Genomic DNA, 57,671 nt, shown 5'->3' with positions numbered 1-57,671 from the left:
AAAGTCAAGAATAATTATATTAAAAAACAATAAAAAATATTTCTGATACCTTTGCTTTATGATAAAGAAATATATATGAGCTAGATTTAGTTATAGATTCAACCCCTCACAGAATCAATTCTATGCCAGAAATCCTTATATATAGACTTAAATTCTGGACGGAAACCATCTACCCTAACAACTTTACCCTTAAAGCATTTGCATTGAAATTTGATGGTTATTTCATTAATATATTGTAAAGAAATGAGTATAACACGACTGCTGCTGTGATGATATTTATATCTGCTTTGTCAGAATCAAAAAACAGGTTGCTGAACAGACATGATCTATATTATAATGTACATATAACCAAACTCACTTGGAGGTGATAATATGCCATTACTTAAAGAGGAATATAGAAAAGAAGAGAAAATTAATGGTGTAATCTATAATATGTCACCATCACCGAATTATCAGCATGGAATTGTTGACGGTAATATTTATTCCATCATAAAGGCAGGATTAAAAGGCAGCTTGTGTTTACCCTTTATGGAGAATCTGGATTATAAATATCATCCACAAGAGAATAATGATTATGTAATCCCTGATGTAATGATCGTTTGTGATCGCAAGCATTTGAAAGGTGGTTCTTATACTGGAACACCTAGATTCATCGTGGAAACTCTTAGTCCTGCAACTGCATTAAGGGATATGACCGTAAAAAAAGAAATTTATCAAAATGCAGGTATATCAGAATATTGGATTGTTTCGCCAAAAGAAAGAGCCGTACAGATTTACTATCTCGAAGATGGCAAATATGAGTTAAAGGATAGCTGTATTCTCCAAGATGATCCAGATGAAGACCACTACAATGCTGATACAGTGATAACACTAAGAGATTTCCCAAATATTTCTATGACATTGGCAGAAATGTTTGAGAACGTAGAATAAAGATTAAATAATAGACGATTTTACAAAAGAGGATTTTCATATACAAATAGTAGTATAGAAAATTCTCTTTTTTTATAAAAGGAGCTGTCAAATAATGAGTATTATAAATTTTTTTGTAGAATTTACACCGTGGTTAAAAGAATTTGTTTTTGATCAAATACTTACAGAGATAATTAATGTGCAAATTATGCTTAAACGGAATGCCAGTTCCGCTACTGCGGAACTGCTATTCCATTTTTAACGGTACGAAGTACCGCTAGATGATATCATTCTGTTTCACGCATATTTATACCGTTCATCTCCAGACGATATGTATGATGTTTATCTGTGATTCGTGTAAGGCACGCATCAGCGTAGGTATTATCAGCAAACATATCAAACCATGTACTGACTGGAAACTGTGAGATGACTACAGTTGATTTTCTTCCATCCCTGGTGTCAAGGACTTCAAAAAGATCCCGGCATTTATCAAGATCGAGATCTATAAGGCCGAAATCATCGATCACAAGCAGATCCAGCTTGGTCAGTTTATTCAGGTAATCCAGATTTGTGGATTTGATGCGTGCCTGTTCCATTTCACTCATAAGTGTGTTCGCTTTTATATACTTTACACTCTTGGACTGCTTCATTGCAGTTATGCAAAAAGCATTGATCAGATACGTTTTTCCACTGGCAGAAGAACCTGTTACAATGAGATTTTTTCCTTCTTCTATCCAATGGCAGGTACTCAGACGTTCTATTGTCTGGGTATCAAGCTGACGTTCTGGACGGTAAATGGTTTCATCAAGATCTGCCGCCGGGTATCGCAGATGTGCTTTTTTCATCAGACGATTAAAGCGTTTATCTGCCCGTGCCTGCCACTCTGCATCAACCATTGCTGTCATGCGTTCCATAAACGTGTTCAGATCTGCATTGGGATCTTTCATCTGTTCTTCCAGGATATGTGCCATTTCCGGAACGCGGAAACTCTTCAGACGCATGATCAGAGCTTGTTCCTGGGGTGTTAATGTAATGTCATGGGATGAACTCATTTGTATGCCTCCTTTCCACGGATGTTTGTATGGGAAGGAAGTTTTCCGTTTATACCGCTGCTGGAATGATTATTCTGGACCATGCCAAGCACTTTCTTGAAATAAGAATACTTGCAGGCATTAGCTTCTACGCATTTCTCAGCAGCCTCCCGAACCAGTCGGTGAGGAACATCCTTACAGGAATGGAGTACACCGGCACAGCTGTTGTATGCCTGTTCCTCGTGTTTGGAACTGCGGAGTATCCTGTCAATAAGAGTTACCATAGATTCTCCATAGACAGATGCCCACCGTCTGTAATAAGCTCCGTCATGTGCATTCACTTCTTTGTAATACAGGTGTTCTGGTGGCATATGACTGTCATCTGTAATGTAAAGAGGAAAATCACGATAAGATCTCGGATGTCGGCAGATCAGCCGGTTATACTCGTCGCAGATCCGTATCTCCGTCATGGTAGCCTTAAGAATTGCAGACTTCCCCTTATAGGTATACAATACAGAATAGTAGTGGGCATCATACTCAAGGTGGTAATTATCTGGAACTTTAAGAAAGTATTTATAATCACAAAGTGTATAACTTTCGCCTGGAAGCTGGTTCATACGCGGTTTGTCATACTTTTCAAATCCATTCATGCGGGATTTCCGAATGTCAGATTTTTTCTGGAAAGGACGCTGGTTGATGTCCGCTACGATCTTTTTGACCGCAGCATTCAGGGCTTCCAGAGAGGTATAAGTGTTTTTCTTTAATTCTTCTACCAGATGCGTTTCTAAGAAACGCACATGATTTTCAACGGTCGGTTTGCCTTTCGGTTTCCTTGGCGGCGGAGGCAGAATGACCGTATCATAGAAGGTCTCCAGATCTGAAAAGGCTGACTGCAGCACAAGTTCATCTTTGCTATGCATGGTAACAGCTGTTTTCAGATTGTCCGGGACAAGATATTTAGGAACTGCCCCATAATAAGACAGTGCGTGTACTGTGCCGGCAATAAAATGTGGAAGTTTTTCATCCAGAAAGATTTCTGCATAAACAAGGCTGCTAAAACCAAGTGTAGTCGTAAAAATGTGAACTTTCCGAAGTTCGCCAGTTGCTGTGTCCAGTAGCAGTTCCGGCTGGTCGCCTACCCAGTCAATATACATCTTTTCACCAGGGATCCGTTCCACAGGCATAGATGTTTTTGAAGTACCATAAGTATCTACCATAAAATCACGATACAGCTTATAAAACTGGGCAAGCTGGTAACCATTGGGATGCTCTTTTTTATAATCGATCCATAGAAAGCTCAAGTCGGCATGCTTTCCCATTTGGATCATTTGCTCATGTATTTTTTCAAAATCAGGTAGTGGAATGTCCTTATGTCGAAGGTTTTCTTTTGGATAGATGAGATCAACAACCTTTGCGGGTGGCATTTGCCGAAGATCATCCAGTGATAATCCTGAATCATTATAGCGGTTCATGATCAATGCAATCCCGCTCCGTCCAATCCGGTAACGTTTTTGTACGGCGTCATAACTGACTTTACTGAGTCGAAGTTCTATGACTCCAAGAATAGTATTGTAGTCGTGCATAATAGTTCCTCCTTTGCACAGTGATGAATAATAGTTACATCACAATAATAAAGGAAAAACGTACCGCTTTGAGCAGAAAACGCATACCGCTAAATCAGAATGGATGTACCGGTAATTTCAGAATAGGCGTACCGTTCGAGCAGAATTTGCATAATTAATGCAACTAAAAATAGACTTTTTAATGGTCATTTAAAGAAAATTGAAAAAGGAAAATTTGAGATTGCATATACTACTGTTGGGTATAAATATTGGGAGAAAGATATTCCATGTAATGGGGATTATCTTTTAGATGAAACTGGATTACCAATTCGAAATATGGGACAAACTGGCGTAGATATTTTACATATGGATGTTTTTGTAAATGGAAATCAAACAAGAAATATAACTTACAAGGAAGGAGAAGATCATTATTCAACAGGTGAGATTAATTCTACAAAAAATGTAAATTTAAATCTAAACGAAATTGATAAAAAACATAATGAATTAAATGTTGTAATAATATTATTAATGAAATCTGATAAAAATATGTATGTTCAAGAAATAACCATAAAATTTCAACGTTGCGATGAAAACAGGTGGCGTAGAATTTCGTGTAATACAGATATATTTTTTAAGAAATCAAAATTGGATTTGGAAATAAAACGCATTTCAGAGTCTTGAAAATTTTTGTCGACATGATTTTAAAAGAGATATTTGAAATATGTAATAGACATAATTTAATATGAACAGTATGAAAGCCTCTCAGGAGTTAATCTGGGAGGCTTTTTTCAAAATCATCTACAAAAGAATAAAATTTATTTAATTTCTTTATTACCTCTAAAGGCATTTTCCCTGATATATGAAAAGTTATACCAGAAGATAAAAGTCTGATTTTGCCTAGTAGTATATATCCATCTGTTAATTGATCATCAATTGATATTTTTGGAAAAGGCAAGGATAATCCTCTTGATACAGGTGACACGGATGCTAATGTATAAATATAATTAACTGCATTATCAATGAGATTTGTAAAAGTTAATTGAGGATTTTCTTCTTTTTTTACTATGACATAACAGTGTTTTTGAATTTTACCTTTAGTTTGTTTTGCGGAAATAGAAACGTCTGAATAATTAAAGCTATCAATTGTAAGAATAGTTCCAACCTCAAGATCATGGGAGCTGTCAGTATTTAATTTTATATCTGGGATATGCTGGACGACATCTTCTATTTTACAATGATATTCATTGCATATTTTATCAACAGTAGTCAATGTAATTGGTTCGTTTTTTCCCATTTTAGCTAGTGTGGCATTTGATATTCCTATCGACTTGGCAAATTCCATTTTACTAATTGCCATTTCTTTTAACATTTTCCATAAGGGATCGTATGAAAGAGCCATAAAGTTTCACCTCCATCTTTCTTTATATCTTAGATACATAATATCACTAATTTGCGTAAAAGTAAAACTGAATTTAAAAAAGTAGAATAAATATGTTGACAGAATAGAATCCATGAGTTACAATAAGCTCATAAAAACAGAACAAGATGTATAAAAACAGAAATAAAGGAGCGTGATAAACTTAACCATAAACCTAATCAAATCGTAACATTATAGATTGATACAAACAAATGTTCGATGATATAATGGCGTTACGGCAAATAAAAAAGGAAAGTAACAGCATCTCCTACAACGCTGAAACTTCCCTTTAGTTTGGAAAGAGCTTCCTACGACTCAATCCAATATGTAATTGTACAGGCATCACGAATGAAGTCTATACTTTTCCTTAGACAAGATAAAGTATATCATTAATTTCATTTTTGTGCAAGTCTGCACAATTTATTTCCAAATAAAAAATTTAAGGGCAGCGAGATATGACAGGTAAGCTATGTACTTTTGTACATTTGCAGATCGGTTTATTTCCTGTATCCAAATGTACTATGAAAACTGAATAACAGGAGGATCGCACTATGATAATAGATTATTTTCTATACCATTTATAAAAATGGTGTTGCTTTTGGATTCTTGGGTTATGCCAAGGGAGAAAGTGCATCTATAGGCATAAAGAAATGATAATTTGAAACTTGGATTTCATCTTGATTATGAGGAGAAATTATATGAGTAAGACATGGGAAAATAGAGCATTGTCAAAATCTAAAGTGGCATTGGTAGAAATGCAGCGCCAGTTAGAAATCATATCTAAAGATGTAGAACAGGCAAGTAAAAAAAATCAATTAGACCTGTTGCAGAAAATTGATATTATTGAGGACTGGTATGCACTTTATCATATTGTATGTAAAGAGCATAATTTTGAGTGCAAGGATTGTCCTTTTATAGAAACTGCAACTGAGGAATGGGATTCAGACACAAACAGTTATGAAACTTATTATGATTGTAAATTTGAGTTTGGATCTGGATATGCAGGTGACATAATACCATACATTGAAAAGTATCGAGAAAAAATCGACAGATATAAAAAGAAAGAAGATGAAGAACAAATCTATACTTCGAGAGGATGGCATAAGAGATATCAATAAGTAAAACTTGATTCCGTTTTAAGTTATAATATGGAATCAAAAATTTTTACCTTAATGATACGAGATAATCAGTGAACAATAAAGATTCGTGGAGGTGAAAAACAGTTGAGTCACGATTTAAACAGAATTGAATATGTGATTATAAATATCATGCTGAAAAACTTTGCTATAGATCATATGCATTCTATGTCATGTGAAGAAATCTGTGATATAGAAGGACGAAGTAAGATCAGTACCATTTATAAGCACATTAGGAAACTAGAAGGTCTTGGACTTGTAACCAAGGGAGCAAAGATTGAAAGAGCATATGGTTACATATTAACAGATAAGGCAATTGGGATGATGCCTAAATCAGATAATGCGAGGGAGGACTAAACTAAAATGATTAAGAATAAAACAGGTTTTGTAGGAATCGGCGGATATGCAGGAAATCAGTTGCTTCCTTTTTATAAGAAAAACTATCCATGTTTGTTTATTAATTCAGCACATCAGGATTTGGATAGTTTAAAAGAAGTAGATGCATCCGACAAATATCATATTCCTGGTGGAGAAGGGTGTAATAAGAATAGAAAGAAATCGAAAGAACTTTTCCGAAAGGATATTGACAATATTATTAATGCAGTTAAAGAAAAGTTTCCTGGAATAGAATATCTGTTTGTTGCGGCTGCATTAGGTGGTGGAACTGGTGCAGGTGGAGTAGCAGCAATGAAAAAGATTGCAATGGAAGAACTTGATTTGAAAGCGTGTGGTACTATTACAGTTTTACCTGATACGAAAACAGAATCTGTTCAAGCTTTGATTAACAGTTATGAGACTTTAGCAGAGATCGAATCTACATTAGATGAACCTGGAGCCGTATTTATTCTGGATAACAGTAAAAACAATAATAAGATGCGGATTAATGAAATGTTCTTCTGGTACTTGGATGCATTACTAACCAGTGATTGCAATTCAACTCTTGGGAATGTAGATGATGCTGAGATTGGACAGTTGCTTTCAACTCCGGGGGTTTCCATTATCAGTAAGCTTGGAAAGGATAAATCAGATATGCAGAACTTACTGAGTACCTTCCATAATAATATTTACGCACCACTTGAAGAAGATAAGGTGATTAAATATATCGGATTGATTAATTCTGGAATGGGAAAAGGAATCCGTATAGAAGATATTTATGAAGAAGTTGGAACACCTCTTGATACTTATGTTGGATATGAAGCAGATTCAACACTTTGTGTATTATCTGGATTGTCATTGCCATATACAAAGATGGATGAGATTAGAGAGAAAATTGATGCAAGTAAGGATACCATCAAACGAAATATTACCGCACAGAATAACAGTAGGCTTACTAATAATTTAGGATTTTTTGATGAAGTTTCAGAAAAACCAAAGGAAAAGAAGAAAAGTAATAGAGATATGTTGTTTTAATTCAATGACTATTTGTAAGAGTTTGGTGTAGTTCATAAGAGATAAAACATATTTAGAGAATAATTTATACGGAGGACAAAAGACATGATGACAAAAGATTCAGCAACAGTAGAACAGTTTATGGAGTGGGTTGGAGATGCAAAAGTAATGATTGCTATCAATTCATATGAAGTATGTGAAAAAATAATGGGAGTAGAGATTCCTTTTGCAGAAGTTCACTATGACAAAAACAAGAAAGAGATTATTTTCTCATCTAAGGACAAAGCATCACTGATACTCAAAACGGACAGCATTGAGCGTATTGATAAACTCAGCGAGAGAGATACCTGTTATTCCATTCGCATGAAAGTATACAATATCAATTTTAGCGTAATCAGACGTTAATACAGGGAGGATTCAGAGCATGAACTTGATCCATACCTGATACTGATAAAACCATCTGAAATCAGAGGTGATGAAGAGTATGTTTGCAAAGTCCTCAGAATGATTATGAATCAGTCAATTAAACTTGATAAAGAGATTGAGATTCCATCACGTAAATATGTAGTGGAACTTTAAGACACACAGAGAAATATATATCAGTGGATGGAGCTGCATCTGTCCACTGAACATAAAAATTAATCAAAAAACGGAGAGAATGAAAATGATCAGAATTGAAGCAGTTGCACAAAACGGGATTCCAACAAAACATGAACCATTTATCTTAACTGATAAAGAAAACGAATACTATTGGGATAATTTGAAAGAAGAAATCACATCACTTGAGACATATGAAGATTTAGATGAGTGCAAAAAACAACAGCAAATTGTAAATCTTTTTTGGAATGCAACAGTTTGCTATATCCAGGCGAAGACATTCGGTGCATTTAGTCAAGGGAAGATTGCTTTTGTTGCATATGATACATATGGAGATTTTCCTATATGGGTGATTGCAGCAGATAACACATCATATTCTGGAAATTTGTATTATAGATGCTTCGATGCAACAGACATGAAGCATAGAGATAAATTTGCATGGGCATTAAGAAAAAAGGAGAACTAAACTTATGTCAGAAAAGATTATGAGTGGAATTATGAAAGCGGTAAATAAAAATCTTGAGCGTGACATTGCTAAAAAGCTTAATAGCTTATGTAGCAAATATTACAACAGCAATAAAAAGCTTCAGGAAATGATTTCTAAAGAGAATTTTGCCGATGTTATCAAGAGAGCAAATGTTGATTTCACAAATGGAAATCTGAATGTTTCCGTAGATCCCAAAGATGATGATATCGTTGCAGAAGAGAATAAAAAGAAATTCGATGAATTCTGTAATGAGTTTTTCAATCAGGCGGTATCTGAATATTTTGCAATTCATTAATCGGAAATTGAAACAGAGAACTAACTAATATACAGTACATTGCATCGGTATATCTGGTGCAATGTACCACTCAAAGATACAGGAGCAAAAAACATGAAGAAGAATACAACACCTAAAAAATTATTGGATGCCATTAATAATAAGAAGTTATCCGTTATCGGTGGCAAGATTTATTCAGTTGATATGGTAAGAAACTACCCACCAGATCAATTTGTAGAAGAATTAGAGTTCCTTTGTGAGTCAGGATGCTTTTCAGAGATGATTGATATTAAATATGAAGTTGCTGTGGGTCATGTATTGTTAGACATTGGACGGATGTGTGCAAAGGATATTTATGCATTAATGCAACTTGACATTGCTGATGGTGTTACATCACAGGAGATTAAGGAGCTGCTGTTATATACGGATTACTGAACTAATAGGTAACACGGGTTCGATTCCCGTACTGATTATATGTATAGAGAAAGGAAAAATTGAAAATGTCAGAAGAGAAGAGAGTATTAACAGGAACAGTTAAATGGTTTGATGGAGAAAAAGGTTACGGATTTATTACAGTGGATGATACAGATTATTTTATGCACTATTCCAGTATCAACTTACCAAAAGGAAGGAAGTATCTTGATAAGAACGATACAGTTGAGTTTGAACCAGGAAAGAATGACAAAGGATTACTTGCAACAAATGTAACACCTGTACTCACATTAGATATGATCCGAAAAGCTTTGAAAAAAGAAGGACTGTATGTAAATAAATTTCAAAATGCTTACGGTGTTGAGGTCTATCATGTGGTGAATGAGAATAATGTGATTCAGTCATCAGAGCAGGGAATGTATTTTAACGAGCTTGCTAAATATGCTGAGTTAGTTTCATAGGGACTAAATAACAGAGAACTATAAATCAAAAGGTCAGTTTGTGAACTGGTAAAGAACATTGCAGGGTTATTTCCTTAGTTCAACCGATGAAAAAATAAAGAAAGGATGAAAGAAGAATGTATACAGGAGCAAAAACACCAATGTACATAGTGAGATCACTTAATATGACTAATTGGCTTTGCAATAACGGATTCAAGATTCTTAAAGTGGAAGATTCCGAAAAGGATGCAAAATATAAAGTATTTCTGTTCGAAGATACACCTGAGCTGCACCATATGATGATGCAATTCCCGAAGGGAGTGTGACTCATATGGCAAATGGCAACAAAAAAGAAAAATATTTTTCAGATATTATCGGAACATCATATAAAGACTGGAAAAATACGCAGGTTATTTTTGATGGTGGTACAGGTACGGGAAAAACATATTTTATAGTAAATATTCTTGGGAAATATGCAAGAGAAACAGGTAAAAAAATCATATATTTATGTAACAGATCTAAATTGAAAAAGCAAACATATGAAAATGTAGAGGCTTTAAATTTGCAAGATGTAATATATGTGACTACATATCAGGCGTTGCAGAGCAAAATAAAGTGCAAAAAAGAGATAGGATATTTTGATTATATTATTTCTGATGAATGTCATTATTTCACAAATGATGCACTTTTTAATGAATATACAGATCTGGCATATGATTTTATATGGAGGCAAAAGGAAAGCGTTATAATTTACATCAGTGCTACTGCAAAAGTATTTTTTTACTGGTTGAAGAAAGAAAAGAGTGATATTCCCTGTTTTGAGATACCGAAGTCATATGATTATGTAGACAATGTATATTTTTATGACAAAAAATTACTGATTCCGAAGGTGGATTCCATATTAGAAAATGAGCCTGATAGCAAGATTATTATATTTTGTAATTCAATATCCAGAATGTCGGAACTCTATGAAAAATATGGAACTAAAGCCAACTACATTGCATCTAAAAATGCAAGGAAAGTACAAGAGATATGTGATGATAATTGCATTTATGAACATGATGATGGAAGTGTAACATTTGATAAAAGAATACTCATTACTACAAAAGTTTTGGACAATGGAGTTGATATCAAGGATAAGAAAGTAAAACATATTTTCTCTGAGATATTAGATGTAGATTCTGCAATTCAGGCACTTGGAAGAAAGCGAAAAATATCAGATGATGACCATTGCACGTTTTATATTAAAAATTATACAGGACAAGCATTACAGGGATTGATTAATACAAATGAATGTCAAACAGAACCAGTAATGTTATATAAAACAAATTATGAAGTGTTTTGGGAAAAATATGGATATAACCGTAAAATGCTTCGTACCAATAAGATATTTTATACGCAGTTTGACCCAGAAAAAGAGAAAAATAAATTACGATATAACAGAATGCGATTAAAAAAATATCTGATGGATACTGATACGTTAAGAGATATGAAAGAATCCAGTTATAAAAATATTATGATGTGTTTGCTTGGAGAAGAATTGGCATCAAAATCATTGGACTTAGATATGCAGTTTAAAGAAACAGATGAATTTTTGGAGTATTTAAAATCAATAGAAGGAAAATGGTTATATGCCGATGATCGTAAGAAAATTGTAAAACGATTTGAAGATATAGGTGTCAAACTTAGAAGAGCAGGAATAAATACTTTAAATGGTGCTCTTGAAGACCAATATGAAAAACAATATAAATGTAGATTCCGTAACAAACAGTTGGATTCAAATGGAAAACTCACTAGAAAAAATCTAGTGGACAAAAGAAAGAAACTAGATGATGGAAGTGAAAATATAAATAGAGATAAGACATATTGGATTTTGGAATAGTCATTAAAATATTCCGGGGGTAAAATTGGCATTCCACTATATATATAGTGAAGTGACAATCTTCCCCCCAAAACATAAATAATCTGCTTAAAAGAGATAATCCAGAATGTGTCATATTTTTTATGTTTCGTAGCGTAGCGGAGAAATGTAAAAAATTGCACATTGTGATGCTACTAATTCTCTGTTCACAAGCTTGCTTGTGGGCAGAAATTAGGAGTCTACTGTCAGAGACATAAGATGCAAACAGAAAGGCGAACACATATGTATAGAAAAACGATACAGCATGAGAAAGAGAATTTATCCAATGGACTAATCAGTGAAGAATTAATATATGCCTGTCTGATGACTTGTGAAAAGGTTATCAGCAAAAATGCATATTTAGAGAAGAAATGGGGCAAATGGTATGAGGGTCTTACTGGATCAGCAGATGCTAGTAACTATAGAGTAGATCGACTTACATGGATGGATTATAGAAAAAAATTACAATCCCTGCTGCTGGATAAATATTCTATGAAAGAAATCATACAGAATACAAAGTCTACAAAAGTATATACAGACACCGCACCAAAGACAATGGTAAAGACAGTTATTAACTTGATAGATACAGGTAAATATGAAGTGCTTCTTTGATGATATAGTTTCCAACAGGTAGACGGCAAGTTGTTGAGCAACTTACCGAATTATTTTCCTTGCTGACGCAAGAAAAATATCATAGAGAGAAAAGCAGTTGAATAAAGGAAGATTAATTATGTCACTTAAAAGAGAATTTATAGATATGCTACATTTGATTATTGATCCGTTATTAGAAGATGAAGAGAGCGGTTATTATGATATTGAAGAAGATTCTTATAGAAAAATCTGTATGAAATATTATGGTGAAGATGTTACCCTTGTGAACTTCTACGAATGTGATAGTGATTGTTCAAAGTGTTCAGAATGCAAGCATATGAAAGTAGACGTTTCTTTTTTTGACGGAGAATGGACTAGAAATTATTTGTTCGGTAACAAACCAGATGTAAAAGGAATTATTCCAATCAAAAATAGAAAGCAGTTAATGAATGAGATGTTCCATCTAAAGAAAGACCTAGAATATTATAAAGATTTCTGTGCTGAGTTTGGCAAGAGATATGATGATTATTTACAGTATGCAAGAGAGTTTGCAAAGCAGTTAAAAGAGGATTTTGTTTATGTAATGGATGGAGAATCTTATTCAACATTGGCTATTGATCCAGAACGTCTTCCGATAGTATTTCATACAGATTATCGTAAAGATACAGACTTAAAAAGCAAGACATTCGTAGCTGGAAATATGACTGCTGTTGGTATGCAAAGCCTTATAAATATTTATTGCTGTATGGACGCAGAAAAAGAAATTAAACAACGCTTACGGCATGAATTGATACATTATTGCCTCTATATTAATAAGACAAAACACGACGATGATGATGCATTATTCCATGCTTTATGTCAGATATATGATGCAAACGCATATGAAAAAATGCCAGATGAAGAACAGATATTATATGATAAATTTAATGCTGCATTTGATAATTTGAATGCGTTGAAAGAGAAACAAAAGTTAGAGGAAGATTCTACGGCATATAGAAATGCAAAGCTTATACTATTGTTTGCAATAGGTTTTAATCCTCATAGTGTGGTGGAGAAAGATTTTTTGAGTACTTGTACTGAGACATTAAATAAAATGAGCAAGGAAAGAGATAATGTAGCATAAGAGGATGTAAAATTTACGATGAAATCGGTATTTCTTTGAAGAATGAAAGGGGAGTATATAAATATGAATACAAAAGAAGATTGCACATTTAAAATCCGTAGTGTGCAAGCAAACAGAATTTATCAGGTGAATAATGGATATAAATATGATAAGAATAGCAAGAAAGAAATTCAAGAGAAAGATATACAGGATTGCAGATTAACATGGAGAAATGCTGTCATAAACGATAGCATATTTTCAAGATATATGCTTAAACATGGGGTTAGAGTTTCTAAAAAAGAAAGTGTTGATTTTATTTCAATGAAGTTTGAATACTCTGTTCCACAATACAATGAAAAAGAATTATGCTGTGATGAAAACGAAAAACCAGACGATGTACAAAATGGAGTATCCACAAAAAATCTTAGAGAAGATTACTATACCAATGGTGTTAATATTACATGGCATAAATATGATAAAACAACAGGGATGCCAATTCCAGAAGCAGATAAAAATATCTGTTATAAAATGCTTATGCGGAGTCCTGGCAAAGCTAAAAAAGGTGAGTGCATTTTTATAAAAGATAAGTTACTGGATACAGCAAGAAATTATTTGACAATGGGATTATATGAAAAAATGCCAGATAAAAATGCTAAAATTGTAGAGCTATCTGCATACAGTACACTGATCACGGCAACAGCATTGGATTATATTCATATTCCATTGAAAAATATGCTGATTGTAAAGGACTTAAAAGCAGCAGTCAATATTCCTGCATTACTTGTGAAGACGGATAATGATAAACAATGTCTTGTGGAAGCGCAAGATGATTACAAAGTAACAAATACCTTATGGGATGGAATGGGACTAATTGATGATTCTATCTTCCCAGAGGGCATGGAAGGCTTTATCTATTGCAGAAGTCACTTCTTTAAATCGTGCCTGTTTCGGGGCAATATCCAACAGTATTTTAAAGATTATTACAAAACTGAATACGAGACAGCAACAGTTACGGATATGTTTGGAAATGTCATGAAAGTATCTGATGTAAAGGTGATCGTAACGGATAACTCTATCAAATGGCTGAAATTTAAGGAACTGATGGGAAATACAGATGCCGAAGCTTATAAGTATTACAAACGCTTTATGAAAAAAGATGGAGAGCAATTTACGATTGTAAAGACAGCACATAAGAGCAAGTATGGTGATCTCCAACGTAGTTCATATCAAATGAATAATAGCTTGCCAACAGTAGACAGAACAGTGTTAGAGAGCATAGCTAAAACAAGTATTGATTATTACAATAGTATGATTATAGATGATGATGCTTTTATTGAGTATCTAAAAATTGGTGCGTCAAAAAAATACTGCATTAATAATATGCTGATTGATCTGGATAAAATCAATTCCCACTTTAGGTATACACCATTTTTTAAAAAGAAAAAGAGTGATATGCTGTCACAATTCAAGAACAAACGATTAAAACTAGGAAAGCTCTTGCAGTATGGTGACAATCTAACAATATGCGGTAATCCTGTCGCACTTTTAAAATATATTACAGGTGAATTAAAGACAAATGATGGATATGTAGAGGATGACTGTTTCAGTTGCTTTACTCAAATGGATGAAGGGATTGAATGTTATACCACAAGATTTAATGATGGTGAATGTCTGGCAGGTTTCCGAAGCCCACACAACAGCCCTAATAATATTGTTCATCTGATTAATAAGTATCCTGATATATTACAAAAATATTTTTCTAAATTGAGTGACAATGTAATTGTGATTAATGGAATATATACAGATGTACAAGATCGTCTCAACGGGCAGGATCTGGACACAGACAGCGTTTTTGTTACCAATCAGAAAGATATTGTTGATTTGGCGAGAAAATCATATAGTGAATATGCAACGATTATCAATGAAATTCCGCTACTGGGAGCCAGTAAATATGGCAAAGATATGAAGTCATATTATGATATGGATTATAAAATTGCTCTGTCCCAGAATGATGTAGGGTATGCAAGCAACTTGGCTCAGTTGGCATTAAGCTATTATTATGACGATGGCTTTAAAGATAATAGATTATTGAATATATTTGTTATTTGTTCTGTTTTGGCACAAGTGGCAATTGATTCTGCAAAACGCATTTTTGACGTAGAAGTCACATCAGAGTTAAGAAGATTAAGTATAATATGTAAGGAAATTATTAAGAGTAAATGGACAGAGGACAAGCAAGGTGTTTATTATCCTCGATTCTATGCGGAAATCATGAAAATGAAAGATTCTAAAAAGAATATTCCAGATAAACAGATTGGAGAGTTTGTTTGCCCTATGGATATTATATATAAACTCATTGAAGAGAAAGTAATTGATACACGAAAACAAAAGAAGTATCAGACAGTGACAGATGGGATTTCTTATGTTTTCCGATATGACAAAAATGAATTTGCAGGATTTAAGCGAGACAGTAAGCAATATTACAAAATAACATCAATTGTTGAAGAATATTATAGACGTGTGAAACGGATTAGTACGAATGAAAAAGATTATTCTGAGCAGGTGTCATTTGAATTTGAAGGATGTATGGCAAAATTAAAGAAACTGAAAATTAATAAAGCTACAATGGGATCATTAATCCAATACGCATTTAGTCAGCATTGTAATATTAGAACTAAGTTATTAGTTTCTTTGTATGAATATAACAAAAAAATATTCCTGGAATGCTTTATAAATGACCAAAATATACAAAAAACTCCACCTAAAATTGCGTAAACCCTTGATTTTACGGGCTTCTGAATATCTCTCTATGAGGGAGAAAGAAAAGACCGTAAGCTCAGTACTTCTTCCCACACGGTTACACTTGCTCCCAACGAGTGTAACCGTATCGCTGATATTATCGACATTATGCCGTTTCAATATAACCCTCATCTGTATACGATCGAAATATACACCAGAAGTTTAACTTCTGGTGTATATTTTTACAAAATTTTTTAATTAAAAAATATGTTAGAAAAAATAATTGAGCAAAGGAGCATATATGGCACAAGATGAATTAAGAAAGCTTTACAATGAAAGATTGATAAGAGAAAAGCAATCTTATATAAGCAATGTGACGCATATCAGTTCAAGCTGCTTATCACAGTTTAGACATGGAAGATTAGAATTATATCCGAAGCAGTATGAACGGCTGAAAGAATATCTTTCAAAATAAATCATTGAAAAGGAGAACAATTAATTATGAAAACTAAAAAAATGGTATTAACTAACATTGAGGCGAACAATATTATTTGCAATTTTGCGAAATATAATCAGCAGGAAAATGTAATGACCATGATTAATAGAATTACGGAAAAGAGCACTCTTCAAACAAAATGGAATATTTTAAAGAATTTACAAAAAGTAAATAAAATTAAAATAGCTTACAATTGGGAAATCTCAAAAATTCAGTCCGAATATGAGGATAATGAACATTCTACAGAGTCAATTATGAAAGATGAAAAAGGTAATCCCGTAAAGGATGAATATGGGGACGAAGTTAAAATCAGAACGGTTAAACCTGAATACCTTTCTGAGTTTCAGAAAAGACATTATAATCTTATGCTACAAGAAAACGAGATCAATTTCAAGCTTATCACTATTGATGATATTGAAGATGCAAACCCATCTTTTGCAGACCTTGAAATGCTATCATTTATGATTGATGATGAGGACGAATAATATCGTCCTCTTTTTTTGAAAGGAGGTGCGATTTATTTGGCTCAATTAAATAATTTGATCGTGACAGGTAGTTCACGATTTTTGAATAAGGTTTATTTTAGCAACGATGGTACATTTAATGGAAACATAAACATAGATAACGGTGGATTACAAATATATGGCAAAACCGCATTAATGGGATATGATTCTTGGCTTCGTATTAATGAACCAAAACATTTTACATCAGGTATTTATTGTGGCAATGGAACATTGAGAACTGATGGAGAGTTTCAAGTTGGAGATAATGGAAATTGCTTTAAAGCGAACAGTTCGGCTATTACTTGCAATAGATCATTGATAGTAAATGCGGGCGTTGATTTTGGATATGGTGCTACAATTAGAAACGCAGGTTTGGAATTATATTTTTCAACTCCATTTATAGATTTTCATTTTAATAACAGCAATAAGGATTTTACTTCAAGAATTATTGAAAGTAAAGAGAGCGTTCTAAGCATCAATGGCGTAACTTGCTCAAGTTCAAATTTAGCTGCAAACAATGTTAGTGCAACAAACGTCAATGTTTCTTCACGTATTAATGCGGATGCTGCAACAGCAATATTTAATAATGTCTATGTTAAAGATGAACTTCGTAGTACAACATGGGCGATTGATAATATTACAAATCTAGGTTCTACATTCTATGTATCTCCGTGCGTTATCTTCACAAATCCAAGTGTTTATATTAATTCAAAATCTGGCACTACTGTTACTCTTACTATTACTGATAACAATATTATAAGTTCTACTATTGGAGGTCAAACATGGACTTCTGGCAGTAAGATCAAGCTTATGGGACGTATCAATACATCAGTTCTTGGTGTAGTAAATGGTACAATGGTAAGACAATTAAATACTACTACTGCTAAAACAGCATATATCACATTAAATTTTGCAACAACTAATGACTGTGCAGGAATTGAGCAAGGTAAGACTTATTCTGGTTCAGCTATTGGTGATTTAAAAATGATGATGTATGAGGTCAATCTTAATGTTAATGGTATAACTAAGAACAGACCTGTAGGAATCAGAATGTCGTCTTATAATGAAGATAAGAAGTCAAGTATTGATATCTATAATGGAACAGTTGATGACGGAAAACCAGTTGTAAGAATGGGTGTGCTTGATGAACTTCCGGCTGTTAATGGTGAAAAGCCCACGGGATATGGATTTTATGCTGTAGGTAATGCTTTCTTTAGTGGTCGAATTGTAAGTGGTTCTGGTAAGATTGGTAACTGGAATATCGGCACTGATTCTCTTTATGTCCCTAATAAAACTGGTATATCTTCAAATACTGGTAAATTTGCATTTTGGGCAGGTGAAAGTAACAACAAGAATGGTGCAAGTGATACAAACGCTGTATTTAGAGTTGGACATAATGGTGTATTAATTGCTACAAATGCAGCTATTACTGGTATCGTTACTGCAACTTCCGGTGCTATTGGTTCATTCACATTAGATTCTACTTATCTTCAATCATCAGATAAAACTGTAGGATTGAGTGCTACGGCATCTGACTGGGCTTTCTGGGCAGGTGGTGCAAACACAAATAATGCTAAATTTAGAGTTAATCATGCAGGACAATTATGGGCTACAAGTGCAACTATTACTGGTAGTATTACAGCTACGAGTGGTAGGATTGGTAACTGTAGTATTGAAAATGGTCGCCTTGTCCTTGGTGATACCATGAATTATGCAAATCTTAATGCTAATACATATGGTAATTATGGATTCAAATTAGTTGCTGATGGAAATAACAATCCTTGGTTTCAACATTCACCACAGAGAGATATTCAAATAAGTCCTGTTGACTATAATTCATATAAGTGTAATGGTGGTGAATGGTTCAGAATCGAATTTGAATTTGCGTCTACAGTACAAGCAACTGCAACTGATAACTATGGTGCTAATACATACGTAAATATCAATATTGGATTATATGGAATAAAAACAAATGGAGCAAGTTGTTGGTTTATTCCATTTGGAGGACGATCCAATTCTTCAGGAACCGTTCAAAAAGTTTCTACTGCTGTGCAACTAGATTCGGATGTTAGAAGTTTTTCTGTTTGCATACAATGTGCAGGTTCAGGTACATTTTCTGGTACGCTTAAAATCCGTAATGTTTCTGTATATAGAATGATGGGGAATGAGTTAATAGTTGATGGTGCGATTACGGCAGCTAAAATTAAATCTGGTGAAGTTACATCGGATAAAATTGCAGCAAATGCGATTACAGCAGATAAGATCAACGTATCTCAATTATCTGCTATTTCTGCTGATCTTGGTAGTATAACAGGTGGTTCAATTAATATTGGAAATGGAAAGTTTAAAGTTGATTCTAGTGGTAATTTTACTGCCACAAATGGCAGTCTTACTGGAACAGTTAATGCTACTACTATGAGAGCAAAACAATCAATTTCTGTTTATAGTGATACGTTTGATACCTATCAGAAAATTATCGAATGGTCAGGGCAATCTGGTTTAAATATAGGTTTAATAGGTGATGGAAAAACATCTGGGGTATCAGGCGCAAGCATTATTTTATATGGTAAAACAATTTATTGCTATGATGATTTATCAGTCCTTCTAAATTTGAACGTAGGTAAAAATTTAGTTGCCGAAACAATATCAGCTACTTCTACAATATCAGCTAATTCAATTGATGCTACTGCTATATATACAAATAATAAAAATACCTCTATGGGAGTAAATTTATATACAAGTGGAACATTGACTGTTAAAAGTGGAACAACGTTAAAAAGTACGTTACATGTTGATGGAGAATCAGGATTTTATGGAAAAGTAACAGCTCGAAGTTCCTTTGCGTTTCTTGATTATAATGCAGAAGAAGATGCTAATGCAACTGCCGTATTTAGACGACCTATAGCATCGGCGGGTTCTAATAAAACCAAAGTTGCTTTTTTACAATCTCAAACAGGAAATAAAATCAGTATTCGTGCACAATATGGATCTACATCATGGGGCACAGCAACATTTACTGGCTCAAGTTCAGACATACGATTAAAAAGAGATATAAAAGATTCTTCCGTTAATGCTTTATCGAAAATTATGCAAATGCAAATTAGAGAATTTAACTGGAAACAAACAGGAGTGCATCAAGAATTAGGATGCGTTGCGGATGAATTAGAGTTAATTGATCCTCTTCTTACTACTGGTGGCGGATATGATAAAGATGGTACTATGAATGTGAAGTGCATTAACACTTTATTGTTGACAGAATATAATTCTAAAGCAATTCAAGAACTTGGAAAAGAGAATGAAAGGTTAAATGAAGAAATTATAGGATTAAGACAGCAGCTTTCTAAAACAAGAGGGATTGTTGAGTCTATTTTGAAAAGGAGTGCGTAAAAATGCACTCCTTTCTAACCTTATAGTAAAAATTTATGAGATAGTATGAATTGAAATATTCTAAGGAAAGTAGAGAGAAAAAATTATGGGAGTAATATTTACATCATGGGGCGCACTCAAAGCGGCAATACAAAAAGAATGTGAAGAAGCGTTACAAGAAGCTATGGAAAAATCTTATGAGGACACAAAAAATAATGTGAATGATTTCTATACTGTACCAGAGGGCGATTATCATAGAATAGGTGCATTAAAAGAATCACCAACAATGTTTGTATCTGGTATGTCAGGTGAATTATCGTTAAATACAGGTTACGGGTATTCCCCGGCAGGAAGAGATACAAATACAATCTACAATTATGCAGAATCTGGTGGACTGATTGGTAATGGTGGATTCTGGATGAAGACCGAAGCGGATGTACAGAAAAATATAAATGAATCGTTTGGAAAACGGTTCAAATAGAAGAACACAAGAGACTATCTAATAGGTTGTTTTTTTAAATTAAAAATAATATTACAATATGATAATACAAAGAAAGTGAGGTACAAATGTCAGATTTTGAAATAAATGTTAAGGCTGATCTGGATACATCAGAAGCCGAAGAGAAGCTAAATGCTCTGACCAAAGAGCAAAGAAAAATAAAATTGGATGTGGAAGTCAATCAGGATTCTGCAAAGAAATTACTATCTAATATTGAAAAAGGTCTATCGAGTACTAAGCTCGACACATCTTCAATCGCAAATCAATTAGCAAATTCTTTTAATATCTCAGATTCAAAAACTATCAATAAATTAAAATCCCAAATGAATAATATGGTTTCCAGCTTGGCGAAGACATGGAACGGCAAAGATTTTGATTTTTCCAAAGCAACAGGTTTTTATGCAGGATTGAATGGTCTTGAAAGCACTGTGGCTAAAAGTGCGAAAGTGATTAAGTCCAGTTCGGGTATTTATGATAATTTCTTTAATTATTTCAAGGATAAAAAGATTTATGTATCAGATGAGCTGAAAAATGCTTTAGGTGGTGATACTTATAAGGAATTGCTGCAAAATAATGTAGGTAAAATTGTTCGTGATGCTACAAAAGGAGTCTCTATTGATTCTATCTGGGGAGAAATGAGCAGCTTGTTCCCGGAACATTTTTCTGCGGATATTACAAATCAAGCAGACCAAATTGTTCGTGCTTTTGACTTGATGAAACAGGCAAGAGCCGATATGACACAAAGCTTTTCTGTGAATGAGCTAAAAGGTTCAGAATTTACAGCAATGTCGGATGCTATTGCACAAGAAGTAATATCTGCCGCAACCAAAATGAAAGATGCTCTACAGACCAATATCATGTCTGCGACAGAAGCCAATAAGTCAACAATTCAGCTTGATGTTGAAGTTAATACAGAGAAAATTGCTTCTGATATCCGTTCTGCTATTCAGAATGCAGGAACAGGGAACGGAGAAGCTATTAATGTAGATGTTAAGTTAAACGAAGAAGAAATTGTATCAAAGCTTCGTAGCTCTATTAGTCAGTTAAGCACAGGGGATGAACCTGTAAAAGTAGATTTAAAGATTAATGAGGAATCGTTAAAATCTAATCTGACTGCCGCATTAACAGATGTGGATATTCCTGTTAATTTTAAAGTGGATGCAGAAGAAATAGAATCACAGATACGTTCCGCAATTGAGAATATCAAGGATGTGAATATTGACGTACATGTTAATGCTGATACATTACGGGAATCAGTTGGAAGTGCGCTTGATACTACTACACAGACCGAACAGGAAATCAGTGTCCCCAACATTGACAGATCTGGTTTAACCTATATGCAGGAAGCGTTAAATAATGTAAATGCAGCAGGACAGAGAAGCCAGGGAATCTTTTCTTCATTGGGAAGTAGTTTCAAGGAAGCATTCAGCGCATATAGTTTAGCAAATCTAATGCAGGATGGACTGTATAAAGTTACAGATGCAGGTAAAGAAGCACTTTCAACAGTTAAAGAGTTTAATGATCTTGAAACTGACTTATCTATGGCTACAGGTGAGAGTCGTTCTTATGCAAGGGAACTGATGCAGAGTTATAATGATTTAGGTCAGGAATTAGGTAGTGTGACTTCTGATGTTGCGAAATCTGCGGATAGTTGGTTAAGACAGGGACGTTCCATGTCTGAAACAAACCAACTTATCAAGGACAGTATGGTTCTGTCGAAAGATGCACAGATGAGTTCTGAGGATGCATCTGAGGTATTAACTGCAACTCTGAATGGTTTCCAGATGAGCGCAGATCAGGCGAGCAAAGTTAATGATATTCTTACAAGCATTGACCTTGAGTCTGCTTCTGATGCAGGTGGTATCGGTTCAGCACTGACAAAAGTTGCATCACAGGCGAATAATGCAGGTGTCAGTCTGGAAAAGACGGCTGCCATGATCGCTACAGTTAAAGACGTAACACAAGCAAATGATGAGACAATTGGTAATGCTATGAAGTCAATCCTAGCCAGAATGAATAACATTAAGGCAGGGAAGTTTGTAGATGACAATGGCGAAGCATTAAATGATGTTGAAAAGGTTCTGAATAAAATTGGGATTTCAATGAGAGATAACAATGATCAGTTTCTTGATTCAGAAACAATTCTTGATACTGTTGCTGATAAATGGGAGTCATTTGATAAGAAAACTCAAAAGGCGGTCAGTACAGCTTTGGGCGGCACATATCAGGCAAACTCCATTACCGCTATGTTAGATAACTGGGATAAAGTACAGAAATTGACAGATGTTGCTTATAATTCTGAAGGAACAGCACAGAAGAAATTTGAGGATAATTATTTAACTTCTCTGGAAGCAAAGACAAACGCATTAAAAGCGAGCCTTGAAAATCTAGCCACTACTACAGTGTCAAGTGATTTATACTCTGGATTTCTTGATGGTTCTAAAGCAGTAGCAGACTTTGCAGCAAATACAAATCTATTACAATCAGCACTTGCAGGACTTGGAACTGCTGGTGGTGTATATGCTTTCAAACAACTGATAGACATGTTTAAGGAATTTTCTGATTTTTCAAAGGCACTTGATCTATCAAAAATCTCGGATATGTCAGAAAATTCATTTTCTAACTTAATGAATTTGTCTAAGGGATTATCAGAAGCTCAGACAAAATTATTATTATCCAGTAGCGCATTATCAGAATCTCAAAGAACTGCTATATTAATGTCTCAAGGAATGGGGGAAGCAGAAGCACAGGCGGCTGTTGCTGCAATGGGATTAACCACTGCCAATGAAACTGCTGCTGCCAGTACCTTTACATTATCCGGTGCTATGGAGGGAATGCTTGCAACACTGATGGCAAATCCTCTGATTCTGGTTGCAGCAGGTGTTACCGCAGTAGTTACAGCTTACAGTGCTTATAAAAGATCCATAGAGGAAGCAGTAAGCTCTGCGAAAAGTGCAGGAAATACATGGGAAGAGAACACAACTTCCATACAGGATAATATCAGCAGGATTCAGGAGTTAAGGACAGCCCTTGCATCCGGTACATTAACAGAGCAGGAAGCAGCAGATGCAAAGAGCGAGCTGTTATCCATACAGGAATCTTTATCCGAATCCTACGGAAATCAGGTCAGTGGGCTTGATCTGATAAACGGATCTCTTACGGAGCAGATCGCATTACTGGATCAGGTGAACGAAAAACAGTCCCAAAGCTTCTTGAATGAAAATAAAAAGGGTATTGACAAAGCCCAGAAAGAGATGGAGAAAAACCGTCATACATACTTGGGTCGGTTCTATGATAACGGATCAAAGGAATCGGAAGCAATCAAGAAATCCATAAAGAAGCTTCAGGAAACCTATGGAGAAGATGTATTTAAGCTGGACAGTGCAGACGGAATCACGATGGATATTCAGTTTAATGCGGATGCTTCTACGGCAAAAGACGCTTTGAATGATTTCATGACTGAGGTTTCCGGTATTGAGGATCAGTTTGGTGAAACGGATGTAACCGATCAGCTTGCTAACAATGCAGCATCCGGTCTGACAAAAGCAAAGGATGTTCTCAGTGAATATCAGGATATTTATAAACAGGCACAGGAAGCAGAGTTGCTATCCGATGATAAGCTGTATAAGTCCGGTGATACGGAACAGAAAGCTTCCAAGTGGATCTCAGACTATGCAAAAGCGGTTGAGGATTATAATAATGCGATTGCCGATGGAGATAACAGCAAGATTACAGAAGCATCCCAGAAATTCTCAGAACTGGATAGCACAGTAAACAATCTGGTGGAGAATACAGGGATGGCCGCTTATGTAGATCAGGTAAAAGAAATCCGGGACGAGCTGAATGATACAGCCATTGCCAATGATAAGTTTACCAAGGCCGTAAATGGTACGGACACAAGTAAGTTTGGAAAGTCTGTCTCGGATAATGCAAAAGCACTGAAGGAATGGAATCTTTCAGATACAGACTTTCGATATGCTTTTGAGACAGATGGGATACAGAAGGGTGAGGATCAGATCAATACTCTGGTACAGGCTGCCTTAGATGCAGGTGTTATTAGTGATACTTCTGCCTCCAGTGTGGCGAATCTTGCCAGTATGCTTGCAGAGTTGGGTGTAATCTCTTCCAGTACTGGATCTTCTCTGGATGAAGCAGCGGATTCCATTGGGGATATCAGTGAAAGGATTGATAAAGCCAGTGCTGCATTAACCGGAATCCAGAAAGCGGAATCTGTTCTGGATGCACAAAGCACAGGAAAATCTATCTCTCTGGATGATTTCAACTCAGACGAGCTTGCAGATTATACTTCCGCTCTGGAATATAATAACGGAGCCTTACAACTGAACGCAGAGAAAGTACGTGAGTTACAGAAAGCCAAGGCAGAGGAACAGATACAGACCAACAACAGCCAGAAAGCAGAAAAACAGAATCAGTACATGCAGAACATTGCACAGATCGAACAGCTTCAGGATCAGTTAAGAGGATTAACCGATGCAAAAGGTGAGGAAGCACAGGCAATACAGTCCAGTATTGATGCTCTTTTATCGGATAATGACGCTATTGTAAATCAGTGCAATCAGCTGGATCTGCTCTCTGCATCTCTCAGGGAAGCAACTGGGGCTTACCAGAACTGGCTTGACAAACAGAACGCTTCGGAATCGGGTGATATGTTTGATGATGCTATGGGAGCTATGGAAAAGATCGACAACGTAACCAAAAACAGTGATTCTGAGGATTACGGAAGGGTCGGAACAAACTCTTATAAGGCAGCCGTGGATTTTATTGTTCCTGATACCGTGGATAGCCAGGACGCAGAAGCCGTTTCTTCTTATATGAGTTCTATTGAACATTACTTTAACCATGACGAGGACGGCAACCGGATCGGTCTTGATGTGCAGGAGTTCTGTGCAAAAGCTACCAAGGCTGGACTGATGGAACTGGATGAAGCTAGTGGCGAATATAAAGTTGCAGGCCAGAAAACCATGGAGGATTTTGCGGAGGGATTGAATCTTTCTATGCCAATGATTCAATCCATGTTTGGTGAGATGGAAGAGTTCGGCGGAGAGTTTGACTGGGCGGACGAAGCTACAAAGACGTTAGGTGATATGGCAGTTGCAGCCGGGGAAGCCAAGGGGCGGATTGAGGAAATGTCTGGTGATACCGACATGAATATCCAGATTGATGTTTCCGACATTGAGAACACGGAGGATAAAGTCAAGACGTTGGACAATACCATATCTCAGATGCAGAATTACAAGACTACTCTGGATGTGGATTCCTCTCAGGTGGATGATGCCAACGCAGTTATCCAGTATTGTGTTACACAGAAACAGATGTTGGAAGCTCCTGCGGTCATGTCTGTAGATACTTCACAGGTGGATGGTGAGCTTGGAAATGCGTTATCTTTATTACAGCAGTTTCAGGAAGCTCAGAACAGTGTAGAGCTACAGGCTTCAGTTGGTGCAGATACCTCGGAAGCACAAGGCAAAGTGGATAGTCTGGTTGGTGAGATTCAGGGATTAAGCCCGGAAATCAAAGCAACACTGGGAATTGATGGATCTTCAGAAGCTTCAATTACAGCTTCGATACAGGGATTATCACCGGAAATCATGGTAAAAGCTGGTGTGGATTCTTCTGCCGTGGATGCCTATGCAGCAGAAGAAAAGCAATCTTCTGGTAAAGTGACATGGGATAATGAAACCGGGGCTGTAGATGCGTTTGCAGCACAGGTACACCGTTCTTCCGGTCTTGTATCATGGGGAAATGAAACTTCCAGAGTAAAGACACATTTCACAGCAACCGGAACCGTGAACTGGACAAACACAACACCACCAACAAAAGGTGCAGGTGGCGCAAATGGAACAGCTCATGCCAGTGGAACAGCTCATGCATCAGGTTCAGCACAGTATAATCACCTTTCAGGCCATGCACAGGCAAGCGGTAACTGGGCTACTAAGACAGGCGGAACTACTCTGGTAGGTGAGTTGGGTCGTGAAATTGTAGTGAATCCTGCAACTGGTACATGGAATACCGTAGGTGATAACGGAGCAGAGTTCGTGAATATCCCGGCAGGAAGTATTGTATTCAATCATCTTCAGACGGAAGCTTTATTAGATCGTGGGTTTATAAACAGCAGAGGTCTGGCACAAGCAAGCGGATCGGCTATGGTCAGAGGTGGAATCCCTGTAAAACAGGCCAGTATTGCATCGAAACATACGACTTACAGTGGTTCAAAATCTTCCAATAAAAAGACAAATACCACCCCAACATCTTCTGGCGGTAGTAGTACCTCTGGCGGAAACTCTGGCGGCGGTGGCGGAGGTGGGAATAATTCTTCAACCACTTCTAAACAAAAGCACGCAGAGCAAGTATTTGACTGGGTAGCAAGAACCCTAACAAAATTCAAAGATACTGTAGAAAACATATCTAATCGTATCAATGATTATGTATCTTCTGCATTTAAGAAAACAATGCTCCATCGTCAAGAGAAAGCTATAGTAGAAGAAATTAATGCAAATAAACATGGTGCACAGTCTTATACCAATAAAGCTAATTCTATTGCATCTGGATATACATATTATTACACACCAGAAGGTTCTGATACTGAACAAAAAATGAATATCGTTATTCCAGATTCTTATAAGAAAGCTGTTCAAGGTGGATACTGGAATATTGAAGATATGGATACTACTACAGACTTTGGAAAAGGTCTTGCAGAAGCAATTCAGAAATATCAGGATTATTATGATAAGGCAAAAGACTGTACACAAGAAGCTCAGAATTTGTATAATGAGCAATTAAAAGTATTTGAACAGTGGGCGAATATGCCAACTGAGGATGCAGGTAAAAAGATTGATACATTAACAAATAAAGTCAACGGGCTTAAAAGTGCCATCTCTTCTTTATCTACAGGTAAATCTGGACTTGCTTCTATTGCTAGACAAATCAAAGTAGATAATCCTAATATAACAAAAGCAGAACAAAAATTAAACAGTGCAAAGAAAACACAAAGCAACGCACAAAAAAAGCTTACCTCTGTGAGAAAAGCACGTGGTAATGCTGTTAAAGTAGCTACACAATCAACCATAAAAGTTGATTCAGCTTCTTCTAATTTAAGATCGGTTTTAAATAAATCAAATGCTTCTTCTGCTAGAAAAACACAAATCCGAAAAGCTATAAATTCAGGACAAACAATTAACACAAAGGGATTAAAAGGTACAACTCTTAAAGCGGCACAGCAATATAATTCAGCGGTTAAGAAGAATGCTAAAGACATGGATAGAGTTAGCAGAACTGAGTATCAGGTAACGAGCGCACAAAGACATTTATCAATTGCAAATAGAAATGTAAAAACTCAGCAGACAAATCTTACTAACGCTAAGAAAAATCTCACTACAACGCAAAGAGCAGTTCTTAGTACACAGAAATCAAAGAAAACTTTTGTTGCACAAAACAAATTATTGGATTATCAGACATCAGCATCAAAACAAGAGAATGCATATCGTCAATCTGCTTTGAAAGCATCTAAAAAGAATATGCGGACTTATAAAAATAATGTTGCTAATCGTAACAAATCTAAAAAAGCATTGTTGGCTACAAAAGGGAAAATCACGACTGCACAGAGAAATGCTATAAAGAAGAATCAAAAGGTTGATACTTCTAATATAAAAAATCCTAAGTTAAAGAAACAACTGGAAGCATATAACAAATATGTAACTGGTTCAAATCCAGATAAAGGACGTATTCTCTCAAATGCTTTAAGTACGGCTCAGAGTAATGCTGACCAGGCTCAAGCTGAATACGCTGCTATGCGTGTTACAAATGAACAAGAGAAATTCAAGAATGTCCAGAACTATTATAGCGGATGGAATGATAGATATTCCAATTATACAGAACAACATCAGAAGAAATATGAAAAATCAGAAGCACATGGAAATTATACAAATAGTAAGAAATATGATACACAAATCAATGACTTACAAAAACAAAGGAAGTATAAACAAAATGAAGTAACTGATTTACAAAAACAACTGAATGCATCTGTAAAAAGTGGAATTATTAAAAAGGGTTCAGAAGAATGGTTGGAAATGACCAATCAAATTCTTGAAGCCCAAAATGCGGTAAGTGATTTTGATACACAGATTGAGCAAGCAAAACAGGATAAAATTACAACTGTTTATGAAGAAATGTTTGATCGTGCAATCGAAAAAGCAAATCGGCTAAAAGATAAGATTAGTTCTATTAATGATCTTATCACAGAAGATATGATGATTGACAAAGACACCGGAAATCTGACAGAAATGGGTGCGTTATCCATTACGATGAACTCTCAACAGTTAGATACAGAACTGAACAATCTTCAAACATATGTGAAGAAGCGTCAGCAAATCATGGATGATTTTGCAAACGGTTCTAGCAAATCAAAATATGGTGAAAAGACATATGATGAATTAATGTCTGAGAATGATTCAGCTATGCAGGAATCTTTGAAGAATGTAAATAATTATAGGCAGTCTATTATCAGTATTGTTACCAATCAGGCTAAAGCTGTACAGGATGCAATGTTCAAAGAAATTGATGCCCGTAAAAAGGCACTCAAGAAAAAGAAAGAGTATTACGATTATGATAAGACTATTAAGAAGAAAACAGATGAGATTGAGCTTATCAAGCAACAGATTCGTGGACTTGAAGGACTGACGGATGCAGAATCTAAGGCGCAGAAAGCACGACTTGAAGCATCACTCAAGGATAAACAGGATGATTTAGATGATACTGTACGTGACCATGTATATGACATTACAGTGAGTGGTCTGGATGATCTTGAAACTCAGTTGAGTGAAGATTTTGAGAAGTGGTCTAATCAGTTAAGTTCAGACCTTGCAAAAATGTCAGATGCTATTAGTGGTGCTATTAATGGTGCTGGTGAAAACTACAGTGACATGATGGCAGGTATTGATTATATCTTGAATAATATTGGCGGTATAACTTCTGGTCAATATTTTACTAACCAGGATAAATCCAATATGAAAAACTCTAATTCCCTTGATACTGGATATAATTCTGGACATCTAAAGGGATACGCAAAGGGAACAAAGCGTGTAGGTTCAAATCGTATTGCAATGACAAATGAAAATGGTCGTGAAATCATCGTCACAAAAGATGGTTGGATTACCCCATTAGAAGCTTCTGATATGGTAATTCCAAATGATATTACAGAAACTTTAATTGATATGGCAGAACGTCAGCAGAATTACGCAATGAATAGTAACTTTAAAATGCCAGAACTTAAAGTTAAGGATGCTTCTGGAAACAGTGTAAACAATGTATACAATAAATTTATTGTACAAGGTGATCTAACACGTGATACTCTTCCAGAGTTGAATAAGATTCTTGATCTTGCAAGTAGTAAGACACAGAATGATATCCGTAAGAATAAGCGGAGATTTGGATGATGAAAGTAGGTGGCTATATGCCACTTACTAAACCTCATCCATTTCATTATAAATATCAAGAATATTTATATACTCAAGACTATTTTATGAAAAATAAATTATTTGCATCATTTATAACGAGAGATATATTGTGTATTACAAATAGAGTTCCTATAACTGGAAAATACCTTTATAGATGTCACGTTTTTCGATGGTATCATGATATTGAATTAAATATAATTCCTTTCAGATCAGAATATAATAATGAAATTGTATCATTATTCCTGGGTGAAGAAATATAATTTGATATTGTATCAATGAAGGTGACATATGCTAATATAAACTTGCCAGATGGCTTGTAAGATAAAATTATATGGAATGTAATAAATTGTGACAGGTTATAACTGAATAGGTTGTAACCTGTTTTCTTATATATGGAAAGCAGGGAGGATTTATGACTGAGAAAAAAGTACCATTATGGGAAAAATATACATTAACGCTATCTGAGGCATCGGAATATTTCAATATTGGGATTAATAAAATTCGTGAATTAATAAAAGAAGAAAGATGTAATTTTGTTATTTATGTCGGAAAAAAAGCAATTATCAAAAGAGTTGCCTTTGAAAAATATTTAGATAGTGTTACATATCTGTAATGTGTGAAAAGTTGATATTTAACAGAGTGTATGATAGGATATAAATGTGAAATTGTTACCTATTATACATTTACTTATATAGAAAAGGAGATGTATCAATGGGAAAAGATTTAAAAGGTAAAGAATTAGGCAAGGGAATCCGTCAAAGAAAAGATGGTAAATATTCAGGCAGATTTGAAGATAGATTTGGAAGGAGAAGAGAAGTATATGGCTCTACACTAAAAGAAGTGAAAAATAAATTGGCTTTAGCAGTCGCAGACAATGAAAGATTGAGAAATGTTGTTGAGCCAAGCACAACACTTGACCAATGGTATGAAAAATGGATGAAAGTATATAAAATTCCTGTTATCAGACTTAATTCTAAAAAACACTATGAAACAGTATATACAAAGCATATTCAGCCATATTTAGGGAATAAGAAATTAACAGATATTTCAAAGTTGATGATAACTGATACTATTAATCAAGTACATGCCAAAGGATATCAGTGGGAAACTTTAAACAAAATAAGGATACTTCTTGTTGATATGCTAAATAGAGCTATGGAAGATGATTATCTCGTAAAGAATCCTGCAAAAGGAGTAAGGCTTCCAGTTAACAGACCACAAAGCGAAGCTAAAGCACTTACAAGAGAAGATCAGACAGATTTCTTTGAATGTAGTGCAGGTACTTTTTATAACAATCTTTTTATAGTTGCCATAAATACTGGATTACGTCCAGGCGAGTTATTTGCACTGACAGAAGATGATATTGACTTTGGAAAAAATGAAATCAAAGTAAATAAGACTCTATTGTATCAAAAACTGGATGGAGATACACAGAAAGAATTTCATATTGATCCACCTAAGACGAAATCAAGTTATAGAACAGTGCCTATTAATTCATTCTGCAAGGAAGCTTTACAGGAACAGATCATACTTCATAAGATTATATGCGATAACTCTCCTTATAAAGGAAAGCTTGATTTTCCAGAGTTGTTATTTACTACAAAATTTGGAACACCATTAAACTCTCAGTTATATCTTCAAGCAATTGGCAGAATAGTAGACGAAATCAATCTTACAAAAGATCCACTGGATGCAATGGAGAAATTTTCAGGGCATACATTTAGACACACATTTGCTACACGCTGTTTTGAAGCAGGAATCCCACCGAAGACAGTACAATCATATCTTGGACACGCTTCTTTACAGATGACTATGGATTTATACACGAGTGTTTTGGATAAGAAGAAAGTTGATGATATGAAACTACTGGAAGATACTATTGGATTAGAGAAAACTAATTCTCCATCAGTAACTAAAAAAATCATTCAATTCGGTGCTTGAAAATGGGGTATATATGGGGTATTATATAAAATATTTGGTGTATAAAATCTCGAAAAGTACCGAGAAATCAACGTTTTGAGAGGTGAAAAGAGTATGACTTTTGATAATTATTACGTATACCAGAGTACTCCGTATGACCTGTACGGGACACCGGATTTCAGGGAAATTTAAGGAATATGAAACCCGCATGGTTGAGCCATTTCCCGAGATTTGACACAAAAAAGTCCGAGGGCGAATAACTTCACGTAAGTTACCGTAATTTCACGTAAGTTTTTACAAAAATGGGGTAAAAATGGCGTAAAGAACAAGAAAAAATGGCGTAGAGAAAATCCTACATATACGATGGAACCTTTTCAGCAAATAACCCATCTGTCGTAGTATATGAGAGACGAATTTCAAGGCTCATGATAAGTCGAGACTGTAGAGGTACAGTTTGCGGACAAGTCATGAGCCTTTTTTTACTTTTTATTCTGAACTTTTATGCCAAATTTTCATATCGTTTATCTGTTATTTATCCAGTATTCACATCTTCACCGGGACTTGCATATATAGCTGCCCTGTGAGTACGTATTTGATCTGTAAAGGGATTGAAAGCGTTAAGACGAGGATTTGTTCGCTTGAAAAATAAAAACGGATTATAGGACGAATTACAAGGCCGAAAAAAGAGCAGATCCCCGATTTAGGAATCTGCCCCTCTATGAAAAGACTAAAGAGAGTTCTTTTTATTTACAGTTTGTTTGATATTGGTAATAATGAAGCCGTTTTTGTTATTGGCTTTTTTTAAATATATTTTGTATGTTCCCATATACCCATAGTTTTTCTTGGTCATCCAATTATAAAAGTAAAGATTATATGTTACTTCGTATGTCTTGGAACCTGTTTTCATGATCTTTTTTACGACACCATTTGGAGAATCTTCGCCCCAGTTACCGCCAGTATAAACAATCTTACCATTCTTATTACAAAGCAAGTAAGAAGGATTTCTAGGGATACCATATTTTGTAAATTTCGTAAATTTTACGGTAGAAGTATTGAAGTAAAGCTTCAGTTGTGGCTGAATTTTTTTCTTTACGTAAGAAATATTTTTCTCCCACAAATTGTAATTTTTCATAGTTACCATGGTTGTTCTGGCGTAATCATCGAATTTGAAATATTGCCTTCTACCACAACAGTAAGCAAAATAACTGTCAAATCCTTCTAACATCTTAGTAACCGATTTGCGGTATGTTTTTGTTACGTCTTTTCTGGTGGCTGCTGATGCTGAGATCGGGAGTGAGAAGATCATGATAACAGACAAAAGAATGATAAGTGATTTTTTGAGCTTCTTTTTCATAGATGTTTCCTCCTTCAATGATTCTTGATATCATAAGAATACTGCAAATGATGAAGGAGAACAAGGTAAAAATAATTTTCTAAGTATCCACCATGTTTCCGGATACACGGCAATACCTCAGATGTTACCCAGCGTTTGAAACGTTTTGCAGATTCAAGTTTACTGCTGAGGATGAGAGAATAGAGACCGGATTCATTGATAATGGTCATTTTCTGGATTCCAGAGGGGGTGTCGTGATTCACGACGCCCTTATCTTCGACATCCACATGACGACTTAATGCATCTCTTGTATTACTATATCCCAACGCCATTGCCACATCTTTTCCCACGAACCAAGGTTCTCCATCTTTCTCAATGCAGCGCAGATTTCCGAATTCTGGATGATTAAAGATTTCGCACTGGGAAGTGGAAGAAGGGGTACAAAAACCAGATACCTGAATTAGGTATAAGGTTTTATATAATTTGCGTACCCTGCCACCAAATTTACTTATTGACCTGCACCGTCGATTTGACAGGTCAGCTTTTTATATATTATAGCATACTTACACATCTTTCCCAAACACCTCACACATCATCTTCACTCCAAGACAGAAGCCGTTTCTGAAATTCTGCTCCAACTCGTCTGTCAGAAGATTAAGGTTCTCATTCATGACCTGATCCAGAGCGGCCGCCTGATCTTCTGTGAGTTGTTCTTTAAGAATATGATAACCATGTAAAGCCTGATCCTTATGTATACGGTACTTGTCCAGGGTGTCCAGTGTGGCTGCACTTACATGTGAGTTGTAAAGCTGATCTATGATATCCATAATGCTATATTCCTCTCTAATACGATTGTTTCTATCTAGTGACAATAATATCATGTTTTCCAGATATACTCAATACAAAAGTTACTAATTAGTCACAGGAGTATATCTTATGCAGTGGATTTTACAGGACGTTCCAATAGGTAGAAATATCCAGAACATACGGATGAAAAAGAACATGACACAGGCTGAAGTCGTAGGTCAGTTACAGTTGATGGGAAGCAGTATGTCCAGAAGTACACTTGCTAATATTGAATCGGGCAGAAGAAACATAAAAGCCAGTGATCTTAAAGCATTGCAGAAATTATTTGCTGTAGACTATGAGGAATTTTTTGAGGACTAAGAGGATAAAATCTTATCTCATAGAACAAAATGAACTAAAAATATCAATACTGATATCTGGTAATAATTACCGAAAATTACGATCCGTTTTTAGACTAATTGCTGAAATATATAAATTTTCTTTACAACTTCAACTAACGGTGCTATGGTTAAAATGATTACAGAAGAAATGTGCTGTAAGCGTACCTTACAAAGTCTTGGAAAATAATTAGTAAATGTATATTCCTTCTTTGCGCTCGTTGAGAAGGTAGTGTATATGCCATGCGGGATATGCCACGTTGAGGATTATTATGCCATGTCATATAGAAGAACACCGCTTGCTAAGGTAAGCAAAAGTAAAAATAAAGTGATTGTTTGATACACAGGTATAGTGTATCTTTTTTTTACACCAAAAAATAAATTCAGAATATTTTTGAAATTAAAATCAGAAAGCACATACAGGACTACTAATACAAAAGGAAGGGAGGTAAACACTTATGATTATGAGTTTTAAAGATGCACAGAATTATAAGGAGTATGCAGATTCTACGGACGACCTGATTAAAAAGTGTGAGGATATTGTTAATAATCTTACTCCTGAAGAGGCAAATGCAAAATGTAATTGTATTATTCAGTTCGGTGATCGTATAATAACAAATAAAGAACATTACGAAGACTATGTGCGATATGTAAAAGATGCTGTAAAAGGAGCAAAACGCCAAACGGAAAGTATGAAAAATTATTATGAACGTTACAGCGTCCCTAAAGCATATATAGAGCTTGAAGAGATGAAGTATATTTATAATCAAATTTGTACTAAATCAGGAACTCCTCCACAGATGGAACAGTTAATAAGAAACACGTATGAGGAGTTTAAATATAGGAACAGTCCTAGTTTGCGAAGGAAGAAAGAAGAGGAAGAACGCAGAATAAAGCAGATGCAGGAGGATGTTAAGAAATATACCAGCCCGGACGAACCAACGGTTGGTTATGCTGAATTAATGAGACGCAAGGCAGCTGCAAATCCTCCTAAGACTTCTTTATCTCAGGATGAGATTAGACGTTTTGATATGATGAGTGAAGAATGGCTGGTGAAATGGTGTCATTTCTCATATAACTGGTATTGGGTTGTACCATGTCTGCTATTATGTATTGTGGCCAACGGAGGACTGATTGCTGCAATCGGATTAATTGTGTTTATGATATGTGGCGAGATATACTCCATGAGAGTACAGGAATACTGCGGCGTGATCTTGCCATGGTACCGGGATTCTGGAAAAACATTGGAGAAGAGGATCATTAATAAGTACATTAAGAAGTAAAAGTAATATAACAAGGGGAGAGAATAATATGGGGAAAATGTCATTTACAGAACTTCAAGAGGAAATATATACTGAAGAACTGAAAAAAATTGAAAAAGAAAGTAATGATTATTACAGTGAATATTTATCTTTAAAGCATAAAGAAGATAGTTATATAGATTGGTATATAACTGTTTCGAATGAATGTATGGATGATGTTCAAAAGAATTCACTTAATAAATATAAACTAATAAAAATGTTAGATAATATGTCTGTGGAAAATGTTGAGAATGGAGAGTTTAAAAATCTGTTAAAATTACATCAAAAAGTAAAGAATACTTTGCAAAAAAAAATAGAAGCTATAGAACATTATGAGAACATGATTGATCTCAACATTCTCCAATTAACAAGAAGGATTACATCACAAAATAGTATGTTAAAAAATATATATGGCAGTACAAAAAAGCAATGAGTGACTTTGAGCATTCGGATAAAGACTATTTATTTTTAGATACTAATATAGGATATCTTATTATTATGAGAAATTTTATAAATTTGAGAGAATGGGAACGTTCAGGAGTTTTAATAACAAATCTAAAAAATTATACGATTACAAATGAAACTGATACAGGTGGTGTTGCTGAAGAATGTTATAGGTTGTATCGAGAGAATCCAGATTGTGAAAAAAGAATATATACCATTATTTCACCAAATGATATATGTAAAAAACTTGACCCCGTCCCATTTCATAAAGTATATCTTTTACATGCTCAAACACAATTTGAATCTTATGGAAGAACAAAAAGTTTTTTAATTATAGGAATGATGATGTGAACATATTTCCAATTTTCCCAGCAATCACACCGATTATTCCGATTGTTACCCTCAAAATTTTTGTCGGTTAGTCTATCGGAAAATCCGTTAAAACACTCAGTTTATTCGTCCTGAGTGGTGTAAAATTCGATCACTGGAATTGAACAGAATCGACCAGAAAATCACCGGAAAGAGCAAACGGCAGCAGGTTGTATTAAGCTTAAGTTATCGTGCAGCTGTTGTTGCTCCGGTAAGGTCGATTCAGAGAGGATGAAAAGAAGGTCAGATCTGTAGAAAGTGCAGGGAAGATCTAGGAGAAATAGCTGTACTAAGTGTGAGATGGAGCTGCGGTGGAGCCGGGACGGAGTTGTGGTGGTGAGAGGACGGATCGGGTTGGATGGTTGGAGTAAAATCTGAGGACTGGAAGATAGAAGAATCCAAGATGAATATTGTTAAATCGGGGCCGAGTTGGATCTGGCAGGTGAGCGGAATGAGATGTGCCTGGTTGGTGATGGATCGGTGGGATTGACAAACTCTTAACATGTGAGCGGGTGTTCATATGTATACATCCACAGAATATGAGTACGATAACCAATTTTTTGAGCTACCATTTGAGCAGAAGATTACAGTATTATTCCTCACTGTAAGTAATTTCTGCTGCCAGATACAAGCTTTTTCAGACTGGATCACATTATCCTTCTACGATCAGGACGGATTAGTATGATCCAGAAATATCCCATATGCAGCTTGTAGCAATTCAAAATTTCATCAGAGATATAATAAAAAAGTTGGCGATTCCCTATATAGAGCAAGGGTTTACGCCAACTTTTCTTCTTCAGAAAAGCTTCAATTTTTGAGCATGGTCAGCACATGACTATGTTAAAAACTTAACACATTAAAATCAATCAGCAGATCATTATAGATTCCAGCCTTAACAGAATCCGTAAAGGAATACTCGTCCATTGTTGATTGTTCAAAATTGTATACAATAATTCTGCTCTTGTCAGGATCAACAATCCAATATTCTTTTACACCTGCCGTTCTGTACTTAAAGAGCTTGGTATAATAATCCATCCGTTTACTTGCAGGAGAAACGATCTCTATAATCCAGTCAGGAGCACCATTGCAGCCCTTATCATTCAGCTTGTTTGGATCACAGATAACAGAGATATCCGGTTCAACATATGTGTTCGTGGATTCATCCAGATAAACTGCAAACGGGGCAGCATAAACTTGGCACTGTCCCTGATGATCTTCAATGTAACGATCAATAATACTGGTGAGCCTTGTTGAAATCCGTTGATGCTTGCGACTAGGCGGAGCCATGTAATAAATCTGTCCGTCAATCAGTTCGGCACGTTCTCCCTCTGGAAGTGCATATATATCTTCTATAGTATAAGTATTTTCTTTGAGTAATGGCATATTTCACACTCCCTTCTTAATAAGTCATGTCCCTGTTCTCATTATAACGGATTGCAGCAAAACATTCAACGCTGATTCGTTTGCTCTATCATCTCAGAGAGCAGTTCCTTCTTATATTTATAGAATGTCTTTCTGGTAATCCCGGCCTGAGTAATGGTTTCCAGATCGTTGAGTGATCCGCCGAACGTTTTGTTATGCTTCAGGATGATTTCTTTTGCTGCTATAGATTTCTTCGTTACAAGCTTTGAACCGGAAGCCTGTCCGATCTGTTTACCAGAAAGTCTTGCTGTCTGCATTCCTTCTTTAGTACGTTGCCTGAGATCCTGAACCTCTTTTTCTGACTGTTCAAAAGCAAGCCGGATCTGTTCTTTGGCAAGCAGGAGCAAATATTTATTGATCCCTTCCAGAATACAGTCAATGTCGGTCCCTGTTGTTGGGATGCCACCTTGCAGCGCACTTTTATAGGTCTCTGTGTTTATGTGTGGTTCCTTCAGGAATACAAGATTAATTCCTTTGCTGAAAAGATCCTCATACATGGTAAAACCTTCTTCTGCATCACGGGACATTCTGGAAACCGAATCAAAGATAATGGTATCACCTGCGTTGAGCTTTTTCAGGAGTTTTTCAAATTCTCTTCGTCCCTGAAATTTCGTTCCGGTAAAAACTTCTCGGATGATCTCAGACTGTGGATATGCAGCAAGGATATTCCTGATCTGCCTTTCAATGCTTTGCTGTGGTGTGCTGATTCTTGCGTAACCAAAATATCTGTTCATGATGTTCCCTTCCTGTAGTAAATTTAAGGCTCCCTTAAAATGACACTGTAATAAGACTGCCTTGGAGCCTGAAATGGTAATGGTTTTACTACTTTTTGCATACTACCTTACTTTTACTACTAATTTGTCAGCAGATGTTTACGGAATTTATGCCATGCACGGTTATAAACCTGTCGAGCTGTTTCTGTTGGCTTCGCTTCCTGTTCAGCCTGAGAAATGATCTGGTCAATGGTTGGCTCCGGTATACAGAAATCAATCATCAGCTTTCTGAGATCTTTTTTCCAGATGGGACAAGCTGTATAAGGTCTGTTTTCCGCAAGTATGTAGTTCCTCATAATTGATACCGCCTTTCTGATAGATTCTATTGCCTTGGAAATCCTGCTGCCAGAGAGTGAACCCGGCAGCAGGAGAGAAGATTATAATTCTTTCAATGGGATGCTGATATCTTTGCATACAAACTCATAGGTGCTTTTTCTCTGAACACTGATAAGAGCAGTATCTTTCTGAGCGTCAGGATCAAGTGCAATGTGAATAATATAATTGTATGGTCTGCTGATAAAAGGATCTCCGGTTTCGTTTTCTTTGCGTTCCAGTATCAAAAGAAGATCATCAACAAATGTATTCATGCGTGACTGTTTGCTCCATGGCACACGTTCTGAGACCTGCAAGATTACATTCCATGTATCTTCCGCCATAACGATTGCCCCGAATTGCTCCATGTCACCGACAAGAGTTCTTACAACCTCGATTTTCTTAGTTTCTGTATTATAGTGTTTCCAACTCATAGTGTAGTAGGAAGAAAACATGAATTAATATGGTAATGGCTTTTCTAATTGGACTCGGAGTGGCTTTTTCTGTTGGACTCAGATTGGTTGTTTCTGCTGGTCTTAGGTTGGCTGTTTCAAGCGGACTTTAACACTGAAAAACATTCCTACAAAATGTAGGAATAAATGCAATGTTTATGGTATGAAATGCGGCTGGTCTTTTGCATTTATTTTGATACAATCATTATATAAAAGACATGGAACTGAAATAAGAATTCTTGGTTACTGTTCATTGGTAATATTCTGCGTAGCGTGTTACTGAGAACGGAATGGACAGTAACAATTCTTGATGCAGGCCAGAATATGTTAACGGGAGGATAAATAGTATGATAATCATAGGTGAAAAAATCAATGGATCCATCCCCTCTGTGGCGGAGGCGATCGCAAACAGAGATGCAGAATTCATCAAGCAGCGGGCACTTGCTCAGGCAAACTCAGGAGCAAGCTATATCGATTGTTGCGCATCTGTTCCGGAAGCAGAAGAAGTAGAAACCTTGAAATGGATGATCGACTGTATTCAGGAAGTGACAGATCTTCCGATTTCCGTAGACAGTCCCAGCGCAGATGTTCTTACAGAAGCTTACAAATTCTGCAGAAAACCGGGTATTTTTAACTCTGTATCCGGTGAAGGGGATAAGATCGATAAGATTTTTCCTCTTATGGCACAGCCTGAAAATAAAGGGTGGCAGGTTATCGCACTTCTAAGCGATGATACAGGTATCCCCAAAAGTGCGGAAGACAGGCTGAAGGTATTTGACAAGATCATGGCAAAAGCGAAAGAGTACGGAATTTCACCGGATCGTATCCATATTGATCCATTGGTTGAGATGCTCTGTACATCTGAAGATGGTATTGCGATGAACGTGGAAGTAATTTCAAGTGTCCGTAAACAGTATCCAATGATCCACATTACAGCGGCGATCAGCAACATTTCCTTCAATCTGCCGGTACGTAAGCTTATCAATTTCGGATTTGTGGTACTTGCAATGAATGCCGGCCTTGACAGTGCGATCATGGATCCTACAAACAGAGATATGCTTGGACTTGTATATGCAACAGAGGCATTGCTTGGTCTGGATGATTACTGTATGGAATACATCGGAGCATACAGAGAAGGTCTGATCGGACCTGTAAAAAAATAAATAAAACGCATATGCGGAATGCGGATAAAAAGCGGAGGTGTTTGATTATGTCAAAAATCACAGAAGTAGCAGAATTGGTAGAAAAAGGAAAAGCAAAACTTGTAGGTGCAGCTGTACAGTCAGCTCTTGATGAAGGCTGTGAGGCAACAGAGATTCTTAACAGCATGATCGATGCAATGGCTGTTGTAGGTGAAAGATTTAAGAACGGAGAAATCTTTGTTCCGGAAATGCTGGTAGCAGCCCGTGCAATGAAAAAGGGTGTTGAGGTTCTGAAACCACATCTTGCATCCGGCGCTACAGGAAGTATGGGAAAACTTATCATCGCTACTGTAGCAGGAGATCTTCATGATATCGGAAAGAATCTTGTTGCGATGATGATCGAAAGTGCCGGCTTTGAAGTTATTGATCTCGGTGTTGATGTACCTGCATCGAAGGTTATTGAATGTTACAAAGAAAATCCGGATGTTAAGGTAATTGCACTTTCAGCGCTGCTCACAACTACAATGCCGGCTCTGAAAGATACAGTTGCAGCACTTAATGCGGAAGATTTCAGAAGCAATGTTAAGATCATGGTTGGAGGAGCACCGATCACGAAGGAGTTTGCAGATGAGATCGGCGCAGATGGATATTCAGAAGATGCAGCAAGCGCAGCAGTTCTTGCAAAAGCTTTGGCAGCATAAGGGAAAATAAAACGGGCCGCTCTGTATTGTCTGTGCATGGCATAGACGGCAGAGCGGCTTTTGCTTTACAGTGACCATCGGAGGGATGAAAATGTACCGAATAAAATTTATCAGGGAGGAAAAGGAGATCCTGGTGGAACCGGGTACCAGGATCCTTGAGGCGGAAAGAAAAGCAAAGCTGGTTCCTGATGCACCCTGCGGAGGCCGGGGAAAGTGCGGGAAATGTCGTGTTAAAATAGAAGATCACATGGTGCTTGCATGTCAGACGGAAATCCATAGTGACCTTGAAGTAGATACATTGTCCGGATGCCAGGAAGAGGAGATCCTTACAGAAGGAATGCAGAGACCGGTTGCGTTCAGGCCTGATCTGAAACAGAAAAAAGTGATTCTTAAGAAACCGGAGACAGGAGACAACCGCTCTGAATGGGAGCGGCTGACAGAACAGCTGGATGTGGAAAAACCTGTTCTGCCTGATACTGAAATTGCATCGAAGCTTTACGGCTGCAGAAAAGAAGCAGAAGAATGGTATGTGATCTGTGCAGGAAATGAGATCCTGGATATCAGCAGAGAAGAGAAAAAAATCTGTTTTGCGGCTTTTGATATAGGTACCACGACGGTGGTCGGCTATCTTATGGATGCATTGACCGGGAAGCAGCTGGCTCTCAAGAGCAGAATGAACCCACAGACTCAGTATGGCGCAGATGTGATCATGCGGGCGGATCATGCTCTGGAGCATGGCGTAGAGCAGCTGACCGGCTGCATACGGAATGCGGTTGATGAAATGCTCCAGGAACTGGCAGAGGAAGCAGGAAGAAGCACATTAGATATCTGTCAGGTATCTGTGGTAGGAAATACCTGCATGCATCATCTTTTTCTTGGGATTTCTCCGGCATCGCTGGTCCATGCACCGTATAATCCGGCGATCAGTCAGGGGCTTACACTGAATGCAGAGCAATATGGGCTCCATATCCACAGAAAGGGGCAGCTGCTTATGCTGCCTGATATAGCCGGGTATGTAGGGGCAGATACCTGTGGCTGCATTTTGGCGCTCAGACAGGATCAGCAGAACGAGATCAGCCTTATGATCGATATTGGAACGAACGGGGAGATGGTCCTTGGAAATAAAACGAGATTAGCCTGCTGTTCAACAGCTGCCGGTCCGGCATTTGAAGGTGCAAAGATCGAGTGCGGGATGCGTGGAGGAGCAGGAGCAGTAGATCATGTAGTATACAAAGATGGAAAATGGGAATACACGACTATAGGAAATAAGGCTCCGGCAGGCTTATGCGGTTCAGGTCTGATCGATCTTGTGGCACAGCTGTACCTGGCTGGCTTTATTGATGAAAGTGGTCATCTGGAAAGCGGCCAGGAAAAGGCGGGAGTGTTTGTGCTGGTACCTCCGGAAAAGTCGGGAAATGACAGGGGCGTTTATCTGACACAGAAGGATATCGGAGAGGTACAGCTGGCAAAAGCGGCTATCGCAGCGGGAATCTTTCTTCTTATGAAAAGACTGGAGATCACAGAAAAGGATATTAAACGGGTCTATCTTGCCGGTGCATTCGGCAATTACATGAATCCGGAAAGTGCGGCAGCGATCGGGATGTTTCCGGCCGGACTGCTGCCCAGGATACAGCCGGTGGGAAATGCGGCAGGCGAAGGTGCCAGGATCGCACTCCTGAATGAAGAGGAAAGAAAAGAAATGGATCGGACTGTCAAAAATATGGATTTTGTGGAGCTGGCAGCTTCGCCGGAGTTCCAGGACTGTTTTGTGGATGGCTTATGCTTTCCGTAATGCGAGGAGAATGGATATGCTTAATATAAAAGAACTGGAAGAGATGGGAAAAAAGGCAGGATTTTCTCATGTAGCACTTCTGAAGAGCGATTCGATCCAGCTTATGCCGGAGGTAAGGGAAATGTGCAAAAATAATACCTGCCATATGTATGCAAAACGCTGGAGCTGTCCTCCCGGATGCGGAGATCTTGAAGTATGCAGAAAAAAGATAGAAAAGTACAGGGAAGGCATTATTGTCCAGACAGTGGGGAAACTGGAGGATCCTTTGGACGGAGAGACGATGATGGAGACCGAAGCGGTTCATAAACAGAATTTTTATGAATTTGAAAAAATGCTCAGAGAAAGATGGCCGGGCATGCTCCCCATAGGGGCCGGGTGCTGTACAAAATGTAAAACGTGTACATATCCGGATGCTCCATGCCGTTTCCCCGAACAGGCATTTTCTTCGATGGAAGCCTATGGAATGCTGGTAACACAGGTATGCCAGGCAAATGGTCTGGAATACTATTATGGTCCCTGTACGATCGCCTATACCAGCTGTTATCTTCTTGAATAGAACAGGAGTGAAAAAATGAATGACAGAGAACGGGAGGCATATCTGAACAGGATCGGATATGAGGGTGAATTAAGAACAGATAAAAAATGTCTGGAAAAGATAATGGACCTTCATCTTTGCAGTATTCCCTTTGAAAATCTGGAAGTTTTTGACGAGGGAAGGATTCCTTCTCTGAGGTCGGAAGATATTTATGAGAAGATCATTGTCAGAAAACGAGGCGGATATTGCTTCGAGCTGAATAAATTGTTTTATGAGCTTCTGAAAGCTTTGGATTTCCGTGTGATCCCTGTGGCGGTAAGGATATTGTGGAACCGGGAAGAGCTTCCGCCGGTCCTGCACCGGGCAACCCTTGTTATTTTTGAGGAAGGAAGCTATTACTGTGATGTAGGATACGGAGGTCCCGGACCCAAGAAGCCGGTTCTTATGAAGGATGGTATCCACAGAGAAAAAAACGGATGGTACCGTGTTAACATGAAGCCGGGAAATACAAACGGAGAGATACTTGTTGAACGAAGGAAAGAAGAAAAATATCTGCCAATACTCAGATTTTCACAGACTCCTACAGTAGAAGCAGATTTTGAACTGCTGAATTTCTATTGTGCAAAATCTCCAGATGTATTAATTACCAGAAAAAGAGTGGTGAGCATCTGCAGACCGGAAGGAAGTGTTGCGCTGACCGGGGATGTTCTTACAATCCAGAAGGAAGATGGATCCATTGAAACGAAAATAAGCGATTCGGAAGAAACCATCAGGCTATGGATGGAACATTATTTCGGATTGGAGTTTTTACAGATATAAGCAGAAAAAAGGACCAGGTTGTCAGGTGACAGTCTGGTCCTTTTCCTGCAGAAGAAAGCAGAGCTGCAGAAGAAGCCGGTCTTTCGGATTATCCAGATCAACCTTTGTGAGTTTCTGGATGCGCTCCAGACGGTAGGTCAGGGAACTTCTATGTATAAAAAGCTCACGGGCTGTCTGAAGAGAATTGCGTTCATGCTCCAGATAGACCTTGAGTGTGTGATACAGCTCAGTATTGTTTTTTCGGTCATAATTCTGCAGTGCATCCAGCCGTGAAGAGACCAGAAGCTCGGGACTGATCTGATGGCTGATCTGGGAAAGCATATATTCCAGAAGATAAGCATCAAAATGATAGCACCAGGCCATGCTCTGACTTTTTTTGCCCAGGCGCAAGGCGGAAACAGCCTGAATATATCCCTGAGGGATCAGGAGAAAATCACGAAATTCAGAGCTTACTCCCATTTTAAAAAGCCCTTCGCGCAGGATGATCGCAAGTGAACTGATAACATCGGAAGATACAGAGTGCTTAAAGGACAGATTAACGATCACAACGATTCCCTGCTGATAGGTAAAAGCCAGACCTTCCGGGATCTGGGCTTCAATGTGTCCCAGTGTGGCGATGGAAGAGTGCATACGGTCATCCTGCTGCTGGGTTTCCAGACGAAGTACAAGATACCGGTCATGGCGATTCCAGTTCAGATACTGGATCTGATCGGTAACTGCCTGTAGTTCTGTGAGCTTTCCGGAAAGATACTCCGTGAAAAATTGCCGGGAGTCATTTCCCATTGAAATTTGGAACAGATTGTGCCGACGGATGCACAGCTCGATAAAGGAGCCAAGATACTCAAGAGCAGAAAAATGTCCGGGCTGTATCTCCGTCTGGAGCTCATCCACACAAAGTCGGCCCTGATAATTGCCGCTGACCCAGAGATTCATGTAGAGGATACGGTAACCGCGGAGCTCTTCGGAATAAATATTGGCGCCGTGGGTGATAAGTGTGCGCTGGTATTCGGCGTCAAGCTTGAAATCCTGAATCAGGCTTAAAGGTGCGATGAGTCTTCCTGTACGCTGGTCATGGACCCATTCGGACATACCGGTTACGTGCCGGGGAGAAGAAAGGATATAAAAGTTGGTGTCGTGGGCAAAAACCGGATTATGAAATATATCCAGACTGGCTTCCAGCATCTCATTCAGCGGATCGATACTTCCAAGCGCAAGCTGGAGTTTACTGTCCCAGTCAGAATATCTGTCAAAGGTCTGCTGTATCTGGTTGAAGACCTCAGAAAAAGAAAGGGTTCCCTTAATGTGAAGGATCCTGCAGCTTTCGGAAAAGCAGGAAAGATCACCGGAGCCCACCACTACAAATGCGATGTTCTGGTATCGCAGGAAGCTTTCGGAAAGAGAATTGCCGAAGACAAGATAAAGGTAGCATGGCTTCAGCAAGGCTCCTGCCTGATATATGCGAAGACCATCCAGCGTCAGGGGGTCTTCACGGCAGAGGATGGAAACATCCTCTTTTTTCTCCGCAAAATCGTCAGCAATGATCTGGAGATTAAGATGGAAGCCTGTATGCGGGCTATTCACGAAATGCTCTCTTTTGTTCAAAATATTTCCTCCAATTCATAAAAGCCTTGTATTTATAGGAAATTATAACATATTAGACGGAAAATAAAAAGAAAACGGAGAGGGAATTATTTGTGCATATTTACAATAATAACTGTACAAAAAGTATGAAGCATTGGAGAAAGAATGAAGAAGTGTGCGGATTTACGAACAAGAAAAAAACAACTATACTATAACCATCAAAGGTAACGTGAAGTTGTGGAAATGGCCGGTCCCACAAAAAACAGCGAAGGGGGAAAGAAAATGAGTAAAAATGAAATACCGAAACAAGATCCGAAACAGAAAAAGGGTCTTACAAATGCCCTGAAATATTTCTTTGGTGTTGGTGATGCCGGATTTGTTCTTATGAGTAATATCGAGACATTTTACTTTATGACATTTCTGACGGATCTGGCAGGCTTTGCAGCTGGTGTGGCTGGTGTGATCAATTCCGTATTTACCATTGTTGATGCCTGTCTGTCCTGGCTTTACGGAGGAATCATCAATGGCACAAAAGCAAAGAAATGGGGGCGTTATCGTTCCTGGCTGATCATGGTTCCGTGGATGGTGCCGTTTCTGTACGCATTCATGTTCATACGTGTCAGTGATAATGAATGGCTTTCGGCAGTGGTGATCATTGCCGCATCCATCGCATCTCATGTGGCATGGAATTTCAGCTATGTTGCCAATGCAACCCTGATCAGTATTGTTGGTAAAACACCGGAAGACAAAGCAACGCTTGCATCCTCCAGGGCAACCTGGAATAACATAGGCGGTCTGTTGTTTTCCTATATGGGTCTTCCATTTGCAACACTTCTTGCCGGATATGTCGGTGAGAAAAATAAATTTGCAGCAGCAGCTTTCTGCCTGGGTATTCTGATGGTCGTAACCTATTTCGCCCATTTCAAGATGACGGAAGGCTATGAAGAGATTGAAACGGAAACCGCAGGAAAGAAAAATGACAAAACAAAGATCACGATCAGAGAGATGTTTGCTTCCCTGTTTCAGAATCCGCCTCTTATGGTCCTGATGCTGGCAGACCTTGCAAAATGGTGTGTGAAATTTGTAACAGCAGCATCTGCTATTTACTATTTCAGGGATGCAATGGGAAATCCGGGACTGATGACCACTTATCTTCTCTGTGTTGCCATCGGTGCCATCATCGGAGCTTTTTCCATGAGATACATTGCAAAAGCAATATCGTCCCGTACAACTATGATCATTGCTTATGCAGGAATGGCAGTATCACTGTTCCTTGTATATATTTTCTATGGAAATGCAATGACAGTGATCGCCCTTATGACACTTGCCCAGTTCTTCTATGGTATGGCTTTTGCAGCTTCACCTGCACTTTATGCGGACACTGTAGTGTATGCAACATGGAAGAGCGGAAAAGATGCATCCGGATGGATTATGGGATTACAGAATCTTCCGCTGAAGATTGCCGTATTCTTAAGAGGAACGATCCTCAGCGCCTGTCTTGTGGCGGTAGGCTGGAAATCCGGAGTTGTTCTTGAGGGAACGGCCCGTCAGGGAATGACGATTTCCTTTGCACTTGTTCCGGCTATTTTCTGTCTGGCAGGTCTTCTACTTCTGGTGTTTGGATTTAAGATCACAAAGGAAAAGGTTCTTCAGTATCAGGCTGAGATTGACGCAAGATCATAAAGATAAGTGATCGGGTATTTTGAAAGATCACAGGATAATAAAGGAGGAAGCATTATGTTGAAAGCATCGGAGATTTTACTTGAAACGATAAAAAAGGACGGCAGGCCAGAACGACTTCTGAGACAGTATGAGGGTGCGACCTTTTACCCGCCGAACCCGGCAAATAATTATGTGCGTGGAAACCGTCACCGTGGTATGGAGCCTATGAAGGATCTTTTCGGAACTGAGATCCTCTGGCCCCAGGAACAGCTGGCTGCAATGCCACATGTAACAGAGGACAACAAGGTCATTGATGATATCACAGAATGGAAAGAGCAGCTGGTGATTCCGGATATTGTCGGTCAGTGCTCGGATCCGGCTTTATGGGAACCATTTAAACAGAAGGCACAGGAGATAAAGGATTCAGGAAGCCTTTTCATGGCATTTATGCCTACAGGTGTTTTTGAGAGGCTTCACTTCCTGATGGGATTTGAGGATATGCTGGTGAACTTCCTTCTTGAGCCGGAGGATATGATGGATCTCTGCAATGCCATTGGGGAGTACCGGTTCCAGCTTACAAAGCTGATCGTTGATAATCTCCACCCGGATATCATCCTTTCCCACGATGACTGGGGTTCCAAGCAGTCCTTGTTCATCAGTCCGGACACATGGAGAGAATTTATCAAACCACAGTATGAAAGATCCTATAAATATATGAAAGACCATGGAGTGATCGTCATGCATCACGCAGATTCCTTCATGGAACCGATCATAGAGGATATGGTTGATCTTGGGATTGACATCTGGCAGGGAACACTTCCGCAGAATGATATTCCGAAGCTCCAGAAACAGCTGAACGGAAGAATGACACTTATGGGCGGAATCGATGCTTCGATCGTAGACCGAGTGGATTCCACAGAAGAAGAGATCCGCAAGGAGGTCAGAAGAGCATGTGAGGAGTATGCACCACACGGACATTTCATTCCATGTATTACCTATGGAGGTCCCGGTTGTCTGTTCCCTCATGTAGATTCAATTATTGATGACGAGATTGAAAAATATAATAAAGAGGTATATGGAATTCATTAAAAGCGCCAATTGAATAAAAAAGAACCTCAAGGTATGATTGAGTTGCATCTTGGCGGATGTAAACAAAACAATCAAGCACTGGAGGTTCCAAATGAATTATACACAGAATGAAAAGATTGAGCAAGTAACAGATTCAACAATGGTTGTCGGAGTTGATATCGGAAGCCAGATACATTATGCAAGAGCTTTTGATAACAGAGGACGCGAACTTACAAAACGTATTTTTTCTTTTCATAACGATCTGGAAGGGTTCAATTCTTTCAACCTTTGGGCAGAGACACTTAAGACTGAGAATAAAAAGACTGCAGTTCTGATCGGCTGCGAGCCAACAGGTCATTACTGGTTTGCGTTTGCGAAGTATGTAAATGATCATCAGAAAAGATTAGTAATGGTCAATCCATTCTCGGTTAAGAAGATCAAGGAACTTGATGATAACAGTCCAAAGAAAACAGATTCAAAAGATCCAAAAACAATCGCAAAACTAGTTGTGGATGGGAGATATTCAATCCCATACATGCCAGAAGGCATTTATGCCGAAATAAGAGACCGGGTATACAGCCGTGACAGGATCAGGAAGCAGCACAACATATCTGCAAACAGGATCCAGAGATGGCTTGCAATACATTTCCCGGAATACCTGGGATTATATACACGATTTGATGCAATAAGCGGCCTGGCAGTGCTTGAAAAAGCACCATTGCCAAAAGATGTGATTGCGCTTGGAGTAAATGGGATCTGAAAGATCTGGCATGATAAAAAGATGCGTGGCAGAGGAGTTACTGAAGATAGGGCAAAGACCCTGGTTGAAGCTGCGCACAACAGTGTTGGACTTGACGGAGGGATTGGAACAAAAAGTGAATTATATATGCTGCTCAGGTTTCCAGCACGGTTTATCTTTACGGAGAACCGAAGACAAGTACCGTCTGGGCATCTATTGATCTGAAGCAGCGGCAGCTTTTTGATCTGGATTAAAATTTACATAATCTTTATTTGATTATTTGAAAAAACAGTGCTATAGTAAAGTTGGTTCCGGTAAACGGATGATTTATGGATCCCAGAAGAGGACCGGGCGGAACCAAATTACTGTTGACCGGTCAGGATCTGGATCAGGAAAGAAGGAAGAGGGAAAAAATTGCGTAAAAAATCACATATACTGTTAGGCAGATACCTGGCTGACCAGATGTCTGAGGTGTACAGTCTCCAGCAGCACAGAAAAGCGTTTTGCCTGGGCAATATCATGCCTGATCTGAAACCATCGTTTCTCACCACCAGACATGAGTTTTTCGGAACATTCGATCACCTCCAGAATAAGATGAGGGCGCTTGTCGAGAAGAACCCGGAGGAAGAGAATGCCAGAGTATACTGGAGAAGATTCGGTGAGGTCATGCATTATATGGCTGATTATTTTACTTTTCCTCATAACAAAACATACAAAGGAAATCTTGCAGCACATAATTCTTATGAAGCTGAGCTGAAGAACCGCCTGAGAGAATGTATCCTCAGCGGCGCAGCAGACAGCCAGCTGGAAGAAGCGAAGCAGTTTGAAAGCTTTGAGGAACTTGTGGAATATATCCGTGAGCGTCATGCATATTATCTGGAAAGCCCGCGGTGCATTGCCGATGACATCCGTTTTATCCTTCGGGTGTGCTATCAGGTTGTACAGGGGATTTTTCAGCTCTGTGTCAGAAAACAGTTTCATATGGGCGGACAGCCGGCAGTGACTGTCTGACAGTATATAAAAAGCCGCAGTGTGTGAGAGCACTGTGGCTTTTTTACGTTATGGTAAACTCTAAAAAATCTTACAAAAATGTGAATAAAAAGTGAAAAATAGATGAATTGAAGGAGATATCCTACCAGAACAGTTGATTTCACGATTTTCGTATGCTAAAATAAATTGAATTAAACTTTAAGTTATCAAACGGTTTAAGGCAGACCTTTATTATAGGGGAAGTAAAGGGATGTTCAAGGAAAGAAGGGAGCATCTTAATAAATATGAAGAACAAGTACCTGAATAAGTTTTTTTGCATCACGATGTTATCAGCTATGGTACTGGCAATTCCAACCGGAGTAAAAGCCGCCGAGGAAGCAGATAATGTTGTTGCTGAGGAAGGTGTTTCAGGAAACGGGAGCGAGGTAAGTGAACCGGAACCAGAAGTTCCGGAAGTTCCGGCAGAACCGGTGCCGACAGCTGCACCGGAACCGGAAATAACTGCTGCACCTAACCCGGAACCAACTACAGCGCCGGAGCCAACAGATACACCGACACCGGAGCCAACTGCAACACCTGCGCCGACGGGAACACCGGAGCCGACAGCGACACCTGCACCAACGGCAACACCGGAACCGACAGCGACACCTGCACCAACGGCAACGCCGGAGCCAACCGCAACACCTGCACCGACGGCAACACCGGCCAGGGATGACTCTGCAAAGGTACAGGCGGTGATCCGGAAGATCAAAGCACTGGCAGGCAGAACGATCACAGCAGCAGATAAAGCGGAGATAGATAGCGTACGTGCAGCTTATGAGGCACTGTCTAATACAGAAAAGGCCAAGGTTACGAATTATAAGATCCTGACTGAGGCAGAAGCCAAGCTTGCAGCTGTCGACAAGAACGACAGTGATAACAAAAAAGATAACAAAAAAGATGATAGCAGCACGGAAGATAACAAGAATACAGAGATCACAGATGGAAATAACGCCACAGCAACACAGATCGGAGATCCTGTTTATGTGACAAATATGGTATCCAATCTCCATGCGGGCAAGGATTTTTATCTGGATAGTCTTAAGAGCAATTATCATCTGTCCTTCTCTGATGATTTTGCTTCTGTAATGGAAGAGATCGAAAGAGAATATAAAGAGAAGAACAAGCTTACCGATACGGAGAATACACTTCTGGTAAGAAACTGGCAGGATATCCTTGCTGTTTATATTTACGAAAAGAGCAAAGCAGGAGCAACGTCATTTACATTGGATGCATCCTGCAAGGATGATCTGGCAAGGATCTTTGCGGAGATGAACCCCATCGTCAGGGACAAGCAGGATATTACCAAGATATCCTACGGAAATCGCAAGATCAACTACTACATCAAGAAGAACAATATTGCAAAGAAAGACAGAAGCGTCCTTAAGAAATATGTGGAAACAGACTGTAAGCTTCTCTGTGCGGTAGTTACCGCATCCAAAGGCTTTGTCCGTGAAAGCGTGGGAGACAATGTTTCTGAGGATCGTGTAGATGTTATCACCGCAGCGTATTCACTGGTTGGCAAGGTCGGATATTTCTGGGGCGGCAAATCTACGGTGATCGGAGAAGATCCAAGTTGGGGCTCCGTTGAGAAGGTATCAGCAGACGGCAGCAGAAGCTCCGGTACGCTCCGTGCATATGGTCTGGACTGCAGCGGCTTTGTTACCTGGGCAGTGATCAATGGATATAAGGATCAGGGAATGCAGGCAGCAGTTGGAGACGGAACCTCTGACCAATGGGAGAAGGCCGGTGTTGTCAGCGAAGCAGATGCACAGCCAGGAGATCTGGTATTCCAGAGAGGACCGGAAGCAGGAAGCAACAACCACGTTGGTATCCTGTGCGGAAAGACGGATTCCGGCGACTGGATTGCAGTACATTGTTCCTCAAGCAAGAATGGTGTAACGGTTGGTGAGGCATACAGTGCAAGCTTCCGTTATATCAGAAAGCCATCCTTCTATCAGGATACAACAGCGGAGGAAAATAAGACCACAGCTACAGAGAATGATGTTCTGACAGAGGAGAGTGCAGAAAAGCTCCTCACGGATGTGGTTAGATCTGATGCACTGAAGGATGCACTGGCATCCGGTGATACTGTTTCCAGTGACCTTCTTGCAGATTTTAAGAATAAGGCTTTGCAGGAGGATGAGGAAGAAGATGAAGTTGAGACGCTGACTCTGGATCAGGAGACCATGGACGATGCAGTGGATACATTTGATGATGATGTAGAAACACTGGAAATGGAAAACTAAGGGACAGCGATTGAAGATAAGGGCAGTCTCCCACGGGAGGCTGCCCTTTCTTACAATCGCTGCTTCAGACATAGGACATGATATTATGAAAAAAAGAAATTTCTGCCCCATGGCAGCCGCAGTGCTTACAGCTGCAGTGATCCTTCAGCCCTTTAGCACTTCGGCAGGGGCACTGGGTCAGATCCGCTCCATAGCAAAGAGCATTATTTCAGGCGAACCAAAGGAAGTAGAGGAACTGCGTCAGATGGAGGTTGCCCAGAGCGAAGAAGGGCATCAGGAATATTATTTCAAACAGCTTACGGAAGAAGAGCAGAGAGTATATCGGGAGCTGCTGAAAGGAATCCGTGCCCGGGAAAAGGAGTTTTATCTGACGATCTCCGATGATGACAGTATTGACAGAAGCTATCATGCAGTATTGAAAGACCACCCGGAGATATTCTGGGTCCACAATCGTGAAAAAATCTACAAAACTACGTATTCAGACAGTGATTACTGCGTTTTTACTCCGGGCTATACTTATACAGACAGCGAGATCGATGAGATACAGACGGCCATGGAGCAGAGCTTTCAGGAGGTCAGAGCCCTGATCCCGGAGGATGCCGGTGATTACGAGAAGGTACGCATTGTTTATACGTATGTTATTGACCATACCCAGTATCAGACTGGGGAGGATGATCAGAGCATAGCAGGTGTTTTCTGGAAAAAATCTGCAGTCTGTGCCGGATATGCAGGAGCTGTCCAGTATCTTCTGGAAAGGCTGGATATTCCCTGTATTTATGTGGACGGAAGCACAAAAGGAAGTACAGAGGGTCATGCATGGGATATTGTAAAAATAGGCCAGGAGTATTATTATGTAGATGCTACCAATGGGGATCAGCCGGATTTTTTAAATGGAGATGCCGCACAGCTGGAAGAACATAAGACGATCATTTACGATTATCTCTGCCCTTTCCCGGAAGAATATGAAAAAACCTATACACCATCGGAAGAACTGACAGTTCCGGCATGTACTGCGAAGGATCTGGATTTTTATGTGCTGAACCAGGGGTACTTTGAAGATTACAGCTGGCAGGACATATATGATTATTGTAAGATGAGACTGGATAATGGTGCGGCTGTAGTGCGTTTCAAGTTTGGCAGTCAGGAAGCTTTTTCCGAAGCCTGTCAGGAACTGCTGGATGATGGCGTGGTACAGAATGTGGCACAGTATTATATGAAACTTCACGGACTTGGTCAGGTGGAGTATCATTATGGAGTGATGGATAATTTTTATACCATATATTTTATTTTCTGAAACATCTTCGGGAAGATTTCCGGAGGTTTTGGAAAGAGAGGAGTAAGTTATGAATATGGATATGTTGTCAAGAGGATTTGACATACTGCAGAGAGCAGGAGGTATGGAACAGATCAGCCAGCTGATGGTGATCGTATATGGAGTGCTCTGCGTTTTCGGGCTTTTGAACTGTATCCTGGGATATCGTATCCTCCGGTTCTGGATGATGATCTTTGGATTTATCATCGGAGCAGGCGCCGGCTTTGGTGTAACCTATATGTCCGGTGTTCAGGATAAAATGGTGATCGCAGGTGCCATGGCGGGACTGGGGATCGTACTGGCTGTTGTTTCGTTTCTGATCTACAGGGCAGGAATCTTTGTACTGGGATTTGGTATCGGAATAACATTGAGTATCTATCTGGTCCATCCGACCAGTTCTTTTTCTTTTTTCCTGTGCATCCTTATCGGCGTGGGACTGGGAGTACTTGCTATGCGTTATGCGAAAGGAGTGATCATTGTCGGAACCAGTATACTGGGTGGTGTTCTGGCAGGATTATCCATTGCAAAGATCGCAGGGCTGGCGCAGTTTCCATATGGCGTCGGTATGGCAGCAGGAATTGCGATCCTTGGTATGCTGATCCAGTTCGCCATCAACAAAGACCGATACGATGAGGAAGATGACGAAGAAGAGGATGACGACGATGGAACTCTGCCGGAGGAGACCAGGAAGCCGGCAGGAAGGGACCGTAGAGGAAACAGTCGTGAATACACCTCTGACCGTAACAGGGACGATCACAGATATACATACGAAAACCGGGCAAACGATGACCGGGAAAGCCGGGGTGAAAGACGTTCCCGCAGACCATCTGACAGAGAAGGACGCAACTCTGACAGACGAGAAAGAAATTATGCAGACAGCCGAAAAAGATCCGGAAGCGAAAGAAACAGCAAAGGCAGTTCCACTGAAAGAAGAAGCACTTCCGGAACCTCCGGCAGAAACAGAACCTCCGACAGAAATTATGCTTCGGATGACAGAAGAGGCCGCAGATACAGCCAGAGCAGCAGCACCAGGGAACGAAGGAATGCAGGAACGGGAAGCAGATCCCGCTATGCAGATCCGGAGGATCATGAAGACTGTGATCGTTTTGATGAGTCGGAAAACAGGGATAGCTATGAAGATTTTGAAAAACTGCAGCAGAAAAGACGCCGGATGGATATTGAAAATATGGCGGATTTTGATGAGCAGGAAGAATATGGAAATTACAGGAATGACCCGGATCTGATGAATGATGAGGATCTGGATGAGCTTGATGAGTGGAAAGACAACTGAGAAAAATCCGAGGAGTGACAGAAATGGGAAAAGAAGCCAAAACAAACGCGATGAGAATGCTGGATCGAAAAAAAGTAAAATATGAAGCAATCGCATATGACTGTGGAGAGTTCATAGATGGGATCCACTGTGCAGACATCACAGGAGCCCCTCATGATCAGTCCTTTAAGACCCTGGTCATGGAAGGGAAAAGCGGCGGCTACTATGTGTTTGTAGTTCCGATCGAGAAAGAGGTGGACCGTAAGGCAGCCGCAAAGTCTGTAGGCGAAAAAACAGTAGATATGATCCATGTAAAGGATCTTACAAAGATCACGGGCTATATCCGCGGAGGCTGCAGCCCTCTTGGAATGAAAAAAAATTATCCGGTGGTGTTTGACCAGTCTGCCGAAAACTTTGATGAGATCTATGTAAGTGGTGGAAGAGTAGGCCTTACCCTGAAGGTACCGCTTAAAGATCTTCTGGATGTAACACAAGGCAAGCTTGCTCCGATCACCATGGAGTAAGCGCATATAAAACAGATAAAAAAACTCCCCTGACTGCCTGTAAAGGCGGAAGCAGGGGAGATTTTTTATTACAGAAGCATGGGATTTAGTTATCCTGTGCGTCCTCTTCGTTAACCTGGAATACGTGACGCTTCTTGGCCATTTCGTCGCTGGCAAGATACTCGTCGTAAGTGGTGATCTTGTCTACCAGCTTGCCGTTAGGAAGGATCTCCATGATGCGGTTTGCAGTTGTCTGTACAAACTGGTGATCGTGTGAGGTGAAAAGGATCACTCCCGGGAATTTGATCAGTCCGTTGTTCAGTGCTGTGATAGACTCCATATCCAGATGGTTGGTTGGCTCATCCAGGATCAGGATATTGGCACCGGAGATCATCATCTTGGAAAGAAGACAGCGAACTTTTTCACCACCGGAAAGAACACGGACACGTTTTACACCATCCTCACCAGGGAAAAGCATACGGCCAAGGAATCCACGGACGTAGGTTGCGTCCTTGATCTCGGAGTACTGTGTCAGCCAGTCGGTGATAGTAAGGTCGTTATCGAATTCCTGTGTGTTATCCTTCGGGAAATATGCCTGGGAAGTGGTAACGCCCCATTTGTAATTTCCTTCATCCGGCTCCATTTCACCTGTAAGGATCTTGAAGAAGGTTGTGATGGCCTGCTCGTTGGCGCCCACAAAGGCAACCTTATCTTCACGACCAAGAGTGAAGGAAATGTTGTCCAGAACCTTTACTCCATCAATGGTCTTGGACAGATTTTCCACCATGAGGACCTCGTTTCCGATCTCACGGTTCGGGCGGAAGTCGATGTATGGATATTTACGGCTGGAAGGACGCATGTCATCCAGCTGGATTTTTTCCAGGGCACGCTTTCTGGAAGTCGCCTGCTTGGATTTGGAAGCATTGGCGCTGAAACGGGAGATGAACTCCTGGAGCTCTTTGATCTTCTCCTCTTTCTTTTTGTTGGCCTCTTTCATCTGCTTGATCAGAAGCTGGCTGGATTCAAACCAGAAGTCGTAGTTTCCGGCATAAAGCTGGATCTTGCCATAATCGATATCAGCAGTATGTGTGCAGACCTTGTTCAGGAAATAACGGTCATGAGATACTACGATAACCGTATTGTCAAAATTGATCAGGAACTCCTCCAGCCATTCGATAGCAGGAAGATCCAGGTGGTTGGTCGGCTCATCAAGAAGAAGGATATCAGGATTTCCGAAAAGAGCCTGTGCAAGAAGAACCTTGACCTTCATACTACCGGTAAGGTCTGCCATCTGTGTATAGTGGAACTCGGTGTCGACGCCGAGACCGTTGAGAAGAGTAGCAGCATCGGACTCTGCTTCCCATCCGTTCATTTCTGCAAACTCACCCTCAAGCTCGCTGGCACGGATGCCATCTT

General features: G+C 38.7%; 52 protein-coding genes (1 of these 52 only partly in view). 40 read left to right on the top strand and 12 right to left on the bottom strand.

The annotated features are described in order from the left end of the window. Positions 1-372 precede the first annotated feature (372 nt). Complete coding sequence (locus tag NQ489_RS10680) at positions 373-930, top strand: Uma2 family endonuclease (RefSeq protein WP_021650886.1); 558 nt, start codon at positions 373-375, stop codon at positions 928-930. Between the two features lie 266 nt (positions 931-1,196). On the opposite strand, the gene NQ489_RS10675 is transcribed toward NQ489_RS10680, so the two are convergent. After that, entirely contained in the window at positions 1,197-1,961 is a 765-nt protein-coding gene (locus tag NQ489_RS10675) for an ATP-binding protein (RefSeq protein ID WP_021650884.1), read from the bottom strand. Further along, positions 1,958-3,523, bottom strand: coding sequence for a Mu transposase domain-containing protein (locus NQ489_RS10670; RefSeq protein ID WP_021650883.1), 1,566 nt, complete (start codon positions 3,521-3,523; stop codon positions 1,958-1,960). The genes NQ489_RS10675 and NQ489_RS10670 overlap by 4 nt, the downstream gene beginning before the upstream one ends. A gap of 345 nt (positions 3,524-3,868) precedes the next feature. On the opposite strand from NQ489_RS10670, the gene NQ489_RS10665 reads away from it, so the two are divergent. Beyond that, the gene (locus tag NQ489_RS10665; protein ID WP_198013384.1) at positions 3,869-4,183 is read left to right on the top strand and encodes a hypothetical protein; all 315 of its coding nucleotides are present in this window, start codon (positions 3,869-3,871) and stop codon (positions 4,181-4,183) included. A gap of 88 nt (positions 4,184-4,271) precedes the next feature. Here the strand turns inward: NQ489_RS10665 and NQ489_RS10660 are convergent, their stop codons facing one another. Next, positions 4,272-4,901, bottom strand: a complete 630-nt coding sequence (locus NQ489_RS10660) for a helix-turn-helix domain-containing protein (RefSeq protein ID WP_021650881.1) — start codon at positions 4,899-4,901, stop codon at positions 4,272-4,274. A gap of 716 nt (positions 4,902-5,617) precedes the next feature. Here NQ489_RS10660 and NQ489_RS10655 point away from each other — a divergent pair. The 21 genes from NQ489_RS10655 to NQ489_RS10555 all read left to right on the top strand — a co-directional run bounded on the left by NQ489_RS10655 (position 5,618) and on the right by NQ489_RS10555 (position 32,284). After that, positions 5,618-6,037, top strand: a complete 420-nt coding sequence (locus NQ489_RS10655; RefSeq protein ID WP_021650880.1) for a hypothetical protein — start codon at positions 5,618-5,620, stop codon at positions 6,035-6,037. 105 nt (positions 6,038-6,142) lie between these two features. After that, complete coding sequence (locus tag NQ489_RS10650; RefSeq protein ID WP_044961086.1) at positions 6,143-6,412, top strand: winged helix DNA-binding protein; 270 nt, start codon at positions 6,143-6,145, stop codon at positions 6,410-6,412. A gap of 6 nt (positions 6,413-6,418) precedes the next feature. After that, a complete protein-coding gene (locus NQ489_RS10645; protein WP_021650878.1) occupies positions 6,419-7,465 on the top strand; it encodes a cell division protein FtsZ in 1,047 nt (348 codons plus the stop codon). 84 nt (positions 7,466-7,549) lie between these two features. Next, on the top strand, positions 7,550-7,849 hold the full coding sequence (locus NQ489_RS10640; protein ID WP_021650877.1) for a hypothetical protein: 300 nt from the start codon (positions 7,550-7,552) through the stop codon (positions 7,847-7,849). A 259-nt stretch (positions 7,850-8,108) separates the two neighbouring features. Next, positions 8,109-8,507, top strand: coding sequence for a hypothetical protein (locus NQ489_RS10635; RefSeq protein ID WP_044961084.1), 399 nt, complete (start codon positions 8,109-8,111; stop codon positions 8,505-8,507). A gap of 4 nt (positions 8,508-8,511) precedes the next feature. Further along, on the top strand, positions 8,512-8,823 hold the full coding sequence (locus NQ489_RS10630; protein WP_021650875.1) for a hypothetical protein: 312 nt from the start codon (positions 8,512-8,514) through the stop codon (positions 8,821-8,823). A 93-nt stretch (positions 8,824-8,916) separates the two neighbouring features. After that, the gene (locus tag NQ489_RS10625) at positions 8,917-9,237 is read left to right on the top strand and encodes a hypothetical protein (protein ID WP_021650874.1); all 321 of its coding nucleotides are present in this window, start codon (positions 8,917-8,919) and stop codon (positions 9,235-9,237) included. Between the two features lie 65 nt (positions 9,238-9,302). Continuing rightward, positions 9,303-9,695 carry a cold-shock protein gene (locus NQ489_RS17630; protein ID WP_021650873.1) on the top strand — a complete coding sequence of 131 codons (393 nt, stop codon included), beginning with the start codon at positions 9,303-9,305 and terminating at the stop codon, positions 9,693-9,695. Between the two features lie 164 nt (positions 9,696-9,859). Continuing rightward, positions 9,860-10,000, top strand: a complete 141-nt coding sequence (locus NQ489_RS10615) for a DUF5659 domain-containing protein (protein ID WP_156906906.1) — start codon at positions 9,860-9,862, stop codon at positions 9,998-10,000. A 5-nt stretch (positions 10,001-10,005) separates the two neighbouring features. After that, positions 10,006-11,556, top strand: coding sequence for a DEAD/DEAH box helicase (locus tag NQ489_RS10610; protein ID WP_021650871.1), 1,551 nt, complete (start codon positions 10,006-10,008; stop codon positions 11,554-11,556). Positions 11,557-11,817: 261 nt separating this feature from the next. Further along, a complete protein-coding gene (locus tag NQ489_RS10605; RefSeq protein ID WP_021650870.1) occupies positions 11,818-12,186 on the top strand; it encodes a hypothetical protein in 369 nt (122 codons plus the stop codon). Positions 12,187-12,304: 118 nt separating this feature from the next. After that, a complete protein-coding gene (locus NQ489_RS10600) occupies positions 12,305-13,288 on the top strand; it encodes a hypothetical protein (protein WP_021650869.1) in 984 nt (327 codons plus the stop codon). 63 nt (positions 13,289-13,351) lie between these two features. Beyond that, on the top strand, positions 13,352-16,042 hold the full coding sequence (locus NQ489_RS10595; RefSeq protein WP_227945517.1) for a hypothetical protein: 2,691 nt from the start codon (positions 13,352-13,354) through the stop codon (positions 16,040-16,042). A 265-nt stretch (positions 16,043-16,307) separates the two neighbouring features. Next, positions 16,308-16,481: a hypothetical protein gene (locus NQ489_RS10590; RefSeq protein WP_021650867.1), complete on the top strand. Its 174-nt coding sequence runs from the start codon at positions 16,308-16,310 to the stop codon at positions 16,479-16,481. A 26-nt stretch (positions 16,482-16,507) separates the two neighbouring features. Further along, positions 16,508-16,987, top strand: a complete 480-nt coding sequence (locus tag NQ489_RS10585; RefSeq protein ID WP_021650866.1) for a hypothetical protein — start codon at positions 16,508-16,510, stop codon at positions 16,985-16,987. A gap of 36 nt (positions 16,988-17,023) precedes the next feature. After that, positions 17,024-20,392: a tail fiber domain-containing protein gene (locus NQ489_RS10580; protein ID WP_044961081.1), complete on the top strand. Its 3,369-nt coding sequence runs from the start codon at positions 17,024-17,026 to the stop codon at positions 20,390-20,392. Between the two features lie 85 nt (positions 20,393-20,477). Then, a complete protein-coding gene (locus tag NQ489_RS10575) occupies positions 20,478-20,852 on the top strand; it encodes a hypothetical protein (RefSeq protein ID WP_021650864.1) in 375 nt (124 codons plus the stop codon). Between the two features lie 86 nt (positions 20,853-20,938). Further along, entirely contained in the window at positions 20,939-30,322 is a 9,384-nt protein-coding gene (locus tag NQ489_RS10570; protein ID WP_021650863.1) for a phage tail tape measure protein, read from the top strand. Continuing rightward, positions 30,319-30,603, top strand: coding sequence for a hypothetical protein (locus tag NQ489_RS10565; RefSeq protein ID WP_021650862.1), 285 nt, complete (start codon positions 30,319-30,321; stop codon positions 30,601-30,603). The genes NQ489_RS10570 and NQ489_RS10565 overlap by 4 nt, the downstream gene beginning before the upstream one ends. 152 nt (positions 30,604-30,755) lie before the next feature. After that, positions 30,756-30,956 carry an excisionase gene (locus tag NQ489_RS10560; protein WP_021650861.1) on the top strand — a complete coding sequence of 67 codons (201 nt, stop codon included), beginning with the start codon at positions 30,756-30,758 and terminating at the stop codon, positions 30,954-30,956. A 98-nt stretch (positions 30,957-31,054) separates the two neighbouring features. Continuing rightward, on the top strand, positions 31,055-32,284 hold the full coding sequence (locus NQ489_RS10555) for a tyrosine-type recombinase/integrase (RefSeq protein WP_021650860.1): 1,230 nt from the start codon (positions 31,055-31,057) through the stop codon (positions 32,282-32,284). A 706-nt stretch (positions 32,285-32,990) separates the two neighbouring features. Here NQ489_RS10555 and NQ489_RS10550 read toward each other — a convergent pair. The 3 genes from NQ489_RS10550 to NQ489_RS10540 form a co-directional block, all read right to left on the bottom strand. Next, positions 32,991-33,617: a hypothetical protein gene (locus tag NQ489_RS10550; protein ID WP_022426063.1), complete on the bottom strand. Its 627-nt coding sequence runs from the start codon at positions 33,615-33,617 to the stop codon at positions 32,991-32,993. Between the two features lie 14 nt (positions 33,618-33,631). Then, positions 33,632-33,946 (bottom strand): BRO-N domain-containing protein, encoded by a 315-nt coding sequence (locus NQ489_RS10545; protein WP_021650858.1) that lies wholly within the window; start codon positions 33,944-33,946, stop codon positions 33,632-33,634. Between the two features lie 213 nt (positions 33,947-34,159). Beyond that, positions 34,160-34,423, bottom strand: a complete 264-nt coding sequence (locus NQ489_RS10540) for a DUF6809 family protein (protein WP_044961076.1) — start codon at positions 34,421-34,423, stop codon at positions 34,160-34,162. Positions 34,424-34,532: 109 nt separating this feature from the next. Between NQ489_RS10540 and NQ489_RS10535 the strand changes: the two genes are divergently transcribed. The 4 genes from NQ489_RS10535 to NQ489_RS10520 all read left to right on the top strand — a co-directional run bounded on the left by NQ489_RS10535 (position 34,533) and on the right by NQ489_RS10520 (position 36,876). Continuing rightward, positions 34,533-34,763, top strand: coding sequence for a helix-turn-helix domain-containing protein (locus NQ489_RS10535; RefSeq protein WP_021650856.1), 231 nt, complete (start codon positions 34,533-34,535; stop codon positions 34,761-34,763). A gap of 475 nt (positions 34,764-35,238) precedes the next feature. Next, entirely contained in the window at positions 35,239-36,063 is an 825-nt protein-coding gene (locus NQ489_RS10530; protein WP_021650855.1) for a hypothetical protein, read from the top strand. A gap of 28 nt (positions 36,064-36,091) precedes the next feature. Further along, entirely contained in the window at positions 36,092-36,514 is a 423-nt protein-coding gene (locus NQ489_RS10525) for a hypothetical protein (RefSeq protein ID WP_021650854.1), read from the top strand. Further along, on the top strand, positions 36,511-36,876 hold the full coding sequence (locus tag NQ489_RS10520; protein WP_021650853.1) for a hypothetical protein: 366 nt from the start codon (positions 36,511-36,513) through the stop codon (positions 36,874-36,876). Before NQ489_RS10525 ends, NQ489_RS10520 begins: the two co-directional genes overlap by 4 nt. 858 nt (positions 36,877-37,734) lie before the next feature. Here NQ489_RS10520 and NQ489_RS10515 read toward each other — a convergent pair. From NQ489_RS10515 to NQ489_RS10500, 4 genes are all read right to left on the bottom strand, one after another. Then, positions 37,735-38,277, bottom strand: coding sequence for a Uma2 family endonuclease (locus tag NQ489_RS10515; protein WP_015525854.1), 543 nt, complete (start codon positions 38,275-38,277; stop codon positions 37,735-37,737). Positions 38,278-38,342: 65 nt separating this feature from the next. After that, positions 38,343-39,050, bottom strand: coding sequence for a recombinase family protein (locus NQ489_RS10510; protein ID WP_021650850.1), 708 nt, complete (start codon positions 39,048-39,050; stop codon positions 38,343-38,345). 119 nt (positions 39,051-39,169) lie between these two features. Next, positions 39,170-39,385 (bottom strand): hypothetical protein, encoded by a 216-nt coding sequence (locus NQ489_RS10505; RefSeq protein WP_015525856.1) that lies wholly within the window; start codon positions 39,383-39,385, stop codon positions 39,170-39,172. Between the two features lie 81 nt (positions 39,386-39,466). Beyond that, positions 39,467-39,745 (bottom strand): hypothetical protein, encoded by a 279-nt coding sequence (locus tag NQ489_RS10500; protein ID WP_156906905.1) that lies wholly within the window; start codon positions 39,743-39,745, stop codon positions 39,467-39,469. 455 nt (positions 39,746-40,200) lie between these two features. On the opposite strand from NQ489_RS10500, the gene NQ489_RS10495 reads away from it, so the two are divergent. The 5 genes from NQ489_RS10495 to NQ489_RS10475 all read left to right on the top strand — a co-directional run bounded on the left by NQ489_RS10495 (position 40,201) and on the right by NQ489_RS10475 (position 44,842). After that, positions 40,201-41,016 carry a methyltetrahydrofolate cobalamin methyltransferase gene (locus NQ489_RS10495; protein ID WP_021650848.1) on the top strand — a complete coding sequence of 272 codons (816 nt, stop codon included), beginning with the start codon at positions 40,201-40,203 and terminating at the stop codon, positions 41,014-41,016. Between the two features lie 47 nt (positions 41,017-41,063). Next, the gene (locus NQ489_RS10490; protein WP_015524728.1) at positions 41,064-41,696 is read left to right on the top strand and encodes a corrinoid protein; all 633 of its coding nucleotides are present in this window, start codon (positions 41,064-41,066) and stop codon (positions 41,694-41,696) included. Positions 41,697-41,787: 91 nt separating this feature from the next. After that, positions 41,788-43,488 (top strand): ASKHA domain-containing protein, encoded by a 1,701-nt coding sequence (locus tag NQ489_RS10485; RefSeq protein ID WP_227945516.1) that lies wholly within the window; start codon positions 41,788-41,790, stop codon positions 43,486-43,488. 16 nt (positions 43,489-43,504) lie between these two features. Further along, positions 43,505-44,044 (top strand): DUF2284 domain-containing protein, encoded by a 540-nt coding sequence (locus tag NQ489_RS10480; RefSeq protein ID WP_049946982.1) that lies wholly within the window; start codon positions 43,505-43,507, stop codon positions 44,042-44,044. 15 nt (positions 44,045-44,059) lie between these two features. Further along, positions 44,060-44,842 (top strand): arylamine N-acetyltransferase family protein, encoded by a 783-nt coding sequence (locus NQ489_RS10475; protein ID WP_021650844.1) that lies wholly within the window; start codon positions 44,060-44,062, stop codon positions 44,840-44,842. Positions 44,843-44,863: 21 nt separating this feature from the next. On the opposite strand, the gene NQ489_RS10470 is transcribed toward NQ489_RS10475, so the two are convergent. Next, positions 44,864-46,444, bottom strand: coding sequence for a PucR family transcriptional regulator (locus tag NQ489_RS10470; RefSeq protein WP_022426480.1), 1,581 nt, complete (start codon positions 46,442-46,444; stop codon positions 44,864-44,866). Positions 46,445-46,705: 261 nt separating this feature from the next. On the opposite strand from NQ489_RS10470, the gene NQ489_RS10465 reads away from it, so the two are divergent. The 8 genes from NQ489_RS10465 to ybaK all read left to right on the top strand — a co-directional run bounded on the left by NQ489_RS10465 (position 46,706) and on the right by ybaK (position 56,276). Continuing rightward, positions 46,706-48,106 carry an MFS transporter gene (locus tag NQ489_RS10465; RefSeq protein ID WP_022426479.1) on the top strand — a complete coding sequence of 467 codons (1,401 nt, stop codon included), beginning with the start codon at positions 46,706-46,708 and terminating at the stop codon, positions 48,104-48,106. Positions 48,107-48,160: 54 nt separating this feature from the next. Further along, the gene (locus NQ489_RS10460; RefSeq protein ID WP_015524736.1) at positions 48,161-49,174 is read left to right on the top strand and encodes a uroporphyrinogen decarboxylase family protein; all 1,014 of its coding nucleotides are present in this window, start codon (positions 48,161-48,163) and stop codon (positions 49,172-49,174) included. A 91-nt stretch (positions 49,175-49,265) separates the two neighbouring features. Next, positions 49,266-49,913 carry an IS110 family transposase gene (locus NQ489_RS10455; RefSeq protein ID WP_021650838.1) on the top strand — a complete coding sequence of 216 codons (648 nt, stop codon included), beginning with the start codon at positions 49,266-49,268 and terminating at the stop codon, positions 49,911-49,913. A 393-nt stretch (positions 49,914-50,306) separates the two neighbouring features. Beyond that, positions 50,307-50,903, top strand: coding sequence for a zinc dependent phospholipase C family protein (locus NQ489_RS10450; RefSeq protein WP_022426477.1), 597 nt, complete (start codon positions 50,307-50,309; stop codon positions 50,901-50,903). Between the two features lie 263 nt (positions 50,904-51,166). After that, entirely contained in the window at positions 51,167-53,170 is a 2,004-nt protein-coding gene (locus NQ489_RS10445) for a C40 family peptidase (RefSeq protein WP_227945515.1), read from the top strand. Positions 53,171-53,255: 85 nt separating this feature from the next. Continuing rightward, positions 53,256-54,464 (top strand): transglutaminase domain-containing protein, encoded by a 1,209-nt coding sequence (locus NQ489_RS10440; protein ID WP_021650408.1) that lies wholly within the window; start codon positions 53,256-53,258, stop codon positions 54,462-54,464. A gap of 49 nt (positions 54,465-54,513) precedes the next feature. Beyond that, positions 54,514-55,773, top strand: a complete 1,260-nt coding sequence (locus NQ489_RS10435) for a DUF4203 domain-containing protein (protein WP_021650409.1) — start codon at positions 54,514-54,516, stop codon at positions 55,771-55,773. A gap of 23 nt (positions 55,774-55,796) precedes the next feature. Next, positions 55,797-56,276, top strand: coding sequence for a Cys-tRNA(Pro) deacylase (ybaK, locus tag NQ489_RS10430; RefSeq protein ID WP_022426473.1), 480 nt, complete (start codon positions 55,797-55,799; stop codon positions 56,274-56,276). An 85-nt stretch (positions 56,277-56,361) separates the two neighbouring features. Here ybaK and NQ489_RS10425 read toward each other — a convergent pair whose 3' ends face one another. After that, positions 56,362-57,671 carry the 3' portion of an ABC-F family ATP-binding cassette domain-containing protein gene (locus NQ489_RS10425; RefSeq protein ID WP_021650411.1) on the bottom strand. 331 nt of this gene lie beyond the right edge of the window, so the window shows 1,310 of its 1,641 coding nt (coding positions 332-1,641); the start codon falls outside the window, past its right edge; its stop codon occupies positions 56,362-56,364.

Source organism: Blautia sp. KLE_1732_HM_1032, assembly GCF_025147905.1.
In the GTDB taxonomy this organism is placed as follows: domain Bacteria; phylum Bacillota; class Clostridia; order Lachnospirales; family Lachnospiraceae; genus Blautia_A; species Blautia_A fusiformis.
The sequence above is the reverse complement of the archived record's forward strand: the minus strand, read 5'-3'. Positions and strand labels throughout refer to the sequence as shown.

Excerpts from the sequence above, each read along its gene's own strand:
- NQ489_RS10465 (WP_022426479.1), top strand. The coding sequence starts at position 46,706 with ATGAGTAAAAATGAAATACCGAAACAAGATCCGAAACAGAAAAAGGGT.
- NQ489_RS10520 (WP_021650853.1), top strand. The coding sequence starts at position 36,511 with ATGAGTGACTTTGAGCATTCGGATAAAGACTATTTATTTTTAGATACT.
- NQ489_RS10475 (WP_021650844.1), top strand. The coding sequence starts at position 44,060 with ATGAATGACAGAGAACGGGAGGCATATCTGAACAGGATCGGATATGAG.
- NQ489_RS10535 (WP_021650856.1), top strand. The coding sequence starts at position 34,533 with ATGCAGTGGATTTTACAGGACGTTCCAATAGGTAGAAATATCCAGAAC.
- NQ489_RS10655 (WP_021650880.1), top strand. The coding sequence starts at position 5,618 with ATGAGTAAGACATGGGAAAATAGAGCATTGTCAAAATCTAAAGTGGCA.
- NQ489_RS10565 (WP_021650862.1), top strand. The coding sequence starts at position 30,319 with ATGATGAAAGTAGGTGGCTATATGCCACTTACTAAACCTCATCCATTT.
- NQ489_RS10575 (WP_021650864.1), top strand. The coding sequence starts at position 20,478 with ATGGGAGTAATATTTACATCATGGGGCGCACTCAAAGCGGCAATACAA.
- NQ489_RS10480 (WP_049946982.1), top strand. The coding sequence starts at position 43,505 with ATGCTTAATATAAAAGAACTGGAAGAGATGGGAAAAAAGGCAGGATTT.
- NQ489_RS10670 (WP_021650883.1), bottom strand. The coding sequence starts at position 3,523 with ATGCACGACTACAATACTATTCTTGGAGTCATAGAACTTCGACTCAGT.
- NQ489_RS10525 (WP_021650854.1), top strand. The coding sequence starts at position 36,092 with ATGGGGAAAATGTCATTTACAGAACTTCAAGAGGAAATATATACTGAA.
- NQ489_RS10595 (WP_227945517.1), top strand. The coding sequence starts at position 13,352 with ATGAATACAAAAGAAGATTGCACATTTAAAATCCGTAGTGTGCAAGCA.
- NQ489_RS10605 (WP_021650870.1), top strand. The coding sequence starts at position 11,818 with ATGTATAGAAAAACGATACAGCATGAGAAAGAGAATTTATCCAATGGA.
- NQ489_RS10495 (WP_021650848.1), top strand. The coding sequence starts at position 40,201 with ATGATAATCATAGGTGAAAAAATCAATGGATCCATCCCCTCTGTGGCG.
- NQ489_RS10675 (WP_021650884.1), bottom strand. The coding sequence starts at position 1,961 with ATGAGTTCATCCCATGACATTACATTAACACCCCAGGAACAAGCTCTG.
- NQ489_RS10445 (WP_227945515.1), top strand. The coding sequence starts at position 51,167 with ATGAAGAACAAGTACCTGAATAAGTTTTTTTGCATCACGATGTTATCA.
- NQ489_RS10490 (WP_015524728.1), top strand. The coding sequence starts at position 41,064 with ATGTCAAAAATCACAGAAGTAGCAGAATTGGTAGAAAAAGGAAAAGCA.
- NQ489_RS10645 (WP_021650878.1), top strand. The coding sequence starts at position 6,419 with ATGATTAAGAATAAAACAGGTTTTGTAGGAATCGGCGGATATGCAGGA.
- NQ489_RS10635 (WP_044961084.1), top strand. The coding sequence starts at position 8,109 with ATGATCAGAATTGAAGCAGTTGCACAAAACGGGATTCCAACAAAACAT.
- NQ489_RS10660 (WP_021650881.1), bottom strand. The coding sequence starts at position 4,901 with ATGGCTCTTTCATACGATCCCTTATGGAAAATGTTAAAAGAAATGGCA.
- NQ489_RS10485 (WP_227945516.1), top strand. The coding sequence starts at position 41,788 with ATGTACCGAATAAAATTTATCAGGGAGGAAAAGGAGATCCTGGTGGAA.
- NQ489_RS10540 (WP_044961076.1), bottom strand. The coding sequence starts at position 34,423 with ATGGATATCATAGATCAGCTTTACAACTCACATGTAAGTGCAGCCACA.
- NQ489_RS10590 (WP_021650867.1), top strand. The coding sequence starts at position 16,308 with ATGGCACAAGATGAATTAAGAAAGCTTTACAATGAAAGATTGATAAGA.
- NQ489_RS10630 (WP_021650875.1), top strand. The coding sequence starts at position 8,512 with ATGTCAGAAAAGATTATGAGTGGAATTATGAAAGCGGTAAATAAAAAT.
- NQ489_RS10435 (WP_021650409.1), top strand. The coding sequence starts at position 54,514 with ATGAATATGGATATGTTGTCAAGAGGATTTGACATACTGCAGAGAGCA.
- NQ489_RS10615 (WP_156906906.1), top strand. The coding sequence starts at position 9,860 with ATGACTAATTGGCTTTGCAATAACGGATTCAAGATTCTTAAAGTGGAA.
- NQ489_RS10505 (WP_015525856.1), bottom strand. The coding sequence starts at position 39,385 with ATGAGGAACTACATACTTGCGGAAAACAGACCTTATACAGCTTGTCCC.
- NQ489_RS10585 (WP_021650866.1), top strand. The coding sequence starts at position 16,508 with ATGAAAACTAAAAAAATGGTATTAACTAACATTGAGGCGAACAATATT.
- NQ489_RS10640 (WP_021650877.1), top strand. The coding sequence starts at position 7,550 with ATGATGACAAAAGATTCAGCAACAGTAGAACAGTTTATGGAGTGGGTT.
- NQ489_RS10530 (WP_021650855.1), top strand. The coding sequence starts at position 35,239 with ATGATTATGAGTTTTAAAGATGCACAGAATTATAAGGAGTATGCAGAT.
- NQ489_RS10560 (WP_021650861.1), top strand. The coding sequence starts at position 30,756 with ATGACTGAGAAAAAAGTACCATTATGGGAAAAATATACATTAACGCTA.
- NQ489_RS10665 (WP_198013384.1), top strand. The coding sequence starts at position 3,869 with ATGGATGTTTTTGTAAATGGAAATCAAACAAGAAATATAACTTACAAG.
- NQ489_RS10550 (WP_022426063.1), bottom strand. The coding sequence starts at position 33,617 with ATGAAAAAGAAGCTCAAAAAATCACTTATCATTCTTTTGTCTGTTATC.
- NQ489_RS17630 (WP_021650873.1), top strand. The coding sequence starts at position 9,303 with ATGTCAGAAGAGAAGAGAGTATTAACAGGAACAGTTAAATGGTTTGAT.
- NQ489_RS10600 (WP_021650869.1), top strand. The coding sequence starts at position 12,305 with ATGTCACTTAAAAGAGAATTTATAGATATGCTACATTTGATTATTGAT.
- NQ489_RS10515 (WP_015525854.1), bottom strand. The coding sequence starts at position 38,277 with ATGCCATTACTCAAAGAAAATACTTATACTATAGAAGATATATATGCA.
- NQ489_RS10610 (WP_021650871.1), top strand. The coding sequence starts at position 10,006 with ATGGCAAATGGCAACAAAAAAGAAAAATATTTTTCAGATATTATCGGA.
- NQ489_RS10500 (WP_156906905.1), bottom strand. The coding sequence starts at position 39,745 with ATGGCGGAAGATACATGGAATGTAATCTTGCAGGTCTCAGAACGTGTG.
- NQ489_RS10680 (WP_021650886.1), top strand. The coding sequence starts at position 373 with ATGCCATTACTTAAAGAGGAATATAGAAAAGAAGAGAAAATTAATGGT.
- NQ489_RS10555 (WP_021650860.1), top strand. The coding sequence starts at position 31,055 with ATGGGAAAAGATTTAAAAGGTAAAGAATTAGGCAAGGGAATCCGTCAA.
- NQ489_RS10625 (WP_021650874.1), top strand. The coding sequence starts at position 8,917 with ATGAAGAAGAATACAACACCTAAAAAATTATTGGATGCCATTAATAAT.
- NQ489_RS10570 (WP_021650863.1), top strand. The coding sequence starts at position 20,939 with ATGTCAGATTTTGAAATAAATGTTAAGGCTGATCTGGATACATCAGAA.
- NQ489_RS10455 (WP_021650838.1), top strand. The coding sequence starts at position 49,266 with ATGAATTATACACAGAATGAAAAGATTGAGCAAGTAACAGATTCAACA.
- NQ489_RS10440 (WP_021650408.1), top strand. The coding sequence starts at position 53,256 with ATGAAAAAAAGAAATTTCTGCCCCATGGCAGCCGCAGTGCTTACAGCT.
- NQ489_RS10460 (WP_015524736.1), top strand. The coding sequence starts at position 48,161 with ATGTTGAAAGCATCGGAGATTTTACTTGAAACGATAAAAAAGGACGGC.
- NQ489_RS10510 (WP_021650850.1), bottom strand. The coding sequence starts at position 39,050 with ATGAACAGATATTTTGGTTACGCAAGAATCAGCACACCACAGCAAAGC.
- ybaK (WP_022426473.1), top strand. The coding sequence starts at position 55,797 with ATGGGAAAAGAAGCCAAAACAAACGCGATGAGAATGCTGGATCGAAAA.